Source organism: Herbaspirillum sp. GW822-FHT03A08 (assembly GCF_058801885.1).
Genome location: NZ_JBXANR010000003.1, coordinates 172,327 through 227,841 on the forward strand (window position 1 = coordinate 172,327; position 55,515 = coordinate 227,841).

At 57.5% G+C, this 55,515-nt stretch carries 58 protein-coding genes, 3 tRNA genes and 1 pseudogene (1 of these 62 only partly in view); 48 read left to right on the forward strand and 14 right to left on the reverse strand.

Annotated elements, in window-relative coordinates:
- Positions 1-119: 119 nt before the first annotated feature.
- From AC1RN6_RS09905 to AC1RN6_RS09935, 7 genes are all read left to right on the forward strand, one after another.
- Positions 120-941: a hypothetical protein gene (locus tag AC1RN6_RS09905; protein WP_493005003.1), complete on the forward strand. Its 822-nt coding sequence runs from the start codon at positions 120-122 to the stop codon at positions 939-941.
- Positions 942-1,096: 155 nt separating this feature from the next.
- Complete coding sequence (locus AC1RN6_RS09910) at positions 1,097-1,396, forward strand: hypothetical protein (protein ID WP_493005004.1); 300 nt, start codon at positions 1,097-1,099, stop codon at positions 1,394-1,396.
- A gap of 167 nt (positions 1,397-1,563) precedes the next feature.
- Positions 1,564-1,836 (forward strand): hypothetical protein, encoded by a 273-nt coding sequence (locus tag AC1RN6_RS09915; RefSeq protein WP_493005005.1) that lies wholly within the window; start codon positions 1,564-1,566, stop codon positions 1,834-1,836.
- A 288-nt stretch (positions 1,837-2,124) separates the two neighbouring features.
- Positions 2,125-2,742: a hypothetical protein gene (locus AC1RN6_RS09920; protein WP_493005007.1), complete on the forward strand. Its 618-nt coding sequence runs from the start codon at positions 2,125-2,127 to the stop codon at positions 2,740-2,742.
- Between the two features lie 453 nt (positions 2,743-3,195).
- On the forward strand, positions 3,196-3,561 hold the full coding sequence (locus tag AC1RN6_RS09925; protein ID WP_493005009.1) for a hypothetical protein: 366 nt from the start codon (positions 3,196-3,198) through the stop codon (positions 3,559-3,561).
- Between the two features lie 323 nt (positions 3,562-3,884).
- A complete protein-coding gene (locus tag AC1RN6_RS09930) occupies positions 3,885-4,166 on the forward strand; it encodes a hypothetical protein (RefSeq protein WP_493005011.1) in 282 nt (93 codons plus the stop codon).
- 48 nt (positions 4,167-4,214) lie between these two features.
- Positions 4,215-4,862, forward strand: a complete 648-nt coding sequence (locus AC1RN6_RS09935; RefSeq protein WP_493005013.1) for a DUF2026 family protein — start codon at positions 4,215-4,217, stop codon at positions 4,860-4,862.
- Positions 4,863-5,561: 699 nt separating this feature from the next.
- Here the strand turns inward: AC1RN6_RS09935 and AC1RN6_RS09940 are convergent.
- From AC1RN6_RS09940 to AC1RN6_RS09955, 4 genes are read right to left on the reverse strand one after another with little or no spacing between them, the layout of a single operon-like run.
- Entirely contained in the window at positions 5,562-6,293 is a 732-nt protein-coding gene (locus AC1RN6_RS09940) for a DUF3299 domain-containing protein (RefSeq protein ID WP_493005014.1), read from the reverse strand.
- A gap of 30 nt (positions 6,294-6,323) precedes the next feature.
- Positions 6,324-7,586 carry an ABC transporter permease gene (locus AC1RN6_RS09945; RefSeq protein WP_493005015.1) on the reverse strand — a complete coding sequence of 421 codons (1,263 nt, stop codon included), beginning with the start codon at positions 7,584-7,586 and terminating at the stop codon, positions 6,324-6,326.
- Positions 7,583-8,296 carry an ABC transporter ATP-binding protein gene (locus AC1RN6_RS09950; RefSeq protein WP_493005017.1) on the reverse strand — a complete coding sequence of 238 codons (714 nt, stop codon included), beginning with the start codon at positions 8,294-8,296 and terminating at the stop codon, positions 7,583-7,585. The genes AC1RN6_RS09945 and AC1RN6_RS09950 overlap by 4 nt, the downstream gene beginning before the upstream one ends.
- 17 nt (positions 8,297-8,313) lie before the next feature.
- Positions 8,314-8,898, reverse strand: coding sequence for a DUF2796 domain-containing protein (locus tag AC1RN6_RS09955; protein WP_493005018.1), 585 nt, complete (start codon positions 8,896-8,898; stop codon positions 8,314-8,316).
- A gap of 240 nt (positions 8,899-9,138) precedes the next feature.
- Here AC1RN6_RS09955 and AC1RN6_RS09960 point away from each other — a divergent pair, with 240 nt between their 5' ends.
- From AC1RN6_RS09960 to AC1RN6_RS09980, 5 genes are all read left to right on the forward strand, one after another.
- Entirely contained in the window at positions 9,139-9,264 is a 126-nt protein-coding gene (locus AC1RN6_RS09960) for a hypothetical protein (RefSeq protein ID WP_493005020.1), read from the forward strand.
- A gap of 2 nt (positions 9,265-9,266) precedes the next feature.
- The gene (gene aztA / locus AC1RN6_RS09965; RefSeq protein ID WP_493005022.1) at positions 9,267-10,055 is read left to right on the forward strand and encodes a zinc ABC transporter ATP-binding protein AztA; all 789 of its coding nucleotides are present in this window, start codon (positions 9,267-9,269) and stop codon (positions 10,053-10,055) included.
- Positions 10,052-10,933, forward strand: coding sequence for a metal ABC transporter permease (locus tag AC1RN6_RS09970; protein ID WP_493005024.1), 882 nt, complete (start codon positions 10,052-10,054; stop codon positions 10,931-10,933). Before aztA ends, AC1RN6_RS09970 begins: the two co-directional genes overlap by 4 nt.
- 19 nt (positions 10,934-10,952) lie before the next feature.
- Positions 10,953-11,888: a metal ABC transporter substrate-binding protein gene (locus tag AC1RN6_RS09975; protein ID WP_493005025.1), complete on the forward strand. Its 936-nt coding sequence runs from the start codon at positions 10,953-10,955 to the stop codon at positions 11,886-11,888.
- A gap of 143 nt (positions 11,889-12,031) precedes the next feature.
- Positions 12,032-12,343 carry a putative quinol monooxygenase gene (locus tag AC1RN6_RS09980; protein ID WP_007882678.1) on the forward strand — a complete coding sequence of 104 codons (312 nt, stop codon included), beginning with the start codon at positions 12,032-12,034 and terminating at the stop codon, positions 12,341-12,343.
- On the opposite strand, the gene AC1RN6_RS09985 is transcribed toward AC1RN6_RS09980, so the two are convergent.
- Positions 12,319-13,263, reverse strand: a complete 945-nt coding sequence (locus tag AC1RN6_RS09985) for a LysR substrate-binding domain-containing protein (RefSeq protein WP_493005027.1) — start codon at positions 13,261-13,263, stop codon at positions 12,319-12,321. The genes AC1RN6_RS09980 and AC1RN6_RS09985 overlap by 25 nt on opposite strands.
- Positions 13,264-13,368: 105 nt before the next feature.
- Here AC1RN6_RS09985 and AC1RN6_RS09990 point away from each other — a divergent pair, with 105 nt between their 5' ends.
- Positions 13,369-13,608 carry a hypothetical protein gene (locus AC1RN6_RS09990; RefSeq protein WP_493005028.1) on the forward strand — a complete coding sequence of 80 codons (240 nt, stop codon included), beginning with the start codon at positions 13,369-13,371 and terminating at the stop codon, positions 13,606-13,608.
- Between the two features lie 302 nt (positions 13,609-13,910).
- On the opposite strand, the gene AC1RN6_RS09995 is transcribed toward AC1RN6_RS09990, so the two are convergent.
- On the reverse strand, positions 13,911-15,020 hold the full coding sequence (locus AC1RN6_RS09995) for a porin (RefSeq protein ID WP_493005029.1): 1,110 nt from the start codon (positions 15,018-15,020) through the stop codon (positions 13,911-13,913).
- Positions 15,021-15,296: 276 nt separating this feature from the next.
- Complete coding sequence (locus AC1RN6_RS10000) at positions 15,297-15,941, reverse strand: GntR family transcriptional regulator (protein WP_493005030.1); 645 nt, start codon at positions 15,939-15,941, stop codon at positions 15,297-15,299.
- A 266-nt stretch (positions 15,942-16,207) separates the two neighbouring features.
- On the opposite strand from AC1RN6_RS10000, the gene AC1RN6_RS10005 reads away from it, so the two are divergent.
- On the forward strand, positions 16,208-16,687 hold the full coding sequence (locus tag AC1RN6_RS10005) for a VOC family protein (protein WP_493005031.1): 480 nt from the start codon (positions 16,208-16,210) through the stop codon (positions 16,685-16,687).
- A gap of 249 nt (positions 16,688-16,936) precedes the next feature.
- On the opposite strand, the gene AC1RN6_RS10010 is transcribed toward AC1RN6_RS10005, so the two are convergent.
- Positions 16,937-17,878, reverse strand: a complete 942-nt coding sequence (locus AC1RN6_RS10010; RefSeq protein WP_493005032.1) for a 2-hydroxyacid dehydrogenase — start codon at positions 17,876-17,878, stop codon at positions 16,937-16,939.
- Between the two features lie 165 nt (positions 17,879-18,043).
- Here AC1RN6_RS10010 and AC1RN6_RS10015 point away from each other — a divergent pair, with 165 nt between their 5' ends.
- From AC1RN6_RS10015 to AC1RN6_RS10070, 12 genes are all read left to right on the forward strand, one after another.
- Positions 18,044-18,988 (forward strand): fumarylacetoacetate hydrolase family protein, encoded by a 945-nt coding sequence (locus AC1RN6_RS10015; RefSeq protein ID WP_493005034.1) that lies wholly within the window; start codon positions 18,044-18,046, stop codon positions 18,986-18,988.
- A 57-nt stretch (positions 18,989-19,045) separates the two neighbouring features.
- A complete protein-coding gene (locus AC1RN6_RS10020; RefSeq protein WP_493005036.1) occupies positions 19,046-20,044 on the forward strand; it encodes an ABC transporter substrate-binding protein in 999 nt (332 codons plus the stop codon).
- A 30-nt stretch (positions 20,045-20,074) separates the two neighbouring features.
- Entirely contained in the window at positions 20,075-20,629 is a 555-nt protein-coding gene (locus AC1RN6_RS10025; protein ID WP_493005037.1) for a VOC family protein, read from the forward strand.
- Between the two features lie 101 nt (positions 20,630-20,730).
- On the forward strand, positions 20,731-21,474 hold the full coding sequence (locus AC1RN6_RS10030; RefSeq protein WP_094563271.1) for an ABC transporter permease: 744 nt from the start codon (positions 20,731-20,733) through the stop codon (positions 21,472-21,474).
- 14 nt (positions 21,475-21,488) lie between these two features.
- Complete coding sequence (locus AC1RN6_RS10035; protein ID WP_493005038.1) at positions 21,489-22,295, forward strand: ABC transporter ATP-binding protein; 807 nt, start codon at positions 21,489-21,491, stop codon at positions 22,293-22,295.
- Positions 22,295-23,209, forward strand: a complete 915-nt coding sequence (locus AC1RN6_RS10040) for an alpha/beta hydrolase (protein ID WP_493005040.1) — start codon at positions 22,295-22,297, stop codon at positions 23,207-23,209. The genes AC1RN6_RS10035 and AC1RN6_RS10040 overlap by 1 nt, the downstream gene beginning before the upstream one ends.
- Before the next feature lie 35 nt (positions 23,210-23,244).
- Positions 23,245-24,174, forward strand: a complete 930-nt coding sequence (locus AC1RN6_RS10045) for a dihydrodipicolinate synthase family protein (RefSeq protein ID WP_493005042.1) — start codon at positions 23,245-23,247, stop codon at positions 24,172-24,174.
- Position 24,175: 1 nt separating this feature from the next.
- Complete coding sequence (locus AC1RN6_RS10050) at positions 24,176-24,550, forward strand: RidA family protein (RefSeq protein ID WP_493005043.1); 375 nt, start codon at positions 24,176-24,178, stop codon at positions 24,548-24,550.
- Positions 24,551-24,555: 5 nt separating this feature from the next.
- On the forward strand, positions 24,556-25,149 hold the full coding sequence (locus AC1RN6_RS10055; protein ID WP_493005045.1) for a malonic semialdehyde reductase: 594 nt from the start codon (positions 24,556-24,558) through the stop codon (positions 25,147-25,149).
- Positions 25,150-25,160: 11 nt separating this feature from the next.
- Positions 25,161-25,964 (forward strand): sulfite exporter TauE/SafE family protein, encoded by an 804-nt coding sequence (locus AC1RN6_RS10060; RefSeq protein WP_493005047.1) that lies wholly within the window; start codon positions 25,161-25,163, stop codon positions 25,962-25,964.
- A gap of 44 nt (positions 25,965-26,008) precedes the next feature.
- Positions 26,009-26,431, forward strand: a complete 423-nt coding sequence (locus AC1RN6_RS10065; protein WP_493005048.1) for a VOC family protein — start codon at positions 26,009-26,011, stop codon at positions 26,429-26,431.
- 60 nt (positions 26,432-26,491) lie between these two features.
- Positions 26,492-28,453 (forward strand): methyl-accepting chemotaxis protein, encoded by a 1,962-nt coding sequence (locus AC1RN6_RS10070; protein ID WP_493005049.1) that lies wholly within the window; start codon positions 26,492-26,494, stop codon positions 28,451-28,453.
- 72 nt (positions 28,454-28,525) lie between these two features.
- On the opposite strand, the gene AC1RN6_RS10075 is transcribed toward AC1RN6_RS10070, so the two are convergent.
- Positions 28,526-29,320 carry a uracil-DNA glycosylase family protein gene (locus tag AC1RN6_RS10075; RefSeq protein WP_493005050.1) on the reverse strand — a complete coding sequence of 265 codons (795 nt, stop codon included), beginning with the start codon at positions 29,318-29,320 and terminating at the stop codon, positions 28,526-28,528.
- Positions 29,321-29,451: 131 nt separating this feature from the next.
- On the reverse strand, positions 29,452-31,545 hold the full coding sequence (uvrB, locus tag AC1RN6_RS10080; RefSeq protein WP_493005051.1) for an excinuclease ABC subunit UvrB: 2,094 nt from the start codon (positions 31,543-31,545) through the stop codon (positions 29,452-29,454).
- A gap of 115 nt (positions 31,546-31,660) precedes the next feature.
- Between uvrB and AC1RN6_RS10085 the strand changes: the two genes are divergently transcribed.
- From AC1RN6_RS10085 to AC1RN6_RS10110, 6 genes are all read left to right on the forward strand, one after another.
- Positions 31,661-32,881, forward strand: coding sequence for an amino acid aminotransferase (locus AC1RN6_RS10085; protein WP_493005052.1), 1,221 nt, complete (start codon positions 31,661-31,663; stop codon positions 32,879-32,881).
- A 94-nt stretch (positions 32,882-32,975) separates the two neighbouring features.
- Positions 32,976-33,051, forward strand: a tRNA-Asn gene (locus tag AC1RN6_RS10090).
- 199 nt (positions 33,052-33,250) lie between these two features.
- Positions 33,251-33,326, forward strand: a tRNA-Asn gene (locus AC1RN6_RS10095).
- Between the two features lie 116 nt (positions 33,327-33,442).
- Positions 33,443-33,895 (forward strand): Rrf2 family transcriptional regulator, encoded by a 453-nt coding sequence (locus tag AC1RN6_RS10100; protein WP_493005054.1) that lies wholly within the window; start codon positions 33,443-33,445, stop codon positions 33,893-33,895.
- 270 nt (positions 33,896-34,165) lie between these two features.
- Entirely contained in the window at positions 34,166-35,413 is a 1,248-nt protein-coding gene (locus tag AC1RN6_RS10105; RefSeq protein WP_493005056.1) for an MFS transporter, read from the forward strand.
- Positions 35,414-35,519: 106 nt separating this feature from the next.
- Positions 35,520-35,903 carry a DUF427 domain-containing protein gene (locus AC1RN6_RS10110; RefSeq protein WP_493005058.1) on the forward strand — a complete coding sequence of 128 codons (384 nt, stop codon included), beginning with the start codon at positions 35,520-35,522 and terminating at the stop codon, positions 35,901-35,903.
- Between the two features lie 29 nt (positions 35,904-35,932).
- On the opposite strand, the gene AC1RN6_RS10115 is transcribed toward AC1RN6_RS10110, so the two are convergent.
- The gene (locus tag AC1RN6_RS10115) at positions 35,933-37,468 is read right to left on the reverse strand and encodes a PAS domain-containing sensor histidine kinase (protein ID WP_493005060.1); all 1,536 of its coding nucleotides are present in this window, start codon (positions 37,466-37,468) and stop codon (positions 35,933-35,935) included.
- A gap of 284 nt (positions 37,469-37,752) precedes the next feature.
- On the opposite strand from AC1RN6_RS10115, the gene AC1RN6_RS10120 reads away from it, so the two are divergent.
- The 16 genes and pseudogenes from AC1RN6_RS10120 (at position 37,753) to motD (ending at position 53,890) form a co-directional block, all read left to right on the forward strand.
- Complete coding sequence (locus AC1RN6_RS10120; protein ID WP_493005062.1) at positions 37,753-38,139, forward strand: hypothetical protein; 387 nt, start codon at positions 37,753-37,755, stop codon at positions 38,137-38,139.
- 101 nt (positions 38,140-38,240) lie between these two features.
- A tRNA-Pro gene (locus AC1RN6_RS10125) sits at positions 38,241-38,317 on the forward strand.
- A 525-nt stretch (positions 38,318-38,842) separates the two neighbouring features.
- Complete coding sequence (locus AC1RN6_RS10130) at positions 38,843-39,628, forward strand: phage tail protein (protein ID WP_493005064.1); 786 nt, start codon at positions 38,843-38,845, stop codon at positions 39,626-39,628.
- A gap of 507 nt (positions 39,629-40,135) precedes the next feature.
- Positions 40,136-41,848, forward strand: coding sequence for a methyl-accepting chemotaxis protein (locus AC1RN6_RS10135; RefSeq protein ID WP_493005065.1), 1,713 nt, complete (start codon positions 40,136-40,138; stop codon positions 41,846-41,848).
- A gap of 95 nt (positions 41,849-41,943) precedes the next feature.
- Positions 41,944-42,810, forward strand: a complete 867-nt coding sequence (locus tag AC1RN6_RS10140) for a CheR family methyltransferase (protein WP_408165662.1) — start codon at positions 41,944-41,946, stop codon at positions 42,808-42,810.
- A gap of 3 nt (positions 42,811-42,813) precedes the next feature.
- A pseudogene (gene cheD, locus AC1RN6_RS10145) lies at positions 42,814-43,427 on the forward strand (chemoreceptor glutamine deamidase CheD).
- A gap of 93 nt (positions 43,428-43,520) precedes the next feature.
- A complete protein-coding gene (locus AC1RN6_RS10150) occupies positions 43,521-44,600 on the forward strand; it encodes a protein-glutamate methylesterase/protein-glutamine glutaminase (protein ID WP_493005067.1) in 1,080 nt (359 codons plus the stop codon).
- A 146-nt stretch (positions 44,601-44,746) separates the two neighbouring features.
- Positions 44,747-45,142 carry a chemotaxis response regulator CheY gene (gene cheY, locus AC1RN6_RS10155; protein WP_050476007.1) on the forward strand — a complete coding sequence of 132 codons (396 nt, stop codon included), beginning with the start codon at positions 44,747-44,749 and terminating at the stop codon, positions 45,140-45,142.
- Positions 45,129-45,785: a protein phosphatase CheZ gene (gene cheZ / locus AC1RN6_RS10160; protein WP_493005069.1), complete on the forward strand. Its 657-nt coding sequence runs from the start codon at positions 45,129-45,131 to the stop codon at positions 45,783-45,785. The genes cheY and cheZ overlap by 14 nt, the downstream gene beginning before the upstream one ends.
- A gap of 257 nt (positions 45,786-46,042) precedes the next feature.
- The gene (flhB, locus tag AC1RN6_RS10165) at positions 46,043-47,224 is read left to right on the forward strand and encodes a flagellar biosynthesis protein FlhB (protein WP_493005071.1); all 1,182 of its coding nucleotides are present in this window, start codon (positions 46,043-46,045) and stop codon (positions 47,222-47,224) included.
- Positions 47,221-49,320, forward strand: a complete 2,100-nt coding sequence (flhA, locus tag AC1RN6_RS10170; protein WP_493005073.1) for a flagellar biosynthesis protein FlhA — start codon at positions 47,221-47,223, stop codon at positions 49,318-49,320. Before flhB ends, flhA begins: the two co-directional genes overlap by 4 nt.
- The gene (gene flhF, locus AC1RN6_RS10175; RefSeq protein WP_493005075.1) at positions 49,317-50,765 is read left to right on the forward strand and encodes a flagellar biosynthesis GTPase FlhF; all 1,449 of its coding nucleotides are present in this window, start codon (positions 49,317-49,319) and stop codon (positions 50,763-50,765) included. The genes flhA and flhF overlap by 4 nt, the downstream gene beginning before the upstream one ends.
- Before the next feature lie 34 nt (positions 50,766-50,799).
- Positions 50,800-51,597 (forward strand): MinD/ParA family ATP-binding protein, encoded by a 798-nt coding sequence (locus tag AC1RN6_RS10180; RefSeq protein WP_493005879.1) that lies wholly within the window; start codon positions 50,800-50,802, stop codon positions 51,595-51,597.
- A 6-nt stretch (positions 51,598-51,603) separates the two neighbouring features.
- A complete protein-coding gene (locus AC1RN6_RS10185; protein ID WP_094563292.1) occupies positions 51,604-52,338 on the forward strand; it encodes an RNA polymerase sigma factor FliA in 735 nt (244 codons plus the stop codon).
- Positions 52,320-53,066, forward strand: a complete 747-nt coding sequence (locus tag AC1RN6_RS10190) for a flagellar motor protein (protein WP_493005077.1) — start codon at positions 52,320-52,322, stop codon at positions 53,064-53,066. Before AC1RN6_RS10185 ends, AC1RN6_RS10190 begins: the two co-directional genes overlap by 19 nt.
- Positions 53,067-53,089: 23 nt before the next feature.
- Positions 53,090-53,890: a flagellar motor protein MotD gene (motD, locus tag AC1RN6_RS10195; protein WP_493005078.1), complete on the forward strand. Its 801-nt coding sequence runs from the start codon at positions 53,090-53,092 to the stop codon at positions 53,888-53,890.
- A gap of 69 nt (positions 53,891-53,959) precedes the next feature.
- Here motD and AC1RN6_RS10200 read toward each other — a convergent pair whose 3' ends face one another.
- The 3 genes from AC1RN6_RS10200 to flgA all read right to left on the reverse strand — a co-directional run.
- The gene (locus tag AC1RN6_RS10200) at positions 53,960-54,439 is read right to left on the reverse strand and encodes a flagella synthesis protein FlgN (protein WP_493005079.1); all 480 of its coding nucleotides are present in this window, start codon (positions 54,437-54,439) and stop codon (positions 53,960-53,962) included.
- A gap of 4 nt (positions 54,440-54,443) precedes the next feature.
- A complete protein-coding gene (gene flgM, locus AC1RN6_RS10205; protein ID WP_493005081.1) occupies positions 54,444-54,758 on the reverse strand; it encodes a flagellar biosynthesis anti-sigma factor FlgM in 315 nt (104 codons plus the stop codon).
- Positions 54,759-54,866: 108 nt separating this feature from the next.
- Positions 54,867-55,515, reverse strand: partial view of a flagellar basal body P-ring formation chaperone FlgA gene (gene flgA / locus AC1RN6_RS10210; RefSeq protein ID WP_493005082.1) — the 3' portion only. The gene runs 74 nt beyond the window's last position; 649 of the gene's 723 nt are visible here — the last part of the coding sequence; its start codon lies beyond the right edge, outside the window; its stop codon occupies positions 54,867-54,869.

Consider the following 55,515-nt stretch of genomic DNA (forward strand, 5'->3'; position numbering starts at 1 on the left):
GGTTTGCATTCTTTACCTCAAGCCAGTAGCATTGCTGACGATCGACTCAGGACCGATGCATCCTGCATCGAGTATGATGGGCGCTAAAAATTGGATGCTGTCCGTTGTTGCTGCATGGTATGACGATTTTTACGAAACGATCTCACTCAACTCCCAGAACACGTACGCGTAACAGGACGATCGTCGGCGTCAGCCTCTCGATACTGGTTCACGTATTGCTGTTTTTTGTTTTGCGGCCCAGTCTGCAAAAAATCAACGTACAGGCGAACTCCCCCCATGAGCCGCTTGAGGTAACGTTCGTCCGCAGCACACCGCCTCCCGCAGTCGCCAAACAACCGACGCCACCGGAAAAGACCAGACCGGTCAAAAAATCCTCGCCGCAACCGAAACAGGTTGCCCGCGCCAAACCTAGCCCAAGCCCCGCGCCGCTGCGCGAAGCGTTGCCGCCATCCCCCACTGCCATTACACAGGCACCGCCGGAAATGGATATGTCCACGATGCTCAACGCTGCGCGTGAACGACGCCGTGCAGCTGAGGATTCCGCTACTCGTGAAAATGCCGAGGCGCGCGCTGCAGAGCGAGGTCCGACCGCCAATGAAATTGCGCAAGCAAACGTGGATTTTCAGGCACGCAAAGCAAGCGGACCACAAAACGGCATGTTTGAAATCGTCAGTAAAGGGCCTCGTATTGCCCAATATGTGTTTTTCGGCTGGACAAGGGATGCTCGCAATAAAACGCGACGAACAATTACCGTCGATGCCGGCTTGAATGGCGACGTCGACAAAGCCATTGTTGACAGTATGATTGCCGTCATTCGCCAGAATGTCACAGGCGACTTCACCTTCGACTCGCAGCGGCTGGGTCGCATCGTTACTTTGTCTGCGCGCGTGCAGGATACGGTAGGTTTGCAAGCCTTCCTGCTGCACGAATTTTTCGGGTAATCCGCCTGCAGACTGTGCGGCTCTGGCGTACATGCCCTTTCTGCGCCGACTTACGCCTGGATCCATCCAGGCCTTTGAGAGTTTTCTCATGGTCGGAGCGCCTGCAAAAACTCACAATGCTGAACATTCAACGTTCATCCCTGCGTGAGGCCCTCATGAACAGTTTTCTGCTGGTTTTTGGAGTCCCTTGCGGGCTTGTCTGCCTGTATCATAAATTTGTCTCTTCCCGCCGCCGCTTGCAGAGCGCAGAGCAACGTCAATATCAGTTCATCCTCGATGTTTGCGACGGCAACCGGCAACGGGCTGAGCGTCTCCTGGAGGAAAAGGCACTGATGTATCCCGCTCTCAATGTCACGCAAGTACTGCGGTTTGTGTTCCAGGATATGTTGGTGCTGACGGCAGAAGAGCGTGGCGCCGCATATGTCGCGACCAAGGCGGCTGCCGGACTGCGGTAAATAAAAAATATTACCCAATGACATCTTTTTGGCGTCGCAGGATTTACTCTGAAAACATGTGAAAACAACATGTTGAAAGTCTTGCATCCCTTGCTGGTAAAGGATTTGCGGCATCTACACTTTTCTCCCGTTTGTGCTACTATGGACTTACTTGCCGTGAGGAAATCATGAAAACTGTCGATAAAAGTCCCGAATTAACCGGCGAAGAGTTGCGCTGGATGTATAGCGTCTTCAAAGGGGACTTCCGCATCATCCCGCGTCGCGTGGTGCAAAGCGTGATCAGCAAAGGTTTGGGGGTTCCCAATCTGGGCGGTGCTTTCAACCTGACCAATGCGGGGAGAAACGTGTTCCGCCGTACGTCCCTGGAACAAGCTGCCAACGACGACATGCATATCGTCAAGTCGCGCTATCGTCACCGATCCAACTGGCGGCTGGGCTGAGTTTGCCGTCGTCTGACCATTGAAGCGACCAGAAGCAGCATCTGATTGATTCGGGTGCTGTTTTTTTTATGTCCGCCGGATTTCATCGCCGTACTACCCGAAGCACAAAAAAGACCGGCGCCAAGCGATCGTGCCACTATTGCTCGCTTTCGCGCCAAGATGGGATGTGGGATCGGTTTGTTCTCCCGGCGAATCGGCGCCCATAGCAATTGTTCCTTTGCAGTAGCTCCCCTGCAGCATTTCCGGGCCGGTGCTAGACTGATTTTTTCGTTCACCGAAGGAATCGCCATGTCGAGTCGCTCCAGGCTGTTGTCCTTGTCCTTGTCCATGTTCGCGTTACTGGCTTTGCCACTCTTGTCGCAAGCCCAGAATGCTGCGCCAAGCCGGATCCGTGGGACGGTGGCTGCCGTCAATGGCACCGACGTCGAGGTGCTGACGCGGGAAGGCAAAAACCTCAAGCTGCATTTGAGCGATACCACCCGTTACTCATCGGTCAAGTCGCTTGATATGTCTGCGATCAAGCAAGGCAGCTTTATCGGCGCCGCCGGCAAGCCGGGTGCCAACGGCAGTATCCAGGCGCTGGAAGTTGTGGTTTTTCCTGAAGAAGCGCGTGGCAGTGGAGAAGGGCACTACGACTGGGATCTGCTGCCGGGCAGCAGCATGACCAATGCGACTGTGTCCGCCGTTGTCTCGGGCAGTAACGGGCGCGATCTGGATATGGTCTATCAGGGCAAGACCATCAAGATTTCGGTACCTGAAAATGTGCCTGTCGTGACCATCGTCCCGGCTGTCCTGCAGGACGTCAAGCCGGGTCTGGCAGTGTTTGTTGTGGCCACGCATGTCGGCGATGACTGGAGCGCAGCTCGCGTCGTCGTGGAAAAGGATGGCGTCAAGCCGCCGATGTAGTCGGACGCCGGGAGGAGGTAGCGGTGGGATGCGAGTCAAGCGAGTTATCCTTATGCTGAAATGGCATAAGCGAATGACATATTGATCGTTTTCGCAGCAGATATTCTGCGATACAGTGAATCCGTCTCCTCAATAAACCTCCTGGAAGATGTTTTTGAGATTGAACCCGCCCTGCGACTGCTCGGCGGGTTTTTTTTGATTATTTTTCGACCGATGAGCGCTTATTAAATAATCAATCTGTTGCCAGCCCAGCTATAACAAGGGATTGCCGCGCTCTCCCACAGCTTGTCCACAGATCTATTCACAGGCATTGTGGGTAAGTAGAGACAGAATTTTTATTTCCGCACGGCATTCCTCGTGATTCTCATTGCCTGCGGCTGCACGGGCGCTTACCATAGCGGCCCGGACATTCTGGCAAACTGTCTATCTGCCTGAATCAATACGGAGAAATCAATGAGCGACGATCTGACCAAAGATGAATTTGACGCCCTCGGCCAAATCAGCCGCAAGGAACACCGCGGTCGTCCGAGCGCCTGCGTCGCCCGCAACACCAAACGCCTGACCGGCCTGAAGTTTCTGGAATACAGCCGCGATGGTCAACTGGGTTTGACGGAAAAGGGCAAGCAAACCTTGTTCATTTACCGCTGCATCGAAGCGCTGCGCGGACTCAGTCTTGACCCGAATGCGCATATCGATGCCGATGTCGCGATTTTCCTCGGCCGCAAGGGCCATATCGTCGAAAAAGAAGGCAGCAAGGATTTCGAAATCACCCAGCGAGGCCGCGAATCGCTCGCCGATATTGACGCGCAGTCGCACTGATTCGCTTTACCATTCTGTATCGTTAAGAGACATGCGCGCCGCCGCATGTCTTTGATTGACTCCGCTACAGGGCCTGCACGCCTTATCGCCGGCCGTCAGTGTGCCGACACAGTCACGCCGACCTCTTCAAGCATTCTCCGTCCACACAATTCCGGACGCTTTTCCCATAGCGCAGAAGTGCCGCACAGACATAGGGAATTCCCCGATAGATTGCGCGCGCTTGCATGGCTAAGATGATCTCCATGGAACGACGCTTTGCAAAGCCGGTAGCAAGCAAACACCGGCAGCAAATCTGATCGCAAACTGAACCAACGGAGGTCATCATGCATTTCATCACCGACACTGTGCCAAACGATATCGCCCTGATGTTTCTTACCTATCTCGGTTTTTGCCTCGTGCTGATGTATCTCTTCATCCGTGCTGACTGCGAATGGAACAAGCGCGAAGTCAAACTTTCCCGCGAACGTCTGCGCATGCTCTCAGTGGATCACGGCAAGATGGAGCGTCTGCGCGAACTGACCGTCTGCTCGGTGCATCACGACGTGAACTGCTCCTGCTTCCTGCACGGTAAAAACGACGCCTGCAATCGCACCGAAGCAGCCTGAACGTCATTCTGCGGCGAGCGCAGAGGTGCGGTATGAGAAAATACGCGGATGAAATCACCTAACATTCGCCCCCTCATCCCGCTTGCGGATTATCAACGTATTTTTCGCGTCATTCACTCGGTACTCGATAGTGTCGACGCCAATATTCCTGCCGCGAGCTTTTTCTTCAGCGTGACCGCGGCGCAGATATTGAAGAAGTTTTACAAGAAGAATGCCTTCCCGGTTGCCGGCGCGGCGTTCTACCTGATCAGTGAAGACAGCAGCGGCGCCTTGTCATTCGGTACGCTGGACGGCGACAAGGTCGACAGCAACAGCGACGCGTTTCATTGCTGGGTGCAGTGCGAGGGCTATGCGCTGGATCTGATGGCGCCGGTGTTCCAGGAGTTGCTGGAGTCTGCCGGGCATCCGATGGATGTGCCGCGACAAATGTTTCAGAAGGATCTGGCGCGCATGTCTGCGTCGCCGAATGCCTTAAGCGTGCCTGGTGATTTTCACCTGGAGCCGAATCTGGCGCTGACGAAGGAATTGTTGCAGCAGTTCATGAGCAAACCTGCCCTGAGCAATCTGTCGCAGGTGTGCATGGAGTGGTATCAAAAGCCGCCGAAAGAACTCGGCACCGACCTGGTCATGCAAGGTGCGGAAGGCGAAGGCACAAAGATCAAACTCAGCCGTCTGCAGATTACAGGCGCCTGGTAAGCAGTATTGCGATGCAAACGAATAGGGAAGTGGAAGTAGCCGTAGCAGCAGTTGTTGAGGAAGTGCGTAGTAGCAGTAAGAGGTACTCTTGGGGAAAGCAGAGGTAGGGGAGGGAAGCGGAAATGGTGCACCGGACGGTTGGTCCGGCACACCCTGCAATCATGCATATCGGTTGCATGTATCGCGAAAGAGTAGACAGGATAATCTGGCTTTGTGACTTGTTGATGACAGTAGCAACTATCCCATTATGGTTGCCGCCGATTCGGAAATGCGCGAAACAGTTTTAGAGTGTCACGAAGCCGTCATACGCCGTCGATAGAATCCCGCTTGTCTCCTCTAAACTTGCTTTAGATTCACCTGCGATACGAAAGTATCGCAGGTTTTTTTTCCTCAACGATTTTGTGGCGAAGATCGGCGAGAGTTGGCTTGAGTAGTCGCCAATGCCGGATAGTGGCGTTGTAACCCGGCTGTACGCACACGTAGTGGAAGCTGCCATCCTCCCTGCTGGTGATCCAGCCCGGTGGCGCGGGGTGCGTAATTATCTATATCTTTTCCACCATTGCTCAAGAATGACAACGAATTGAAATTTCGATTGTTATCAATCACTTAAGCGACTTCTCCAGTGCTTATCCACAGGCTTGCTCCCAAAATGTGGGGATAACTTGACCTGCAAATCCACAGCTCCGAACCGAAAACCAACTACTGCGCAGGCGCTTGATCCGTGTACGGCTCGACCTTGACTGACGCCAGGCTGTAGCCGGCCGTGCCCATCATCGTGTCCGAATGCTCTACCTTCAGCACGCCGTTGATCCACACCGCATCCATGGTGCGTATGTTCTTGACCGGCTTGTTGCTGTGGACATGGATGATCTGGTTGGCCGGCGGCGGCGGCACGTGGATGCAGGCGCCGAAGTAGGGCACCAGCAAGAACTCTTTCAATGCTTCGCCTTCGCGTTCCAGCGACACGACAAAGCCGGGGATGCGGATCGACACGCCATCCATGCTCGGATCGACAGGCGCGTTCTTCCAATACTTCTTGGCTTTCCATAGTGCTTCCATGGCGCGCGGGTCGCCGTCTTCCATCTTGTCCAGCTTCAATCCCTTGAACGGCGCCATCGCGTCCCAGTCTTTCGGCATCAGGGATTCCCAGGCGATCTCGCGGAAGGCGCCGTCGTTCTTGCCGGACGGCTTGTAAGGCTTGTTCGACAGGTCGGGACTTTGTTGCAGATGGTCGCCGACCTTGTATTGCGCGTTATCGGAGTACGGCGCCGCTACCGCTGCAACCGCAGTGCTGGCGTCGGCTGGGCCGGCATTGATCGCTTCTGCCGTTGGCGCTGCAGCCGAGGTCTTGAGCGTTGCGGCGAGGTGGGCGCCATAACCGACCAGCAATCCGGCGGCTACGATGCTGCCTATCCAGGTGATACTTTTCATGATTTCATTTCACGCGTTCAATGCGTGACCTTAAATTCTCGGAGTCAGGCCATCGGCCAGGCTAAGTCGGTAAGCGCGCAGGCCCGGCAACAGGCTGGCGACAAAGCCGGCAACGATGGTCCACAGCAACAGCTGCAATTCACTGGCAGCAGGCAAGGCCGGATGCAATGTTACGCCAAATTGCGCACTGAGGAAGGGGCCCAGCGCAAACAGCGCCAGCGTCAGCAAAACCACGCCCAGTATGACGCCGGCCAGCATCACAGCCAGTCCTTCCAGCGCCAGCAGCAGGAAAATATCTCCCGGGCGCGCACCGACGGAACGCAGCACCGCCAGCTCGCGTCGCCGCTCTCCCAGGCTGGCGAGAATCGCCGACACCAGTCCCGCCAGGCCGACGATCACCACCATGCCGGAGACCACCAGCAGCGCGTTTTCGCCGACGCCGACAACTTGCCACAATTCATCCAGCGCCACCCCCGGCAGCACTGCCATCAGAGGCTCGCTGTTGTCGTCGGCGATGTCACGCTGCACACCGAATACTGCTGCGCGATTTTTCAGGCCGACCAGCACCGCGGTAACGGTCTTGGGCGTCAGGTCGAATTTTTTCACCAATGCAGGCGCAATCGACAGGCCGGGCATCGGCGCGCCGCCTTCCCAATCCAGATGGATGGCTTCCATCGCATCGAGGCCGATGTGCACGGTGCGATCCACCGGCGTCCCTGTGCGCCCCAGGATGCCGACTACCGTGAATGGCTTGTCGGCATGATCGGTCAGGTGCAGGCTGCCCATGCCGTGACTGAGCACGATGCGGTCGCCCAGTTTGTAATGCAGGCGCTGCGCGACTTCGGCGCCGATCACGGTTTCGAACACGCTGGCGAAGGGGCGGCCTTCGCTCAGGCTCAATGCCTGTCCGTCGCCGTAATGAAAATGTTCAAAATAATTGCCGTTAGTGGCCAGCACCGGAAAGCCGCGATGCGAATCGCCCAGCGACAGCGGGATCGTCCATTTCACCGCAGGATTCTTCGCCAGCTTTTGCGCGCTGTCCCAACCCATGTTGTTGGTTGCGCCGCCGATGCGGAAGATTGCGTACAGCATCAACTGAACCGGGCTGGTGCGCGCACCCACCACAAGATCAGTGCCGGACACCGATTGCGAGAAACCATCGCGCACTTCATGACGCACACGCTCAATGCCGAGCAGCATGGCGCTCGACAAGGCGATCGCCAGCAACATCAGGCCCAGCGTGAAGCGGCGATTCCATGCACTGCGCGCGGCAAGTCGGAAGAGGAAGCTCATGCCGATTCCTCCACGCGGGCGCAACGATTGATGTCGTTGAGCGCAATGCGGCGATGGAAGCGCTCGGCCAGGCGTTGATCGTGGCTGACAAACACCAGACTGGCGCCGGCTTGTTCGCACTCATGCTGGATCAGATCGAGAAAGGCTTGCTGGCGGTCGCTGTCCAGCGCCGAAGTCGGCTCGTCGGCGACCACGATTTCAGGCCGGCCGATCAGTGCGCGCGCCGCTGCGACGCGTTGCTGCTGGCCGATGGACAATTGCGTCACCGCGCGCGTCCACAAATCCGGCGCCAGATCGAGACTGCGCAGCAGCGAATGCGCCGCTGCGTGCAAATCCTGTCCCTGGGCCAGCGCGCGCTCACGGCGATACGCCGAAAACTGGCAGGGCAGCAGCACGTTATCCAGAATCGACAGATAAGGAATCAGATTGAATTGCTGAAAGATGAAGCCGATATGATCGACGCGAAACCGATCGCGACGCGACGCCGGCAAACCGTCCAGCGACTGCCCGAGAATCGCGACGCTGCCGCTTTGCGGACTGGCGATACCGCCGATCAGCGCCAGCAGCGTGCTCTTGCCGCTGCCGCTGGGGCCGCTGACGAAAACCTGTTCATGCGCTTGCACGTCGAACCGGTCCAGCGCCAGCGTCGGCGCCTTCTGGCCGGGCCAGGTGAAAGAAATATCGCGCAAGGCGATGGCGGCGTCGCTCATATTGGTTGCTTGATCAATTATTGAATGGTGATGCTTGCCGCTGTCGGCGTCAGCTTGGCTGCACCCTGACGCTTGGGTGTGACCAGTTGTACGTCAATGCTGTTGAATCCCTTGAAGGCATCAAACAGTTTTACATCGATGCGTTGCAGACGTTCCGGGTACGCGCAGTGGAACGTGAAATCCGCATCCATGTCGGCATGGCCGTCGTGATCCTCATGGCCGGCCGGCTTGTTCGCCGCAACCTCACCCAGTAGCGCGGGTTCGATCGCAGCCGACACCAATTGGACTCCACTGAGCTTGCATTCTGCTGACGGCGTGGTGACGAACACCGTTGCCGCATTGCGCAGGGTCCTGGCCATGTCTCGCGCGGCTTGCTTGTCCTTGGCGCTCTTGGCGGCATGTTCAAAGCCGATCAGGTTGACCAGCGGCGAGTCCAGATGCAGCGACAGGGCTTTGCCGTCGAGCGCGACATCGAGCTTGCCGACGCCATGGACGTGGGCTTCATGCGCGGTAGCCAATGTGGCGACGGAAAGCAGGAGGGCAGAGCTGAGCACCATAGCTAACTTGCCGGGCTTACTGAACTTGGGAATACGAGAATTCATGGACACGATCTTTCTTCAGGTGAGCTGCCGGGATTTCCCAAAAGGAAAGGCTCGGGCAGCATTTTGACTGCATTGTCGGATTTCTTCGAGGCTTGTCACATCTTGCAACAATGTTGCATTATAATTGCGGTTTCGCAACTCGGTTGCAAACAGATTTGTAACGGTGACTTTGGTTCCGTGCTGCCATAAGCCGCCGGTCCTCTGCTGTGCAAATCGACTAACAGAAATATCGCCACAACTATGCTTTCCCGTTTCTTTCAACAAACCAGCGTCCTCGCGCTGCCATGGTGGCAACGCGTGCTGCTGGTCGCGCCGGTGTGCCTGATTCTGTGGCTCGGCGTCATGTGGGCATTGGGAGGGGATTGAACATGTCTGTCGCCATCTCTCTGGAAAATCTGACCGTCACCTATCGCCGGCATCCGGCCCTGCATCACATCAGCGGCCATTTCGCGCAAGGTTCACTGACCGCCATCGTCGGCCCCAACGGCGCCGGCAAGAGCACGCTGCTCAAAAGCATCATGGGCCTGGTCCGCTGCAACAGCGGCCGTGTGGTCAAGCATGCCGCCGCCAGCCGGATTGCGTATCTGCCGCAACAGGCCGAGATCGATCGCAGCTTCCCGATTTCCGTACTGGATTGCGTGTTGCTGGGCTACTGGTCGAAAGTCGGTCTGTTCCGGCGCATGAGCCGCGACATGGTGCGCCGCGCGGAAGATGCGCTGGCGGCCGTCGGTCTTGACGGTTTTGCGCAGCGTTCGATTGCCAGCCTGTCGGTAGGGCAGTTCCAGCGCGTGTTGTTTGCGCGCATCCTGCTGCAGGACGCCGAACTGATTCTGCTGGACGAACCCTTCAGCGCCATCGACACCAAGACTACCAACGATCTCCTGCACATCATCAAATCCTGGCATGCCGAGCAGCGCACGGTGATCGCCGTGCTGCACGACTACGACCAGGTGCGCCGCGCCTTCCCGCAATCCTTGCTGTTGGCCCGCAATGTCGTCGCCTGGGGCGAGACGGAAGCCGTGCTGTGCCACGAAAACCTGCATCGCGCGCACTCCATGGCGGAAGCCGTGGATGAGCATGCGCCGCTTTGTGCTGTAGATGCCGTGGATGCTGGCGACGTTGTGGGCGTCACGCACGGTGAAGGAGCGCCGCGATGATGTTGCTGCACGATTTCTATCAGTTCGCGATCGCGCCGTTTCAGGAATTCGCCTTCATGCGCCGCGCGCTGGTGGCGACCCTGGCGCTGGCGCTCAGCAGTGCGCCGCTGGGCGTGATGCTGACCTTGCGCCGCATGAGCCTGTTCGGTGAAGCCTTGAGCCATGCCGTGTTGCCGGGCGTGGCTGCAGGCTTCATCTTCTTCGGTTTGTCGTTGCCGGCGTTGAGCATCGGCGGTTTCCTCGCCGGCGTGATTGTGGTTGCGCTGGCCGGCTGGATCAGCCGCTATACCGAACTCAAGGAAGACGCCAGTCTCGCCGCCGTCTATGTTGTCGCGTTGGCGCTTGGCGTGATCATGATTTCCGGTCACGGCACCCAGCTCGACTTGCTGCACATTCTGTTCGGCAACGTGCTGGGCGTCGATACCGAAGGCTTGCTGCTGGTCGCAGGCGTATCAAGCGTGAGTCTCCTGCTGATGGCGGGTCTCTATCGGGGTTTGCTGCTGGAGAGTTTCGATCCGTCCTACCTTGCCGCCAGCGGTGGCCGCAATACGATTTATCAGCAATTGTTCCTGATGCTGGTGGTGTTGAATCTGGTGGCGTCATTCCAGACCCTGGGTACGCTGATGGCGGTCGGCCTGATGATGCTGCCCGCAGTGTCGGCGCGGTTGTGGCATGACACCTTGCCTGCGCAGCTGGTCAACAGCACCGTGCAGGCTGCAGCCGCCGGTTATGCCGGGCTGATGCTGTCGTATTACGCCTCGGTGCCGTCCGGCCCGGTGATTATCGTGTGCGCCGGTGGTTTCTATTTCTTGTCTTTGATTTTTGCCCCGCGCGGCTGGTTGCCGCGCATGTTGCGCCGGCCGCATCTGCGCGCATAATTTCTTATCAGGAGTCGTCGTGAAACTGTTTCGCCACATCGTGTTGGGCGCAGCCGTGCTGCTTGCCCACCTGTCTTCCGCATCTGCAGCCGATAGCAAATTGCCGGTCGTCGCCAGCTTCAGCATCCTCGGCGACATCGTCGCCAATGTCGGCGGCGATCGCATCGCCGTGACCACGCTGGTCGGCCCCGATCAGGATGCGCACGTGTTTCAGCCTGCTCCCGATCACATCAAGTCGGTCGCTCGCGCTAAACTGGTGGTCATCAACGGCCTCGGTTTTGAAGGCTGGATGGAGCGCGTCGTACAATCGGCCAATTATCGCGGCGACATCGTTGTCGCATCGAACGGCATCGCCGTGCGCGATCGCGTCAATGATGAACACGATGATCACGACGGCCACGATGGTCATGATCACCATCACGGCAAGAACGATCCGCACGCCTGGCAGAACCCGGCCAACATCGTCGTCTACACGCGCAACATCGTCTCTGCCCTGAGCAAGCTGGATCCGGCCGGCGCTGCGGTGTACCAGAAGAACGGCGACACCTACATCGCCAAGCTCAACGAACTGGATCGCTGGGCCGTGCAACAGTTCGCGCAGTTCCCCGACGCCAAGCGCAAGGTAATCACTTCGCATGACGCATTTGAATATTTCGGCGCGCACTATCAGGTCAAGTTCCTGGCGCCGCAAGGCGTGTCGACCGACAGCGAGCCGAGTGCGAAGGAAGTCGCCAACCTTATCCGTCAGATCCGCAAGGAAAAAATCCGCGCCGTCTTCATCGAAAACATGAGCAGCCCCAAGCTGCTGCAGCAGATCAGCAAGGAAGCCGGCGTCTCGCTGGGCGGCAAGCTGTATGCCGATGCCCTGTCGCAAGCGGACGGTCCGGCGCCGACTTACCTGAAGCTGATGCGCTACAACATCGAGCAGTTGCTGGCGCAGATGAAATTGAACTGAGATTGACCTGAGGCTGAACCAAGTTGAATTGATTTCATGAATGGCGGGACGGCGCAGGGTAGGAAGCAAGCCCGCGTCGCCATGAAATCAGGACTTCGCGTATGCTGTCGTTTTCTTTATCACCCCACAGAGGAGACGACAACATGGTCCACGTAGTTGCAATCATCACCGCCAAGCCAGGCAAGCGCGAAGAACTGTTGAAACTGGTGCGCGCCAATCTGGCCGCCGTACGCGCCGAACAGGGCTGCATCGATTACGGTCCGGTCATTGACGTGCCGGGTTTTGGCGGTGCGCAAGCCGAGCTTGGTCCGGACACCTTCGCTTTCATCGAAAAATGGGAAAGCGCCGAAGCGCTCAAAGTTCACTTCACGCAACCGCACATGCTCGACTACCGCGAGAAGTCAAAAGACCTCATCGCGGCGCGCGCAGTTCACGTGCTGGAGTCGGCCGAATAAATCTTCTTCGGATCGTAGGCTGATGCCTGTCCCATCTGCATCAGCCACGAGATAAAGGTCTTCAGGGCGTTGCCGGTGTTGGCGTTGCCGCCATCGGCAATTCGATGCAGCATGTGGAAGCCTTGGCCGTGCAACACCACTTCCGGAAACAGCTGGCGCAGTCTGCCGTGTGACAAGTCGTCGTCCACCAGCGCCAGCGATCCCATTGCAATCCCCAGATCCGTCGACGCCGCCTGCAAGCTCAGGAAAAAGTGTTCGTAGCTGGTCCCCTGCAACTTCTTCTTCACCGGTACGCCGGCCTTGATCAGCCATTGCTGCCACGCATCCGCACGCACGCTCAGATGGATCAATGACGCCTGCAGCAAATCCGCCGGCTTGTTGATCGGATGCAATTCAAGATAATGCGGCGAAGCCAGCGGCGCGGACACATCGTCCAGAAAGCGCACGCACTCAAAGCCGCTGCGCTCCAGCGGGCTGCGCCACAGCACCACGTCGAAGGGATCCTTGACGTCTTCAAAGTGTTCCGACACGGTGGTCGTGACACGCACCTCAATACGCGGGTTGTCGATCTGAAACTGCGACAGGCGCGGAATCAGCCAGCGCATCGCCACCGACGGCGCAGTGATCACGCGCACGATGCGGTTCTTGCCGGTCAGCGTCAGTTGCTCCGCCGCCATGGCGATGCGGTCAAGCGCGGCGCGCACTTCCGTATAAAACACTTGTGCCGCTTCCGTTGCTTCCACGCCACGCGGAAGACGAATAAACAACGGTTGGCCGAAATGTTCTTCCAACAATTTTATTTGCTGACTCACCGCGCTATGCGTGATATGCAATTCATGCGCGGCGATGGTCAGACTCCGCGTCCGCGCTGCTGCTTCGAACACTTTGAGGGCCTTCAGCGGCGGTAGGGAAATGCTCATGGTGTTAGTTTTTCTTATGGTGGTGTCGGAAAATATTGCTTTTTAAAGTAGGAGGCAGCCCCTATTCTCACTATCACTGCAACGTTATTTATGTGAAAGAAAGAAATGTCTACTTATCAATCTGCCGGTTTTTCTAATAATTTACAGAGTTTGCTGGAAGCTTTCCAGTTCTTTGTCGAACGCGCTTTTTCGTCGTCCAAGCCAGCCATGAACGGCCCTTTATTCGACCTCAACGACGCACCGTACCTGGAAGGCGCAATCAACCACGCCGACATGGAACGCCGTCTGCGCGAACTCGATCGCAGTCACCTGCAAGCCTTGTCGCAACTGCAATCGCAAATCTGATAATTATCGGATGCAAGACAGTCGTAAAGACTGAATGATATTGGCGTGATGCCAGAGATGTAAAAAATGCTGCGCGCATCCTGATCCGAGGATCGGGTTTGAAGCGACAGGAGAACGAGCCGGAAGCAATCTCGCCGTACCGGCTCACAGCAAACAGATGTCGCCCCCCGGAGATTCCTCTGCGGGAAGACGATGTCGAAGCGACGCTCATGAAGAATCATGATGATGCGTCGCTTTCATCCAGCAAAAAGGCGCCCGCGAAGGGCGCCGTCATTCCTACCGATTACTACTGATCAGTTGAGTCAGAACTTGTGCGTGATGCCTACGCCCAGCCCGGCCGGACTTTGTCCCGCGGAGAGGCCGGGAATCGCATTGGCCGACAGGTTATAGCTCGCCGTCTGCTCATTGTTGAGCTTGGTGAAAGCGCCCCACAGTTCGGTGCGCTTCGACAAGTTATAACCATAGCCGAGGGAGAACTGCTGCGCGCCGGACGCCGTGCCCGGTTTGCCGATGCCGCCGATACCGGCCGTCGCATTGCCCTTGGAACGCGCCGCCCGCACATACGACGCGCGCAATTGTCCGCTGCCGATATTGTGGGTCAGCGCCAGTTGCCACGCATCGCGGCGCAGATTGGTGCTGGCAGTCGGTTCGTAACGCAGGCGTTCCCACGCAAAGCGCACGCGCGTGTTGCCGAAGGAATAGGCGGCGCCGATCTTGTGGCCGGTATCCAGCGTGCCGGCGGCAAAGTAATCCTTGTGCTGCTCATAGCCGTAGGCCAGGTAAAGCGGACCGTTTTCGTAGGTCAGCAAGCCGGAGATCAGACCGGGATTGGTCGTGGCCGTCTGTTCTTCGCGCGCTGCGTAAGCGATGCGGCCGATCAGTCCGTTGAAATTCGGCGTCGAATATTGCACCAGATTCTTTTGGCGACGGTCGAAGGACGCCGGCGATTGCGCATTGGCCGCCGTGGTGAAGCCATTTCCCATGATGGAGTTGGACGCGAAGATCCCTGCCGTGAACGGGTCGATCGCATACACCGACACAAAACGATAAGGCGATTCGTACTGCCCGGCGAAAATCTCGCCCAGGCTTCCGCGCAAACCGACATTGTCGTTGCGATCGGCAAACGAGCCGCCGCCGGTGTCGACGCCCACATTCGATTCAATCTGGAAAAATGCCTGCAAGCCGCCGCCCAGATCCTCCACCCCCTTGAAGCCGAGCACCGAGAGGTTGTTCGATATGCGTCCCATGCGACCGATACCGCCATTGGCGCCGCCGGCCCAGACGCTTTCCGCATCCACTTTCAGAAAACCGTAGATCGTCACGCTGTCGGTCTGCGCTGCCGCTGATGCCGCCATTGAAGTCAGCCCCGCCGTAATCAAGCCCTTCATCGTCTGATTGATTGCCTGTCTCATCCCTGAATCTCCTCCATAGAGTTGTTGTCGATGTTTTTATTATTTGGAGAAAATAATAATTCATATGAATTTATATGTATACGTATAAATTTAATTTGAATTTATTTGATTTTATGGGAATCAATTGAGAGGGTGGGATAGATAACGCCACTGTCATTCCCGCGAACGGATGAGTGCCAACGGCCTTGAAACGTTCTGATCAGGGAAGGACTGGCAAAAGAAAAGGCGCCGGTCAGAAGACGGGCGCCTTTAGGAGGAAGGAAGAGATGCGAAGGCCTACGCCTGATGTTCCTTGATCATCTCCAGCACGTGGATGCTCAGGCGGGTGGTGTGATTGCGCATCGCCAGATAAGCCTTTTCCGGATCGGACGCAAGGATCGCCGCGATGATGGCATCGTGTTCTTCATGCGACACGGTCAGGCGCTTGTCCACGCCGGCCTGCGCTGCGCGGAACATCGCCAGGCGGTCGCGCAGGTTTTCAATCGTGTCGGCCAGGCTCTTGTTATGCGCGCCGGCGCAGATCAGATTGTGGAATTTTTTGTTCAGCGTCAGATAGCCGGCATCGTCGCCGTTGGCCACGCATTCCTGGCTTTGCAGATGGACCAGCTCCAGCTGTTTCTTTTGCACCGCGCTCATTCGCTCGGCACAGATGCGGCAGCACAGGGCTTCCAGCTCGCACATGGCTTCCAGCATGTCGGCCAGTTCGTCGACGCCGATGCTGGTGACGATGCCGCCCTTGCGCGGCTTCAACTCGATCATGCCGCGCGCGGCCAGCTCGCGCAGCGCCTGGCGGATCGGGGTGCGCGACACCTTGAAGCGCTCGGACAGGGCGATTTCTTCCAGCGCGGAGCCGGGTGGCAGCACGCCGCTGATGATTTCATCGGTCAGGGTGCGATAGATGCGAAGAGAGATGGTTTCCATTCTTGCGTTCTCGGTTTTCTTGGATGGCCGGTTTTATGAAGGCTGCAGGTGATTCAATTTGTGATGCAGATGGCTATATTTTACATCGCTTGCACTATAGCAAAAATCTATACCTGTAGCTGGATAAGATCAAAAGTATCTAATTATATTTTTATGGATACATTTAAAAATTAAAGTATACATATAAAAAATCCCTGAGTAGAATCAGCCGTTGTGTATATCAAGTATTTTGCTTTCATCTACTCATATAAAGAGGAGGCTGCACCATGGCTAACAAACTGCGTCACATCGCTATCTCCGTTCCCGACCCCTGGAAAACGGCGGAGTTCTACCAGCAGGCTTTCGGCTTCAAGAAGGTCGGCGAGACCGATTCTTCCCTGGCGCGCGGCGTCTACCTGAGTGACGGCACCATGTCGCTGGCGCTGCTGAACTACAAGACCGACGAAGCTGCCGGCGACCGTGGCCGCGAGTTCATCGGCCTGCACCACATCGGCGTCTGGGTTGACAACATCGTCGATGCGCGCAAGGACGTCGAACAAGCCGGCGGCGAGTACTACATGGGCGAAGTGCCGGTGAAAGGCAACATCTTCTACGAAGTCAAATACAAGGATCCCGACGGCGTCATCTGCGACCTGACCGATCACGGCTGGGGCGGCGCTTCCAAGGACGGCCCGGCGGCCAGCGCCAAAGGCGAAGGTCCGGCCTTGCGGCATCCCGATCTGAAGGCGGATCGCAGCGGGATCTGATTTTCGTTGCTATTCCAGTTGCGCCCGGCCGGACGGATAGTCTGGCCGGGCGTTTGCTTTTTTGATCCTGGTGTTGAGCTACGGCGTTTTATCAATGCAACGGTGAAGTACTGAACGACGCTGGGTCCTGATTTTCGTCAGGACGACGGAGATGGCGATTGGCGTCTTCTCTAAATAATGAGTTTTCAACTGGCCCTGTTCCTTTACTCCGTCGTCCCAGCGCACGCTGGGACCCAGTGTCGTACGCTGCTAAGTCACGAGATTGCTCAGTGTCGTCCCATTTTCAAGCGCAAGAACATTGCTCTCAAACATTCGCAGCTGCGCCAGCAAGGCCTCCGGCGAACGGCCCGAGATATGCGGCGTCAGCAGCAGGCTGTCGAATGTACGAAATGCCTCCGGTATCGTCGGCTCCCCATCGACCACATCCAGTGCTGCGCCCGCAATGCTTTTGCTGGCGAGCGCCTCAATCAATGCCGCCGTATCAACCACACTGCCGCGCGCGATATTGATCAGAAATCCCCGCGGCCCCAAAGCTTGCAGCAAATCGCGATTGGCCAAATGTCGCGTCGCCGGTCCGCCGGGGCAGGCCAGGATCAGATAGTCGCTACGAGCCGCCAGCTCCAGCGGTGTGGCGCAGTACAAGTAAGGCACATGCTCGCGTGCACGGCGCGCGTGATACGCAACTTCCATGTCGAAGGCCGCTGCACGGCGCGCGATCTGTTCGCCTATATTTCCCAGTCCGACGATGCCCAGCCGCTTGCCGTTGACGGTGGGGCGCGCTGCGCGATTGCTTTCCCAGCCGCCGGCTTTGACCGCGGCATCGAGCAGGTGCAGGCCGCGCGATATCGCCAGCATCAGCGCCATGGCGTGATCGGCGACGGTGGCGTTGTTGGCGCCGGGTGCGTGCGTAACGGCGATACCCAATTCTTTGGCGGCAATCAGGTCGATGTTTTCATAGCCGGCGCCGAACGCACTGATCAGTTTCAACTCCGGCATTGCCCGCATCTGCGCACGACTCAATCCGGTTGAGCCGTTGGTCAGCACGACGCACGCCGATTGCACATCGTCGCTTTGCCAGTCTATGCCCCGAGGGGCATAGCGCACTGCCGGTAGCGCCGGGTTATCGCGCAACTGCGCCACCAGCTCGTCAGCCAGCGGAATCAGGATCAGCAATTCAGGGAAAGGGGGCATCGGCATTCTCATCAAGGTTGGTAAAAATTGAAAAGCCATATGAATACATAGTGATTCTTATGTATAAAAATTTTTACATATTTGTATTGCAATGTATACGTATAAGTTTTAATGTATTCATATTGGTTGTTTTGAAGTGCTTAAATTTTTTGAGGGGAAGCGATCTTGGCTTGGTATGCGATTGCAACGTATGTGCAGAACGAGGGCGGGCAGGCGCGCCCCGCATTGGTGCTGGATGAGGTCTTGTTCGATCTGGCGGAAGTCGTCAAGGCCAGCCGCAACGGCGGTCTCGCTGTGAACGAGGTTTCCAGCGTCTCGGCGCTGATCGGCGCCTGGGATGTGCAGAACACACAGTTGAAGAATCTGGCGGAGTTGCTGCCGAGTCTGGTCGCTGCCGGCGCAGTGAAACCGCTCGCCACGTCGGCCTACAAGCTGGCAGCGCCGTTCGTGCCGGGCCGTATCTTCGCCACCGCGTCCAACTACTACGATCACGCCGCCGAGATGGGCACCGAACTGGCGCCGCGCGCCGAGAGTTCGCCGTATTGCTTCATGAAGGCGGAAACCAGCGTCACTGCCACCGGGACCGATGTCGTCATGCCCGGCAATACCGAAAAACTCGATTGGGAAGTCGAGCTCGGCGTCATCATCGGCCGCCGCTGCAAGAACGTGTCGGTTGCCGAAGCCTATGACGTCATCGCCGGCTACACCGTATTCAACGACATCAGCGCGCGTGACCTCAATCGCCGCACCGACTATCCGTTCAAGCACGACTGGTTCCGCGGCAAGAGTTTCGACACCTTCGGACCCATGGGCCCGTGGATCGTGCCGCGCGACTGCATCGCCGATCCGCAGAAGCTGCGCATGCAGTTGCAGGTCAACGGCGAAATGATGCAGGACGACACCGCCGAGGGCATGATCTTCAACATCGCTGAGCAAATCGCTTACCTGTCCGGCATTCTCACGCTGCAGCCAGGCGACCTGATCGCTACCGGCACGCCGGATGGCGTAGGCATGGGCCGCGGCGTCTATCTCAAGCCGGGCGACGAAATGATCGCCTCCATCGAGCGCATCGGCAGCATCCGCAACAAGGTTGTCGCCGCCGCACTTTGACAATGAAATACAAGAAGCTCGCTTAAGCGGTACATGCAGCATTCAACGGAGAATGTGATGGTCATCAGCAAGTGCATCAAGAAGTTTCTGGTTTCTGTAGTGATCGGTTCCTGCTGCGCCGCGCCCGCGGTTGCTGCGGACAAGGTGAAATTCAACCTGGCCTGGTTGCCGCAGGGCAGCACCGGCGGCATCCTGGTGGCGATCGCCAAAGGCTTCTACGCCGAAGCCGGTCTCGATGTCAGCGCGGTGCGTGGATACGGCGGTCAGCGCACCGTCAACGAAATCGATCAGGGCCTGTTCGAATTCGGTTATGGCGATCCGATCAGCGTCATGTTGAATCGCGCGCAAGGCGGCAAGACCGTGATGGTCGGCACCATCAACACCCGCTGGCCGGCGGCGCTGTGCTACATCGACAAGCCGGAGCGCAAGCTGCAAAAGCCGGCCGACCTCAAAGGGCTTTCCCTCGGCGGCGGTGCGGCATCGCCTTTGCAAAACATCGTGCCAAGCTGGCTGCAGGCCAACAAGCTGCCGGCTGATCACATCAAGCTGTTGCGCCTCGATCCATCGGTGATCAATTCATCCTTCCTCGAAGGCCGCATTGATCTGGCCGAATGCTGGGATGGCGCCAACAAGCCCATCCTCGAAGCTCTGCTGCAAAAGGACGGCAAGAAGCTGGGCTGGATGCGCTATCGCGATTTCAACCTCAATCTTTATGGCAACGGCATCGTGACTACCGAAAAACTGGTGGCGAGCAATCCCGATCTGGTCAAACGTTTCGTGCAGGCGACGTATCGCGGATTCGAGTATCAGCGCACCCACGCCAGGGAAGCCGCCGACGCCATCGCCTCGCAGCAAAAGCTGATGGACAAAGGCATCCTGCTGCAGCAAATTACGGAAACCAATCAGATCATCGACGACCCGGAAGCCGACAATAAAAAACTGGGCTGGATGCGCGCCGACCGCATGCAGGCAACCGTCGATTTTGTGAGGAAGGCATTCAATCTGCAAGCGCCTATCAAACCGAGCGACATCTACACCAACAAGTTCGTAGAGTAGGCGTCAGTGAGCAAATCAAGGAGGAAATGAATGGAAGCAATGCGGGAAACAATACGACCAAAGCGTCTCGGCCATCTCGTGCTGGCCGTGCGCGACATCCAGGCTTCGGTCAAGTTCTACACCGAGATTCTGGGCTTGCAAGTGTCCGACTGGATCAGCGATCAGATGGTGTTTTTGCGCGCCGGCACCGATCACCACGATCTGGCGCTCTCGCAGATTCCCAAGGATTCACCGGACATCGATGACCTGCCGCGCTACAGCCGTCCCGGCATGGAACATTTTTCCTATCTGGTGGAAGACCGCGCCGAAATGGATCGCGCCGCAGAATTCCTGCAACAGAAGGGCGTCGAAATCGTGCGCGGCATCGGCAAGCACGGACCTGGCGAAAACCTGTTCCTGGTCTTCAAGGATCCGGACGGCAACAACGTCGAAATCTACTGCGAGATGACGCAGATCACGCCCGAGTCGAACTACGAACCCAAGGTCTGGGAGCGCAATATCGATTCCTTCGATCAGTATCGCTTCAAGCATTTTGTGGTGCCGCCGCCGCAGGCCGTGATCGACGCCAAGACCAACAAAAAGTAAACCGATAAGAAGCGTGTGGACGCGTCCGCCTGCTGCAGTGACGCAGCAGGAAGGGAGCGTTCGCGCCCATGATTTCAAAAAATGAAAGCAGGAGGAGACAAATGAAACGCTGGATAGAGGCCATCGTTTTCTGGGGCGCGTTTGCGCTCTTGTGGGAATACGGCGTCGCCGCGCTCGGCGTGCGGCGCTATCTGCTGCCGCCGCTGAGCGCTGTGGTACTGGCAGGCTGGGATGCGCGCGACATGGTCGTCAGCGACACCTGGGTGACACTGACCGAAGTGCTGGTCGGCTTCGTCGCAGCGGTGGCCGGCGGCGTACTGCTGGGCATGCTGATTCATTTCAGCGACTTCACGCGGCGCACTTTGTATCCCTTTATCGCCGCGCTGCAAAGCATGCCGAAGATCGCGCTGGCGCCGTTGATGATCGTCTGGTTCGGCTATGGCTTTGCGTCCAAGATTGCAGCGACTTTTCTGTTTGCTTTTTTTCCGGTGGTGATCGCGACGCTGGGCGGCCTGTCGGGCATCGCCGCCAATCTGGATGAACACTTCCGCGCACTCGGCGCCTCGCGCTGGGACACCTTCTGGCGTCTGCATGTGCCGGCGGCGCTGCCCAGTTTCATCGACGGCATCAAGATCTCCATGCCGCTGGCGGTGATCGGCGCCATCGTCGGCGAGTTCATCGGTTCGGAAGAAGGCCTCGGCCATCTGATCACGCTGGCGACTGCCAACGCCAAGACCGATCTGATGTTTGCGGCGATCCTGGTCATCACGGTGCTGGCGACTTTCCTGTACTGGATTGTGGAAGTGGTGTCGCGCCTGGTGTGGTGGCGCGGGAAGGCGGTGTAACGATGGGACAGACAATGACGCTCAGAAACCTGAAAGCCGTACCTGCGGAAGAAACCATGAACGAGTCCGGCGCCATCTGCGTACGCAATGTAGTGAAACGCTATCCCGGCAAGCACGCCGTCAATGCGCTGGAGGATGTATCGCTGACGATCCGCGAACGTGAATTCGTCTCCATCCTCGGTCCCAGCGGCTGCGGCAAGAGTACTTTGCTGCGCATCGTCGCCGGCCTGGTGCCGCACAACGAAGGCGAGGTGCTGGTCAACAACAAACCGGTCAAGGGACCGTCGCCGGAGATCGGTGTGGTCTTCCAGACCAGCAACATGCTGCCATGGCTGACCGTGGAAAAGAACATGATGCTGGGAGCGCAACTGCGCAAGCTGCCGGCGGAGCAGACCGCAGAGAAAGTGCGCGGCCTGATCAAGATGCTCGGCCTGTCCGGCTTTGAACACAATCATCCCCATCAGCTGTCGGGCGGCATGCGCCAGCGCGCGTCGATCGGCCAGATCCTAGCGCTCGATCCCGGCATCCTGCTGATGGATGAACCCTTCGGCGCGCTCGATGCGCTGACGCGCGATTTGCTCAACGTTGAGTTGCTGCGCATCTGGCAGGAACGCATGCAGACCGTCATGCTGATCACGCACAGCATCCAGGAGGCGGTTTTCCTGTCGGATCGCGTGCTGGTGATGTCCGGGCGCCCGGGCCGCATCCTGCATGACATCAAGATCGACTTGCCGCGTCCGCGCCTGCCGGAAAACATCAAGGGCAATCCGCGCTACGGCCAGTACATCGCCGAGATCAGCAAGATCATGGGAGTCTACTGATGCAGGACAAGGTTTTCCCCGGATTGTCAGACCAAAGCGCCGCTGCCTTGCTGGCGCTGGGGCCGGTCTGGCGCAACGACATCAATCTTCATCGCCAGACAGTGGTCGATATTTATACGCCGCTGCTCAATGCCGTCGGCAAGGACGGCATCATCGTCACGCGCGATATCGCCTATGGCGAGCATGTGCGTCAGAAACTCGACGTCTATCTGCCGCGCGGTGCTTCCACGCAGCGGCGTCCGGTGGTGATGTTTGTACACGGCGGCGCTTTCCTGCGCGGCAATATGAACTCCAACGAGCAGATCTACGGCAACGTGCTGTACTACTTCGCTCGCCAGGGCATGGTCGGCATCAACGTCGAATATCGCCTTGCGCCGGAAGCGCCGTACCCGGCCGGTTCTGACGATGTCGCTGCTGCAGTGGCGTGGGCGAAGGCGCACGCGCATGAATACGGCGGCGATTCTGATCAGATCATCCTGATCGGTCACTCAGCCGGCGGCGCGCATGCCGCCAGTTACATCGCCGATCCGCGCGCGCGTCCGGCGGCAGGGCATGGTGTGGCCAAGCTGGTGCTGATCAGTGCTCGCCTGCGCGCCGACGTGCATGCCGACAATCCCAACGCGGGTGGCGTCAGGGCTTACTGGGGTGAAGACGCAGATCGGTATGAGCAAGTCTCACCGGTAACGTATGCGGCCAACATCGACGTGCCGCTGATGATCGCCGTCGCCGAGCATGAGAATCCTTATCTCGATGTGTATGCGGCCGAGCTGTTCTGGCGCGTCAGCCAGGCGCGCGGAAGAGCGCCGCGTTTCGTGCAGGTGCGCCATCACAACCACACTTCCATCGTCGCCCATATGGATACGGACGACGACATGCTGGGTCGGCAGATTCTCGATTTCATCGCGACCACCTGATCGGCCAGAGATCGTTTCATTCTGAGAGAACCTTTATGAGCACATTGAGCAAGTCATCTGCCGTACTGTCCGGCGTATTCGCACCGGTGGTTACACCGTTCAAATCCGACCTGAGCGTCGATACCGATCTGTTCATCCGCCACAGCCGCTGGCTGCTCAGCCAGGGCACAGGACTGGCGATCTTCGGCACCAATAGCGAAGCCAATTCGCTGACCGTTGCCGAGCGCAAGCAATTGCTCGATCGCCTGATCAGCGAAGGACTGGATCCTGCACGCATGTTGCCGGGTACTGGTTGCTGCGCCCTCGACGACACCGTCGCACTGACGCGCCATGCCGTCGATGCCGGTTGCGCCGGCGTGCTGATGCTGCCGCCGTTTTATTACAAAGGCGTTTCCGACGATGGCCTGTACAAGTACTACGCCGAGGTCATTGCGCGCGTCGATTCGCCCAGGCTCAGGCTTTACCTGTATCACATCCCGGCCTTCACCGGCGTGCCGATCACGCTGACCTTGATCGAACGTTTGATCAAGAATTTTCCCGAGACTGTGGTCGGCATCAAGGACAGTTCCGGCGATTGGGACAACGTCGCCGCGATGCTGAAAGCGTTTCCCGGTTTTGCGATTTTTCCGGCATCCGAATCCTTCCTGTCGCGCGCGCGTCCGCTGGGCGCCGCCGGTTGCATCTCGGCTACAGCCAATATCAATCCGGCAGGCATCAGCAAGCTGGGTGCCGATTGGAACAAGGATGGCGGTAAGCAATTGCAGCAGCAGGCCGACGCCGTGCGCCAGATCTTCCAGCGCTATCCGATGATCGCCGCGCTCAAATTCGCCACCGCGCATTACAGCGACAACCCTGTGTGGGAAAACGTTCGTCCGCCACTCAGCGGCCTGAGCGCGGAAAACAAATCGCAGCTGCTGGCCGAGCTGAAGCAGATCGGTTTCGGCATGCCGGGACTGGCAGGCTGACATGGCGGGCACTGCGACACAAACCAAACCGCTCGGCAAATATCCTTACGTGAGGCGCGGCGGCGACTACCTCTTCGTCTCGGGGATGAGCGCACGCCTGGCCGACGGCAGCGTACCGGGCGACGTGCGCGAACAGACGCATGTCGTCATCGGAAAAATCCGCGACGCCTTGCAGACCGTCGACGCGGATCTCACCGACTGCGTGGCCATTACCAGCTATCTGGTGAACATGCGCGATTTCGACGGCTATAACGCCGTCTACGGCGAATATTTCAGCGAGCAGGGACCGACCCGCACCACCGTGGCCGTACATCAACTGCCGCATCCCGACATGCTGGTGGAACTGACCGCGACCGCCTACAAACCGATCAGGTGAATACGATGAACGACATGATTTCCGACCAGGCGCTGGACCGCTTGTTTCGCCAGGCGCGCACGCAGAACGGCTGGCTGCCGGAAAAAGTCAGCGACGACGATCTGCATCAGATTTACGCGCTGATGAAGCTTGCGCCGACCAGCGCCAATTGTTCGCCTGCGCGCGTCCTGTTTTTACGTACCGAGCAAGCGAAGGAGCAACTGCGACCGGCACTCAATCCAGGTAACGTGGAGAAAGTCATGACCGCGCCGGTGGTGGCGGTCATCGCCTACGACACGCAGTTCTACGACTTGCTGCCGCAACTGTTTCCGCACAATCCCGGCATGCGCGATCTGTTCGCGTCCAAGCCGGCGCTGGCCGAAGCCACCGCGTTTCGCAACAGCAGCCTGCAGGGCGCCTACCTGATGCTGGCGGCGCGCAGCGTAGGTCTCGACGTCGGCCCGATGTCGGGTTTCGATGCGGACAAGCTCAATGCCATCTTCTTTGCAGATGGCCGTTATCGTGTCAACTTCCTTTGCAATCTCGGCTACGGCGATACAAGCAAGTTGTTTCCACGCAGTCCGCGTCTCGATTTCGATCAGGCCTGTCAACTACTCTGAGTTTTCTTCTCATGCAATTTCTTCCCGAACTGATTTCTTACCTCGCGCTGGGCGCGGCCACCGGCGTGCTGGCCGGCTTGCTGGGCGTTGGCGGCGGCACTGTGATCGTGCCGGCGCTGGTGTTCATCTTCGCCGCGCACGGTTTTCCTTCCGACTACGTACAGCATATGGCGCTGGCGACCTCGATGGCGTCGATCCTGTTCACGTCGGTGTCCAGCCTGCGCGCCCATCACGCGCGCGGGGCCGTTGACTGGGCCATCGTCAGGCGCATCACGCCGGGCATCATGCTGGGAACCTTGCTCGGGGCCTGGCTGGCATCGCAGATGTCGAGCCAGTTGCTTAAGATGATCTTCATCGCGTTCGCCTATTTTGTAGCGGCGCAGATGCTGCTCAACCTGAAACCGAAAGCCAGCCGGCAGTTGCCGCAGACACCGGGATTGTTCGGTGCAGGCGGCGCCATCGGTGTGTTCTCCAGTTTCGTCGGCATTGGCGGCGGCACTTTATCCGTGCCGTTCATGACCTGGTGCAATGTGCAACTGCATACGGTGATCGGCACCTCGGCCGCGCTGGGTTTTCCGATTGCGCTGGCGGGGACGATTGGCTTTGTCGTCAATGGCTTGCGCGTGGAGAATCTGCCATCGCCCAGTGTCGGCTTCGTCTACCTGCCGGCGCTGATCGGCATTGCGGTGGCGAGCGTGTTCACCGCACCGCTCGGTGCGCGTATGGCGCATGCCTTGCCGGTCGCCAGGCTAAAAAAATTGTTTGCATTGATGCTGATCGCAGTCGGCACAAAGATGCTGATCGGGATGCTATAAGTCGCGGGGCATTTTTCAGCGATTTCTTTTTTACGGAACAGAACATGAACGCATTGCATCCATTTCACCTGGCTTTTTTTGTACGCGATCTCGACGAAGCGCGTGCTTTCTATGGCGGCGTGCTGGGTTTCTCGGAAGGCCGCAGTACCGGGCGCTGGGTCGACTTCGATTGCATGGGACACCAGCTGTCGCTGCATCTGAAAAAGGAACTGGTGGTGCCGCAGGGCGCCGGCAACGTCGACGGCAACAACGTGCCCATCCCGCACTTCGGCATCATCCTCGATCAGGCATCGTGGGAAGCACTGGCCGGGCGTATTGCGGCGGCCGGCGTGCAATTCATCGTCGAACCGCAGACCCGTTTCAAGGGCGAACCGGGAGAACAGTCGACCATGTTCTTTCAGGATCCGTCGGGCAACTCGCTGGAGTTCAAGGGCTTTGCATCGATGAATCAGATTTTCGCAAAATGATCCATTGAGCAATTTACTAAGCAATTCATTAAGCACGCTGCATCACTCAGGGGAAATACCATGCTGTCCTCGCTTCGCACCCGGCTGATTGTCATTTGCGTCCTGATCGTGGCGTTCGCCATGATCGCCTTAAGCGCCGCCAATATTGTCAGCGTGCGACGCGATACGCTGGATGCACTCAATATCCAGATGGAGCAGCTCACCGGCAGCCACGCTGCCAATATTGCCGATTGGGTGCGCAGCAAGCGGACGATCACCGGGTCAATGAAGCAGGCGCTCAGGCAGAGCGATGTTGTTCCCATCATCGCTGCCGCCAAGGAAGCCGGTGCGTTCGATGATGCGTACATTGCCTACCCGGATAAACGCATGCTGGCGCTGCACGACATGCCGCCCGGTTACGACCCGACCGGACGGCCCTGGTATGTGCAGGCGATGAATGCCGGCGCGCCGGTGCTGACGGTACCGTATGTCGATGCCACCACCGGCAAGCTGGTAGTGACGTTTGCCGAAGCGGTCGGCGGCAAGGGCGATCTCAAGGCGGTGGTCGGCTCTGACGTGCAGCTCGACAATGTCGTGCGCAATGTGGCCGGCATCAAGCCGACGCCGGCCAGCTTTGCCTTCATCGTCGGCAAGGACGGCGTGATCATCACGCATCCGAACAAAGAACTGGCACTGAAGCCGGTCTCGGCGCTCGATCAGTCGCTGACGCCGCAAACGCTGTCAGCGATGGAACAGCAGGGCGGCGAGGTGAAGATCAACGGCGTCAGAGAGCTGGTCTACGTTCGTGCAATCGAAGGCACCGACTGGTCGCTGGTGGTGGCGCTTGATTACGCCGAGGCCACGCATTCGATCCGCTCCCTCGTCGTCACGTCGGTGATAGCGGCAATTCTGGCGATCGCCGCCGCCGCAGGCCTGCTGACCTGGACCATCACCAGCTTGCTGAAGAGGTTGGGACTGGTGCGCGATGCGCTGGAAGACATTGCCTCCGGCGAGGGAGATCTGACCTGCCGCCTCAATGCAGACGGCCGCGACGAACTGTCGCAGATTGCCGGCGCGTTCAATCGCTTTACCGGCAAGATTGCGGCGACGCTGCTGGAAATCCGGCACGCCAGCGAATCCGTCAAAACCTCATCGAGCGAAATCGCCCGCGGCAATCTGGACCTGTCCGGCCGCACAGAGCAGCAGGCAGGCTCACTGGAAGAGACGGCGTCGGCGATGGAAGAACTCACCTCCACCGTCAAGCAGAATGCCGACAACGCGCGTCAGGCCAACCAGCTTGCCGTGTCCGCATCCGAGGTGGCGGTTCAGGGCGGAGCGGTAGTGGCGCAGGTGGTCGATACCATGGGATCAATCAACGCCTCGGCGCGCAAGATCGTCGATATCATCAGCGTGATCGACGGCATCGCTTTTCAGACCAATATTCTTGCGCTCAATGCGGCAGTAGAAGCGGCGCGTGCCGGTGAACAGGGGCGTGGTTTTGCAGTGGTGGCGTCGGAGGTGCGCAGTCTTGCTCAACGCAGCGCTACCGCAGCCAAGGAAATCAAGACGCTGATCGATGCATCCGTGCATGCGGTCGACACCGGCAGTCAATTGGTGGAGCAGGCCGGCAATACCATGACCGAAGTGGTGTCCAGCGTGCGTCGCGTGACCGGCATTGTCGGTGAGATCACAGCTGCCAGCCAGGAGCAAAGCACAGGCATCGCCGAGATCGGCCGCGCCATCACGCAGATGGACGAGGCGACGCAGCAGAATGCCGCGCTGGTGGAGCAGGCTGCCGCTGCCGCGCAATCCTTGCAGGATCAGGCTGCGCACTTGGCAGACATCGTGGCCGAATTCAAGCTCGATGACCGGGTGGTCGCGCCAGTCGCTCTTGCAGCCAGGCGCGCTGTCGATATCACGCCGCCCGTGCCGGTCATCAGGAAAGAGGTCGCGAAGCTTGCTGCCGCCAAGCCCAAGACTCCCGGCGAGAGCAAGCCGGTTAAAAGCGGCAGTGATGAGAACGGATCCTGGGAAGAGTTTTAAACACGGCGGGTAAAAATAAAAAGGCGTCGGTAAGGTACCGACGCTTTTTTATACGCGCAACGGAAGTGTTTTCTATGCCTGTTTCTTCAGCAGGTGCATGTCGCCGAACAGCTTCTGCATGCCGCTGTGAGCGATGAAGGTGAGGTTGTAGGGATGCTCGGCGACGGCGCGAGGGAAGCGCTCCACGACCGGCAAGCCGTGCAACTGTTCCGCTATCTTTCCCCACAGGACCAGTGTCGGCAGCGTCTTCTTGCCGGCTTCGGCATGTTCCGCCAATCCTTTCAAGACGGTCTCAAAGAATGGTTTCCAGGCCTTGGCGTCCTTGACCGGCGCCACGTGCGTGCGGAACACCAGGCTGGCGTTAAGCAGCAGGAAGCCTTGTGCAGTCAGGTTGTCCTGGAGGTCGGACAGCGTCTGGATTGTGCCGGCAGTGTCGGCCTGCGCCTGGGCGGCGATATCGAGCAGGGCGTCGCCGCTGGTGTTGTCAACGGAGACCTTGCCGTCCGCGACCAGCAGCATCTTCATGAAGTTGCGCAGCGAGGTGGCGCGATTGACTTGTTTGGACAAGCCCTTGTCCGACCACAGCGATCCGACTGCGCCATCCATGAAGCACACCCCGGTGGCGCTGGCTGCGCGCGGATACGGACCTTCACCGACCAGTACGTAACGCACCTTGTCGATCGGCTGCAGGAAGGCGGCAAAGAGGCGGCCATCCGTCGGCAGATAGGTGACGTCTTCCACCAATGCCGGCAAATAGGCCGGGTCTTTGTCGGCGATTGCTTGCAGGCCGGTTTTCAGGATGGCTTGCCAGGAAGGATCGGCAGAGGCGCAGAGATCGAGCAGGGCGGAAGGAACGGTAGCCGGCATGAGAAGTATCTTGTGAATGGAGTCGGTAAATAAAAAGCTGCCCGCATGATACGCCAATGCGAAATCAATGCGGGCAGCTCCGGATGCTTCGTTCTGTTTGAATGAAACTGCGTGAAACTGAGTGAAACGCGTCAGGCCACCGCCACGTTATCGTCACCCGCAGCGCCGAACAATTGCTGCTTGAGCTGATGCAACTGATCGCGCACCTTCGCAGCCTTTTCGAACTCCAGGTTCTTGGCGTGATCCAGCATGAGTTTTTCCAGGCGCTTGATTTCCTTGCTGACCTGCTTTTCGCTCATGGCCTCGTAGTTGGCCTGTTCTTGCGCGACCATCAGTTCGACACGCGCTTCCTGCGGGCTGTAGACGCCGTCGATGAGTTCGCGGATTTCTTTCTTGATGCCCATCGGCGTGATGCCGTTGGCTTCGTTGAAGGCGACCTGCTTGGCCCGGCGCCGTTCAGTTTCGCCGATGGCGCGGTGCATCGAGTCGGTGACCTTGTCGCCGTACAGGATCGCCATGCCGTTGAGGTTACGCGCGGCGCGGCCGATGGTCTGGATCAGGCTGCGCTCGGAACGCAGGAAGCCTTCCTTGTCGGCATCGAGGATCGCCACCAGCGACACTTCCGGGATGTCCAGACCTTCGCGCAGCAAGTTGATGCCGACCAGCACGTCGAAGGTGCCAAGACGCAGATCGCGGATGATTTCCACGCGTTCGACGGTGTCGATATCGCTGTGCAGGTAGCGCACCTTGATGCCGTTGTCGCTCAGGAATTCCGTGAGCTGCTCCGCCATACGTTTGGTCAGCGTGGTCACCAGCACGCGCTCGTTCTTTTTGACGCGGATGGTGATTTCCTGCATCAGGTCATCGACCTGCGTGGTGGCGGGGCGCACCTGAATGAGGGGATCCACCAGACCGGTCGGGCGCACCACTTGCTCGACCACCTGATCGGCGTGGCTGTTTTCGAAATCCGCCGGCGTGGCCGAGACGAATACGGTCTGGCGCATCTTGCCCTGGAACTCGTCGAACTTCAGCGGACGATTGTCGAGCGCTGACGGCAAGCGGAAACCGTAGTCGACCAGGTTGGTCTTGCGCGCGCGGTCGCCGTTGTACATGCCGTTCAGCTGACCGATCAGTACGTGCGACTCGTCGAGGAACATGATCGCGTCTTGCGGCAGGTAGTCGACCAGCGTCGGCGGCGGATCGCCGGCCTTGGCGCCGGAAAGATGGCGCGAGTAGTTTTCGATGCCTTTGGTGAAGCCGATCTCGGTCATCATCTCGATGTCGAAGCGGGTGCGCTGTTCCAGACGCTGTTCTTCGATCAGCTTGTTTTCCTTGCGGAAAAATTCCAGGCGCTCGCGCAGTTCGTCCTTGATGGTTTCGATGGCGCGCAACACGGTGGCGCGCGGCGTGACGTAGTGCGAACCGGGATAGACGGTGAAGCGCGGAATCTTCTGGCGCACGCGGCCGGTCAGCGGGTCGAATAGTTGCAGGCTGTCGATTTCGTCGTCGAACATTTCGATGCGCACCGCCAGTTCGGCATGTTCCGCCGGGAACACGTCAATGGTGTCGCCGCGCACGCGGAAGGTGCCGCGGCCGAAGTCGACTTCGTTGCGCGAGTATTGCATCTGGATCAGGCGGGCGATGACGTCGCGCTGGCTGACCTTGTCCTTGGCGCGCAAGGTCAGGATCATCTGATGGTATTCATTCGGATTACCGATACCGTAGATGGCGGAAACAGTTGCCACAATCACAACGTCGCGGCGCTCCATGAGCGACTTGGTGCAGGACAGGCGCATCTGTTCGATGTGCTCGTTGATCGAAGAATCTTTTTCGATGAACAAGTCGCGCTGAGGTACGTAGGCTTCCGGCTGGTAATAGTCGTAGTAGCTGACGAAATATTCGACCGCATTCTGCGGAAAGAACTCACGAAATTCGCTATATAACTGCGCCGCCAGCGTTTTGTTCGGTGCGAAGACGATCGCAGGCCGGCCGAGGCGGGCGATGGTATTGGCCATCGTGTAGGTCTTGCCCGAACCGGTAACGCCGAGCAAGGTCTGGAAGAACAGACCGTCATTGACGCCTTCGACCAGCTTGTCGATCGCTGCGGGCTGATCGCCGGCAGGCGGGAAGGGCTGGTACAGGCGGTACGGCGAATCCGGGAAAGTCAGGAACTTACCCTCGTCGAGAGTAGGGGCAACGGTACTTAGGGGGGATAAATCAGCCATTGTCATTCGACCTTTGGTAAAATTATGCGTTGCAAAACGGTGCTCGGCTCGCGGCTTTGCCCTGCATCCATCCCGACTGCAATCACTTTTGCAGCTAACTTTTTATGTTATCACGATGAACGCACCTCTCTCAGCCTCCTCCCTTTTCACCGCCATCGAAATGGCGCCACGCGACCCTATTCTCGGCATTACGGAAGGTTTCAATGCCGACAAGAATCCAGGCAAGACCAACCTCGGCGTCGGCGTCTATTACGACGATAACGGCAAGGTGCCGCTGCTGGAGTGCGTGAAAAAAGCGGAAGCTGAACTGGCAGCCAAACTGGCGCCGCGTACTTATCTGCCGATCGATGGTCTGGCAACGTACGACAAGGCAGTCCAGGAATTGGTATTTGGTGCCGACAGCGCGGTTGTTCAAGAGAAGCGTGCAATCACCGTGCAAGCCCTGGGCGGCACCGGTGCACTGAAGCTGGGCGCCGACTTCCTGAAGCATTTTTCGCCGGCAGGCACCCAAGTCTGGATCAGCGATCCAAGCTGGGAAAACCACCGTGCACTGTTTGAAATGGCGGGCTTTACCGTCAACAACTATCCTTACTATGATGCGGCCACTCGCGGCGTGAACTTCGCCGGCATGCTGGATGCGCTCAAGACCATGGCTGCTGGCTCGGTCGTGCTGCTGCATGCATGCTGCCACAATCCGACCGGCGCTGATCTGACGGCCGATCAATGGACGCAAGTGATCGAAGTCGTGACATCGCGCGGCCTGATTCCTTTCCTCGACATGGCTTACCAGGGTTTTGGCGACGGCATCGAAGAAGACGGCAAGGTGGTGCGCCGCTTCGCCGAAGCCGGCGGTCCGCTGTTCGTGTCGAACTCGTTCTCGAAGTCGTTCTCGCTGTATGGCGAACGCGTTGGCGCACTGAGCATCGTCGCCGCCACCAGCGAAGAAGCCGGCCGCGTGCTGTCGCAATTGAAGCGTGTCGTCCGCACCAACTATTCCAACCCGCCGATCCACGGTGGTCAGGTTGTCGCGACTGCGCTGGCATCGCCGGAACTGCGCGCACTGTGGGAAAGCGAACTGGCCGAGATGCGTGTGCGCATCCGCGAAATGCGCCAGCTGCTGGTTGCCAAGCTGAAAGAAAAAGCGCCATCGCATGATTTCGATTTCGTCATCAAGCAACGCGGCATGTTCTCGTACTCGGGCCTGACCAAGGCGCAAGTCGAACGTCTGCGTAACGAGTTCTCGATCTACGCTGTCGACACCGGCCGTATCTGCGTCGCTGCGCTGAACACCAAGAACATCGACGCCGTCGTCGACGCCATCGCTAAAGTTCTCTAAAAAGGGGAGCGCATTCCGGCCATGAAAGTGGCCGGGATGCAAAAAGGTTTTGACAGTAAGTAAAATTCCGGTCATAATCTTTTTCTCAGCTGTTCCCTTGATAGCTCAGTCGGTAGAGCGACGGACTGTTAATCCGCAGGTCCCTGGTTCGAGTCCAGGTCGGGGAGCCAAAAAATTCGAAAAGCCTCGCATCCGTGCGGGGCTTTTTCAATTTCGATAGAAGTGAAATCCTCTTCTTCGAAGTGTATTTTTCTGATGCCACACATTGAGTGAAAGTGTGGCGGCATGATGTGAGCCAAAGTTGTCAATTTCTTCTGCAAAGTTCTGGCGGGGAAATAAAAATTAGTTCATAATCGCGCCCTCAGCTGTTCCCTGATAGCTCAGTCGGTAGAGCGACGGACTGTTAATCCGCAGGTCCCTGGTTCGAGTCCAGGTCGGGGAGCCAAAAAAATTTGAAAGCCTCGCATTCGTGCGGGGCTTTTGCTTTTTGCGGTCGGAATCATGTCTGGCATGAAAGTCGCATAAGCATATTTGGTGAAGTTAGTTGACTTCAGTATCTGTATGGAATATAACTACAGTATGAAGTCGAGTCGATTTGCCGTGGCGGCACACATATTGGTCAGCGTCGAGCACGCGACCAGGGAGGGGAAAGAGTTTCTCCCCTCGTCTGCCATTGCGACCAGCGTCAATACCAATCCTGTGTTCGTGCGCGAATTGCTGTGCAGGCTGTCGAAAGCGCATCTGGTGGTGACGAAGGAAGGCCGTGGCGGCGGTGCCCAGTTGGCGCGGCCGGCTTCGCAGATCAGTCTTGCGGAGATTTACCAGGCGGTCGAAGAAGAGCCGGTGCTGAAGCACAATACGCGACCCAAGGATTTATGCTGCCCCGTCAGCTGCGGCATGGACATGGCGTTGGAGCCGGTGATCACCGAGGTCGAAAGCGCGATGCTGAAAATATTGAAGGGCAGAAAACTGTCCGAGCTTGTGAATAAAATTTCTGACGAAGTCGAATCTTAGACTTCGCATATAACGAGACAAGCTGCACCTGAAAAGAAGGATCCTCTGAGGTCCTAATTTTTACTTCATAACTGTCACTAAAAATAAGACAGTTTAAATAATCAAGTGATGCCGATGGTATTTCATCAGCATCACAGGCGACGAAACAAGGAAGCAAGCGAATGCAGTCAGTGCAGCCGGCGCAAGCCGTTTGCCGGAGCAGCATTCGATCAAGATTAATCGGCTCGGCGCTGGGGCGGCGCAAGAGCAAACAGAGTTCAGGAGTTTTATATGGAAAAGAATATCGCGGTAGGCGGCGTGCAAGATGGCGTTGCGCACGATCCGCTCAGCGCGGCCGAAAACGCGGCGTCGCCGTTGCGGTCATGGCTGTCGGTAGTATCGGTGGCGATCGGCGCTTTTGCGTTCGTGACGACTGAGTTCTTGCCGGTCGGCTTGCTGCCGCAAATCGCGCATGACCTCGGCGTTTCGCCAGGCACCGCCGGTCTGATGGTGACAACGCCGGGCGTGGTCGCGGCCATCTCGGCGCCCGGTCTGATGCTGGGAGCAGGGCGCATCAATCGCCGTTTCATTCTGCTGATGTTGTCGGTGCTGTTGCTGGCATCGAATCTGGTGTCGGCGTTTGCACCTTCGTTCGGCGTGATGCTGCTGGGCCGTGCGCTGCTTGGCGCGGCATTGGGCGGTTTCTGGACGCTGGCGCTGGCGACTGCCGGACGTCTGGTGAAGCAGGAGCATGCAGCGAAAGCCACCGCAATGATCCTGAGCGGCGTGACCTTTGCGACCGTGATCGGCGTGCCGCTGGGCACCTTCATCAGCGGTCTGTCGTCCTGGCGTGCTTCGTTCATCGCGACCGGTATCCTGGCTGCGTTGGCGCTGGCGGCGCAGACCTTGCTGCTGCCATCCTTGCCTTCCAAGGCAGCGATTCGCTTCCGTGATCTCACCACGCTGGTGAGTCGCGCCAATCCGCGCAAGAGTCTGCTGATGGTGGCGCTGGTGTTCGGCGCGCACTTTTCCTCGTACACCTATGTCGCGCCTTTCCTCGGTCAGAATGGCTTCAGCCTGTCGGCAATCACCACCGTGCTGCTGGCATTCGGCTTTGTGGGCTTCGTCTCCAATCTGGCGATCTCGGCAGTGGTGACGCGTCACCTGCAGGCATCGTTGTTCGGCATGGTGACCATTCTGATGATCGCCTTGCTGTGCCTGCCGCTGGTGCATGCTTCCAGCTTTGGCGTGACCGCCATGGTGATTGCCTGGGGCATCGCCTTCGGTGCGATTCCACTGTGCCTGAGCATCTGGCTGCAGCTGTCGTCGCCGGATCTGCCGGAAGCCGGTTCGGCGCTGTTCGTCAGCATTGTGCAGGTAGCGATTGCCGTTGGCTCGTTCGTCGGTGGTGTCGTGGTGGATGCAGTCGGCATTCCTTCCACGATGTGGCTGGGAAGCGCGCTGGGATTGCTGGGACTGGTGGCGATTGCCAGCTTCGGGATGAACAACAAGAATCTTGCCGATACCCTTCATAAGTAATTAAGCAAATGAAAAGGCTTGCAGATCAAACGCTGCAATCCTTTTTTATTTCCACTAACTTAGCGTCTCTATTGGCGATAGCGCGGATAGAGCAGGAGCAAATATCATGAATGCCAGAACCGTCAAAATCCCCGGGCCCGATCATCCGATCAATATTGAGTCAGGCAAGGCGCGCGTTGTTGTTACGTTGGGCGGTCGTACTGTAGCCGATTCCATTTCGGTACTGACGTTGCGTGAAGCGGCGTATCCTCCGGTGTATTACATTCCGCGCAAAGACGTAGACATGTCGCTGCTGGAGCGCACCGAACACAACACCTATTGTCCATACAAAGGCGAATGCGCGTACTACAGCATTCCATCGGGAGGCGAGCGTTCGGTCAATGCGGTGTGGAGCTATGAGGAGCCGTATCCGGCCGTCGCAGCGATCAAGGATCACGTCGCGTTTTATCCTGACCGGGTCGATGCGATCAAGGTTACGGAAGCCGGCTGAAACACAGGTGATGCAGGCCGCAGCCGGCTTCAATCCTTACGTCGCAAAGTCTTTGCCAGATCTGACAGCTGATAAGGCTTGTTGAGAAAAGAAAATCCGTACACGTTGCCCTGCGTTGCGTTCAGGCCGGGCAGGGGATAGCCGGATGCGAGAATGATTTTGGTGTCCGGATACTGTTCACGCGTCAGCCGGGCCAGCTCCACGCCGCTGATGCTGTTGGGCATGACTACGTCACTGAACAGAATGTCGACCGATGTGCGCTCCAGCACCTCCAACGCTTCGGCGCCGCTGGTGGCGGTGAGCGCCTCATAGCCAAGCGTGCGAAACAGCTCGGCGGTCACTTCCAGCAAGTCCAATTGATCATCGACGATCAGCACTGTTTCAACGTCGAGACGCTCGTCGCTGCGATTGCGTGCAGTATGGCTTTCCAGCATCGGCAGATAAATGGAGAAGGTCGAACCCAATCCGGCTTCACTGCTGATGACGATGTCGCCTTCCGATTGTGTGATGAAACCGTAGACCTGGCTCAGACCAAGGCCTGTGCCTTCGCCCGGCGGCTTGGTGGTGAAGAAGGGTTCGAATGCATGCGCGATGACGTCGGGTGTCATGCCGATGCCGCTATCTATGACGCGAATCTCTGCATAGAGTCCGGCAGCCAGGGTGTTGACGGCTTTATCCTTCAGGCGAATCCGATTAGTGCTGATCGCCAGTTGTCCACCTTCCGGCATGGCCTGGCAGGCGTTGACGACGAGATTGAGCAAAGCCGTTTCGAATCGTGCAGCGTCGATCTTGACGGGAATCGCGCCGGGATCCAGCTGCAGCTTGAACTGGATGGACGAGTTGCCCGCGCGTCGCAGCACTGATTCGAAATCGTTGATCAATGCATTGAGGTCATATTCTTCCGACTGCAATGGCTGTTGCCGGGCGAACGAGAGCAGCTGCTGCGTCAGGCTGGCGCCGCGCGAGATGGCGCGCCGCATGCTGTCGAGCGTGCGCGATCCCTGCAATTCCGGATGCTGCGCAACCAGCACATCCATACCGCTGGAGGCAACGGCGAGCAAGTTGTTGAAATCGTGTGCGACGCCGCCGGTGAGTTTTCCCAGCGCTTCCATTTTTTGAGATTGAAACAGGGCTGCATTGGCTTGCGCCAGCGCAGCGGCAGCCTGCTGCTTCTCGGTGACGTCGCGCGTGATTTTGGCGAAACCGAGCAGTTCGCCATTTTTCTTCGTGATCGGATCGATGACGACGCTGGCCCAGAAGCGTGTTCCATCCTTGCGGACCCGCCAGCCTTCGTCTTCGAACTTGCCTTCCGTGATGGCGATACGCAGCGCGCGCGCAGGTAATCCGGCATTCTGGTCTTCGGAGGTATAAAAGCGTGAAAAGTGTGTACCAAGAATTTCCTGCTCGGTATAACCCTTGAAGCGTTCGGCACCGCTGTTCCACGTGGTGATGTTGCCGTGGATATCCAGCATGTAGATTGCATAATCGCGGATTGAGGATACCGCGAGCTGAAGCCGCTCGGCGTCCGTCAGTTCCGCGTCGCTGGGAAATTCATCACCTGTCATCTGGCTCGTTCCTTCAAATGGTCCATCAGGCGAAATCAGCGCCGATTATTGAAAAACCTGGCTATCCTGGTGCTCGAGGTGTTCGAGGTGCACCGGCAAGATGCTAAGTATTGTGACCCGGACAAGCTTTTGACGCAATTACTGTTACGACATTGATTTGCTGCGCCGGGGGAGAGCTTGTTAAAAGAATATGACACCGTTTCAGTGAGATGCGTTGTCGCCAGGCTAAAGATCTGGCATTGCCGTCCGTTAATTGAAAGATACGAGTGTGCAATGGATGTGACATGAAAATTGATACGAGTAGCAATACGCAGAGTGATGTCTACGAAGCGAGTTCCGTCGGCGGCAAGGAACTCCCCGCAAATCAGAATAACCAGAGCCGCGCAAGCCCGTCGACCGACACGGTGACGTTGTCGGATGAGGCGATGCAATTGGCGAGCGGATTTTCCGACCTGGCGGCAGCGGTCGCCGCATTGCCTGTCGCGGCGGCGCCGCAACCGCAATCTGCTGCTCATCGCAAGCAGAAAAACAGCGGCCTGTCGCCGATGCTGGATGTGGACGCCTTCCGCCTGATCCGCGACAAATTGCGCTCACAGAACCTCGGGCTGCAAGAGCCTGACGACGTTACAAAAAAAGTGAAAGACGCCAGGCAGGAAGAGACCAAAATCTGACGACGCATGGCTTGCCGGCGTCTGGCATCGCTGTTTTATCCAATGTATCGAATGTTGGCAGAGACAAAACAAATTTCACTCTGCTATAATTGCCGGCTCGTCGGGGCGTAGCGCAGCCTGGTAGCGTACTTGCATGGGGTGCAAGGGGTCGAGTGTTCGAATCACTCCGTCCCGACCAATAGAATCAAAGGCTTACAGAGAAAATGTGAGAATAGGCAGCACCGGATATTAGATCTTGTCTAATCTAATATCCGGTGCTGTTTTGCTTTGTGGGGCCTGATTCTTCAATTTGAAATTTCCAATTCCAAAAGAAGGTGAAACCGTAAGCATTTTTCACCAAAGTCCAGCGCTATTTGCAATTAAGCTGCATCTCCTCACTTCCACTACTACTGAACTGGCCAAGCGCCTTGCGGTTGAGGTGTGTAGGCATATTCAGCAATGCGAAGTTCTATTCCGGAAAATCAACGCGGCATCGGTTGTTCCATGGGGCGACGTGAGACTTGAGAGGCTGAGGTACGGCGTCGTTTCGCCATGAAAGCAGTGAGAGTCCGGAAGGCCCCGTGGCATAACTGGCTGGAGATCTTGGCTTGTGCTGTCACGGAAGATGCCTCTTCAACCTACGCAGAATCTACGATGATGGGTCATGAAAACGTAACCATCTCAGACTATATTTAATGGCTTTGATTAATCCCGATCGAAGTCATTGAAACCTATCTATGTTGGAATAACAAAAAATATGACAACTGCATATACGGCATCAAATAACGTTCCACTTTCTGTGCTTCCGAATATCAATGGGATAGTCCAGAAGTTCGTGGCGTCGACAACGAATTCATCAGATGCGACCTACGCTCCGGATGGTTTGGCAGCGGCTCCGATTTTTGGGCTTGGCGGACTAGCGCTGCAGGGAGACGAAATCGTCGCTGGCGGCATTGCGACCATTGTTTCCTACATCGGCCCCCTATTAAATTCAGGGACATTGTGCTGGGTCTTGCTGGAGTGTGAAGGAGGTGCTCAGCAAGTAGCAAATGCTACTCATAGCCAGCACGCAATAACCAGGGCTCAAGTGCAAGCGCTCATCGCACAAGCCGTTCCTGCCGGTACTATCATCGATTTTTCTGGCACTAGCGCGCCGACTGGATACCTTGCTTGTCCGACTACTCAAACGAATATTTCGCGTACGACGTATTCTGCGCTATTTGCTGCAATTGGTACTACGTGGGGCGCCGGCGATGGCAGTACGACCTTCGGACTGCCATGGTTTCCCGTAGATTATGCTTCTGCTCAGGCCAATGGAAACGTTGGTAGTCAGACGGTAGGGCAGGTTATTTCGCATTCTCATTCTGGAGCCTATTTCCGGGGAGACGGAGGATCATATGCTGGACCTCCGTTTGGTTCAGAGGTTAAACCGGACGGGGTGATTACAAGTACTGGCGGCGCAGCCAATTTGGCCGCATCTGTGCGCGTTTTAAAATGCGTGAAAGTTTAAAAATTGCATTCGATGCCCTTGCCAGAGATTTCAGTTAGTGCGCGGTTCTTACGCACGTGATTAATCTTCTCTGGACGGATGAGGTATTTTCCACCTTCAGGCTATCTTTTTAGGCCGCATGTTAGGTGGTGATAGGTTTGCCCACTATCGATATATCGATAGTGGGCTTTTTTCTCTCAGCGTCTCTCTGTAAAGCAAAGTTGCCTACCAGCAGGTATGGCGCAACAGGTATATAAAGATGATGTTTGGCAGGCCGTGAACGCATCGTCCCGTGGATTCTTCATCGATCGCTCCGGCATAAGCTACACGTAAGTTATGCCTTGTAAGCTGCCCTGAAAATAGGGGGAGACTGCGCGCCGGATTGCATAAATAGAAATCAAGGGCGAACCGGATCGGCGTATCAGATCTCCTTTCAGATAAGTTGTTCGGACGACATCTGTACTTGCCATATCAACAGCAAATCAATAGCAAAACGGCGAGACGGAAATACAGTAAGGAGACTGCCGTATGTTCCAGAGGAAAAGCAGGGCGCTGTCGTGGGCGTTTAATGTGTTGATGGCGGTAGTGATTCCTGTCGCTGTCGGCATCGGTGTGTTTGCCGGATTGAGCGCATCGGGATTGCCGCTTTCAGCATTGTGGCAAGCAGTGGCAGCGACAGCGGTAGCCGTGATCTTGTCCAGCCTCGCGAAGAGAAATGGCGGCGCTGATCAGGGCGTGAGCTTCGTCGATAAGATTGGCAGCGAGATCGATCACATCATGATCGGCGCAGCAGAGACGTCTTACTTTGTCGACTCCATCAAAAACAAAATCGGCCAGGACGTGCAGGCAGCCAACGGCATCGTCGCAGGTTCCGAGCAAAACGCCAGCACCACCGAGCAGATCGCCGCCAATGCCGAGCGCGCTTCCAAGGTGGCTGCCGACGTACGTTCGGAAAGCGTGGCCGGCCGCGCAGAAGTCGACCTTGGATTGGCGCAGATCAGCAAGGCGCGTCACGATGCGCAAAACGCTTCGGTGATGATGTCGGCGCTGCAGGAAAAATCCAAACGCATTCATGGCATCACCGAGGTCATCAGCGAGATCGCTGCACGCACTAATCTGCTGGCGTTGAATGCCGCGATTGAAGCAGCGCGCGCGGGCGAACATGGCCGCGGCTTTGCGGTGGTGGCCGGAGAAGTGCGTCAGCTGGCGCAGCGCACCAAGGAAGCTACCGACGATATCGGCGCGATGGTGCGCTCCATCACGGAGGAGGCGGAGCGGGCTGCCGGCGGCATGCAGGCGCTGAGCGTCAAGGTGCAGGAGGCATCGCAGAACGTCGAGCGCGTACACGGCTTCCTCGGCAGCATTGAGCGATCGGCAGGCATTTCGGAAGAGGAGATCCAGCAGATCGCGCGCGCATCTCGCGAGCACGTGGAAACCACGCACCGGATCGCCGAGGCGATCTTGAAAATTCGTGATGGCATGCTGGCGACCGATATTGAATTGCCGCGCGTCGCGGCGTCGGCGATGGCCTTGTCGGAGCGCGCCGAGCTGGTGTATGACGCCATTGCGGAAAGCAATGCAAAGACACAGCACGACGATATTCAGAAAGCTGCTGCGGCTGCCGCCAAGCGCATCGGCAAGTTGTTCGAGGAGGCGATTGCGGCAGGGCGGATCACGGAGGCGGCACTGTTTGACCGTACTTACAAGCCGGTTCCCAATACCAATCCACCCAAGCACACAACGCAGTTTGATGCCTTTACCGATCGTGTGCTGCCGGATGTGCAGGAAGCACTGCTGGAGGCCATGCCGCAACTGGCTTATGCGGGGGCGGTCGATAACAACGGATACTTTCCGACGCACAACAAGAAGTTTTCCAAGCCCTTGACGGGCGACTACGATACCGACCTGGTGAACAACCGCACCAAGCGCATTTTCAGCGACCGCACCGGAAAGCGTTGCGGGGCGAATACAAAACCTTTCCTCTTGCAGACGTATAAACGCGATACCGGCGAGGTGATGCACGACCTCTCGGTGCCGATTTATGTTAACGGCAAGCATTGGGGAGGTTTCCGCGTCGGCTATCGGTCGAGTCAGGCTGAGGCGGGTGTGCCGGTGGCGGCAGGGGGCGTTGCTGCGGCAGCGCAAACCGTCAGAACACCGTCAGGAAAGCTGGCTATGCAGCTAACCGCCGGGAGCAAGATCGAGAACAGCAAGGGATTGGTGCGCCAGATCTCGGCTTGAACAGCTTGACCGTGCAGGGCAGGTTGATAGACTATTCGACAACGGGGGTATCTGTCTCAGAATCGGGCAGGCCGGAATAGAAAAGGAAAATCAACTTGAAACCTGCGCCACAGAATAAGCTTGATTCTGTCAAAGAGTTCGATTTTACCAATCGTGATTTTGACCGGGTCCGCGACCTGATCTACAAGCGCGCGGGGATCGCTCTTGCGGAAAGCAAGCAGGAAATGGTGTACAGCCGCCTGGCGCGGCGTTTGCGCGCGACCGGCATCGGTTCATTCGTGCAGTATCTGGATTTGCTGGAACGCGGCGGCGATGCGGATGAGTGGGAAGCCTTCACCAACGCGCTGACGACCAATCTGACGTCCTTCTTCCGCGAATCGCACCACTTTCCCATCCTCGCCGATTTCGTCAAAACATTGAAAGAGCCGGTCACGGTCTGGTGTTCCGCCGCCTCCACCGGCGAGGAGCCGTACACGATCGCCATGACATTGTGCGAAGCCTACGGCAGCCTGACGCCGCCGGCGCAGATCATTGCCACCGATATCGACACCAATGTGCTGGCAACCGGCGCAAATGGCGTGTACCCGATGGAGCGCATCGACAAGCTGTCACCTGAGCGCGTGAAGAAATTCTTCCTGCGCGGCAAGGGTAATCAGGAAGGCTACGTGCGCGTACGGCCGGAGTTGCGCAAGATGGTTACGTTCAAACAGCTGAACCTGCTGGGCGACAGTTGGCCGGTGCAGGGGCAGTTTGACGTGATTTTTTGCCGCAACGTGATGATTTACTTCGACAAACCGACGCAAAGCAAAATCCTCTCGCGCTTCGTGCCGCTGATGAAGCCGCATGCTTTGCTGTTTGCCGGTCATTCGGAAAATTTCTTGTACGTGTCGGATGCGTTGAAGCTGAAGGGCAAGACTGTCTACGAACTCAACGCGGCGTCACAGCGCAAAGTGGGGAAATAAATCATGAATCCCCAAGGCCAGGATCAATTCGCATCCAACGTTTATTACGACCGTACCTTCGACTGCGACGCAGCGAAGATACTGCCTGGCGAATACTATTTCACACACAAAGACATGATGATCGTCACAGTGCTGGGGTCGTGCGTGTCTGCGTGTCTGCGTGCATCCGCGACCGCGTGACCGGCATCGGTGGGATGAATCATTTCATGCTGCCCGACAGCGGCGACGGCGACAGCCCGATTTCGGCATCGATGCGCTACGGCACCTACGCCATGGAAATTCTGATCAACGATGTGCTCAAGGCGGGTGCGCGGCGTGAAAACCTGGAGGCGAAAGTGTTTGGCGGCGGCAATGTATTGCGCGGCTTCATCGCCATCAACGTCGGCGAGCGCAACGCGCAGTTCGTCCGGGATTATCTGAAGGCGGAAAATATCCGTGTCGTGGCCGAAGATTTGAATGACATCTGGCCGCGCAAAGTGTATTTTTTCCCGCGGACCGGCAAGGTGCTGGTCAAAAAGCTCAAGCAGCTGCACAACAACACGCTGGTCAACCGCGAACAGGACTACGCCAGCAGGCTGGTCACGAAACCGGTTGGCGGCGCAGTCGACTTGTTTTAAAGTCGAGCTTGCTCCCTGCAGGGCGAGTTGTACAATGGTTCATAGGCTTTTGCGCGCATGCGCAGGAGCGAGTTTCTGGAAAGTACTGATCGTATGAAAATAAAAGTATTGATCGTTGACGATTCGGCATTGATCCGTAGCGTCATGAAAGAGATCATCGGCAGCCAACCAGATATGGAAGTCGTGGGCGTGGCCCCTGACCCTATCATCGCGCGTGATTTAATCAAGCAAACCAACCCTGATGTATTGACGCTGGATGTCGAAATGCCGCGCATGGACGGCCTCGACTTCCTTGAAAAGCTGATGCGCCTGCGGCCGATGCCGGTCGTGATGGTGTCGTCGCTGACCGAGCGTGGCTCGGAAATTACCTTGCGTGCGCTGGAGTTGGGCGCAGTCGACTTCGTAACCAAGCCGAAGATTTCGATTCAGAGCGGCATGCAGGAATACACCGACATGATTGCCGACAAGATTCGCGCGGCGTCGAAGGCAAGTATTCGTCCACGCGCGATCCCGCATCCGGATGCGCACAAGAACGCAGGCGGCGAGCCGTTGCCGCAGATGCGCAATCCGCTGCTGTCGAGCGAAAAGCTGATCATCATCGGCGCTTCGACCGGCGGCACCGAAGCGATCAAGGAGTTTCTGATCAAGATGCCATCGGATTGCCCGGGCATCCTGATCACGCAGCACATGCCGGAAGGTTTTACGCGCTCGTTCGCGCAACGCCTGGACAACCTGTGCAAGATTTCGGTCAAGGAAGCAGCCGGCAACGAGCGTATCCTGCCCGGACACGCCTACATTGCACCGGGACATTCTCATCTGAAGCTGGTGCGCAGCGGCGCCAACTACATGACGCAGCTTGACCAGGGGCCGCCGGTGAATCGTCACCGCCCGTCGGTTGACGTGTTGTTCCATTCGGCGGCGGCGTGTGCAGGCAAGAACGCGCTCGGCGTGATTTTGACCGGCATGGGCAAGGACGGCGCGCTCGGCATGCTGGAAATGCGCAATGCCGGCGCTTACAATTTCGCGCAGGATGAAGCTTCCTGCGTGGTGTTCGGCATGCCGCGCGAAGCAATTGCAGTCGGCGGCGCGAATGAAGTGCTGTCGCTGCAGGCCATGCCGGGCCGGGTGATGAGTTATCTCGCCGAGCACGGCAGTCGTGCATTGCGGGTGTAGTTCGAGTACCATGCAGCCCATTACAGAATAAGATGCTCGGTAGTAGCGCAGTGGCACGTGCGTAGTTTTGTAGGGCGGGGCCTCAAGTTTCTCTGTATTAGTGTCGTTATCGTCAACAATTGTATTGATCCAATGGAGTAATAGTCATGGCAGGCCCAAATACCAAGTTTCTCGTTGTAGACGATTTCTCCACGATGCGCCGCATCGTCCGGAACCTGCTCAAAGAGCTGGGTTACACCAACGTGGATGAAGCCGAAGATGGCGTGCAGGCTCTGCACAAGCTGCGCAGCGATCAGTTCGACTTCGTGGTTTCCGATTGGAACATGCCTAACATGGACGGTCTGACCATGTTGCAGGAAATCCGTAAAGATCCGGCGCTGGCGAAGCTCCCGGTCTTGATGGTGACCGCTGAAGCCAAGAAGGAAAACATTGTTGCCGCTGCGCAAGCGGGCGCCAATGGCTACGTGGTCAAGCCGTTCACGGCCGCGACGCTGGACGAAAAGCTCGGCAAGATCTTTGAAAAGATGGATGCCGGAGGCTAACGTGGATACGGCGTCCCAAGGAGCAGTTCCTCCGGGAGCGGATCAGCAAGACCAGTTCCTGGCCCGTATCGGCCACATGACGCGCAGCTTGCACGACAATCTGCGCGGCCTGGGTTTTGATCGTCTGCTGGAAAAGGCCGCGAGCGATATGCCCGACGCGCGTGATCGCCTCGAATATGTGGCGATGATGACGGAGAAGGCCGCGCAGCGCGTGCTGAACGCGACCGAGACGGCCGGCCCGATGCAGGATGCCATCGGCGATGGCGCCGGCAGTCTGGCTGCGGAATGGCAAGCTGTCACCGAAGCCGGTTTCTCCGAAGAGGCGTATCGCGCCATGGCGGAGAAGACCCAGCAATACCTGAGTTCGACCCGCGAAAACGTCAGTCTGACCAAGCAGCAACTGCTGGACATCATGATGGCGCAGGATTTTCAGGATTTGACAGGGCAGGTGATCAAGCGTGTCACCGCGCTGGCGCATGACATCGAAAGTCAACTGGTGCAATTGCTGGTGGACTATTCGCCGCCGGAAGCAAAACGTGAAGACGACGGCTTGCTGAATGGCCCGCAGATCAATCCGACCGGCACCAACGTCATTGCCAATCAAAGCCAGGTCGACGATTTGCTGGAAAGTCTTGGTTTTTAAGTTGTCGAGTAGTTAATTTTTTGCAACAAACCTCGCCGGGCAGGGCATAAATTCTCAGTCCGGTGCAGGTTTCTCCCTCTGCGATTTCTGTCATCTCCCCCTGAAGGCAGACTTGGCGTGCTTTTCCTACCTCGAAATACGGGGCGTTTCGCCCCTTATTCCCGCGATGATACAAGGCCCCCGTCGCCAATAATTCTCCCTGATAGTTTCAAAATTCCGTCCTTACAAGCGGAAAGCAGCAATACAGGGGAGCGGCAGTGGCCGAAGATAGCGATCAGGAACGGACCGAACAGCCCACGAGCAAACGCGTTGAAAAAGCTCGTGAGCAAGGCGACGTGCCGCGTTCACGCGAGATGGCTACGTGCGTCACCTTGCTGATCGGTGGCGCGACGGTCTGGATGTTTACCGGCCCCCTGGTCACCAGCCTGAACCGCATCATGGTATCGACCATGACTTTCGAGCGTGATATGGCCTACGATCCGGTGCTGCTGTTCAATCACCTGAGCGGGCATTTCATGGAAATCGCCGTCGCCTTGATCCCCATCGCCTTCATGATGACGCTGGCCGCAGTGGCATCCCCGCTGATTCTTGGCGGCTGGCTGTTCAACGGCAGCTCGCTGGTTCCCAAGTTCAGCCGCATGAACCCGATCTCGGGCATCACGAACATGTTTTCCATCAATTCCGCGGTCGAGCTTGGCAAGAGCATTCTGAAGACCCTCCTGGTAGGCACGGTTGCGTGGCTGGCCATGAAGAGCCATATCGATGCGGTGCTCAATCTCAGCGTCGAACCGCTGGAGACCAGCAGCAGCCACATGCCCCATCTGTTGTGGTCCAGCTTCATCATGATGGTGTGCGCGCTGATCGTGATCGCCGCCATCGATGTGCCTTATCAGCTGTGGAGCTACAACCGCAAGCTGAAAATGACCCGTCAGGAAGTCAAGGACGAGCACAAGGAGTCCGACGGTAACCCGCAAATCAAGGGCAAGATTCGCCAACTGCAGCGTGCCGCCGCTCGCCGCCGCATGATGTCCAACGTGCCGACCGCAGACGTTGTGGTGACCAACCCGACGCACTTTGCCGTTGCGCTCAAGTACAGCGAAGGTGCCATGTCTGCGCCGACTGTCGTCGCCAAGGGTACCGAAGCGGTTGCCGCAAAGATCCGCGAACTGGCGCGCGAGCACAAAGTACCTATTCTCGAGGCCCCACCGCTGGCGCGTGCCTTGCATTACCACACTGAAATCGGCGACGAAATTCCAGAAGCGCTCTATACCGCCGTGGCGGAAGTGCTGGCCTACATCTTCCAGCTGCGCACTTATAGCGCCGGTGGCGGTGTCCGTCCGGAAGAGCCGCATGATCTGGATGTGCCGAAAGAAATGGACGATCCTTTGTACAAACGCAAGGCTGCAATCGCTGCCATCCGAGCTAGGGCAGCACGATGAATCTGAACAATATCAGCAGCATGAAACTGCCGGCCTGGGTGCCGGTCAAGCATACCAAGGCGCTGGCTGCGCCTATCCTGATCGTCATGATGCTGGCGATGATGGTGCTGCCGCTGCCGGCGTTTGCACTGGATATCCTGTTCAGCTTCAACATCTCGCTGTCTGTCATCGTTCTGCTGACCGCCTTGTACACCGTCAAGCCGCTGGACTTCGTCGCCTTCCCGGCGGTGCTGCTGGTCAGCACGATGCTGCGTCTGTCGCTCAACGTCGCCTCCACCCGCGTCGTGCTGACCGAAGGCCACACCGGACCGGACGCCGCAGGTAAAGTGATTGAGGCCTTCGGCCACTTCCTGATCGGCGGTAATTACACCGTCGGTATCGTGGTGTTTATCATCCTGACCATCATCAACTTTACCGTCGTCACCAAGGGTGCCGGCCGTATCGCCGAAGTGGGCGCGCGCTTCACTCTGGATGCGATGCCTGGTAAGCAGATGGCGATCGATGCCGACCTGAACGCAGGGATGATCGGCGAGCCTGAAGCGCGTGCGCGCCGCAAGGAAGTCGCTCAGGAAGCCGAATTCTACGGGGCGATGGACGGTGCCAGCAAGTACGTGCGCGGCGATGCCGTTGCCGGCATTATCGTCACCGTCGTCAACATCGTCGGCGGTCTGGTGGTCGGTATGATCCAGCATGATCTGGCGTTCGACATGGCGCTCAAGAACTACACCCTGCTGGCCATCGGTGACGGCCTGGTGGCGCAGATTCCTTCTCTGATCATCTCGACTGCAGCTGGTGTCGTGGTGTCCCGCGTGGCCAACGATCAGGACGTCGGCGGCCAGCTGATCAATCAATTGTTCGCCAAACCGGAAGTCTTGTACCTGACCGCCATCATTATTGGCGGCATGGGCCTGATCCCTGGCATGCCGCACATCGCTTTCATCTTGCTGGCGATCATTCTGGCGGGTTCTGCCTATATGGTCGGCAAGCGTATCCAGGAAGCCGCTGTCCAGACCGAAATGCCGACACCGGCTGCTGTTGCGCCTGAAATCGAAGAAGCGACCTGGCAAGATATTCTGCCGGTCGATACGCTCGGTCTGGAAGTGGGCTATCGCCTGATTCCGCTGGTGGACAAAGGGCAGGGCGGCGAACTCTTGCGCCGTATCAAGGGCATCCGTAAAAAATTCGCGCAGGAAGTCGGCTTCCTGTCGCCACCGGTTCACATCCGTGACAATCTGGAATTGAAGCCGTCTGCCTACCGCATCGCTTTGAAGGGGGTGGAAATCGGCAAAGGCGAAGCCAACTTCGGCCAGTTCCTGGCAATCAATCCCGGCATGGTGACCGGGCCGTTGCCAGGTCTGATGACCAGCGATCCGGCCTTCGGTCTTCCTGCGGTCTGGATCGAAAGCAGCATGCGCGAAATGGCGCAGACCATGGGTTACACCGTGGTGGATACGGGCACCGTTATCGCTACTCACCTGAATCACCTGATTACCCTGCACGCCGCGGAACTGCTCGGCCGTCAGGAAGTGCAGCAACTGCTCGACCATATCGCCAAAGATGCGCCAAAGCTGGTCGAAGATCTGGTGCCAAAACTTTTGCCGCTGGGCACGGTGCAGAAAGTGTTGCAAAACCTGCTCATCGAAGGCGTGCATATTCGGGATATGCGGACTATTATCGAAACCCTGGCCGAAAATGCAGCACGGGTGCAGGAGCCGAACGAACTTACCGCCATCGTGCGTATTGCCTTGGGCCGCGCGATTGTGCAGCAGATTTTCCCGACCGAAGCAGAGCTGTCCGTCATGGCGCTCGACGGCAAGCTCGAACGCCTGCTGATGCAGGCAATGCAAGCCAGCGGTCCGGATGGAGGCGGTATCGAGCCGGGTCTGGCCGATGCGCTGATTACACAGACAGAGAATGCAGCACGTCATCAAGAGCAATTGGGTTTGACCCCGGTATTGTTGGTCCCGGCACCGTTACGAGCATTGCTGTCGCGCTTCCTGCGACGTGCAATGCCGCAGCTCCGGGTGCTGTCGCACGCTGAAGTTCCTGATTCGAAAACGATTAAAGTTACTAGCCTAGTTGGAGGGCAAGCATGAACGTTAAAAAATTTATTGCAGGTTCGTCGCGCGATGCATGGCGCCAGGTTCGCGAAGCGCTTGGTCCGGATGCGGTCATCCTCTCCAATCGTAATATCGAAGATGGTGTCGAGATTCTGGCGATGGCAAACGAAGACATGTCTTCGCTGGTGGTGCCGGCCATGGCCAAGGACGCGATGCCGCGCCCGGCTGTGCGACGACCTCCCGCGCAGCCGGTTCAGCCGCAGGCTGCTGTGCCGCGCCGCGTCGAGCATCAGGGGCTGGGTGTCGAATCGAACGCGATCGAACACAGCGCCGCACAGGCGGAAGCACGCGTATGGCGCACCCGCAATGCCGCGCGCGCCAGCGCCAGGGAACAGCAAGAGAGCGCTCAGCAGCAGCGTCCTGCTTCGTCTGCCGCGCCCGCTTCGCCATCCGCACAGCGTCCGAAGCAATCGCCAATCATGGCTGAATTCGACGGCAAGGATTACGACGAGATTCTGTCCGACGTGATGACCGAAATCCGTTCCATGCGCGGCGTGCTGGAAACCCAGCTGGCGGAAATTTCCTGGGGCGGCACGCAAAAGCGTGAGCCGGCCAAGGCCGCCATCATGCGTGAAATGCTGGCAGCCGGTTTCAGCGCCAGTCTGTCGCGTCTGATTACGGAAAATCTGCCGCAGAATCCGAAGTCGCAAGACGCGATGTTCTGGGTGAAATCGGTGCTGGCCAAGAATCTGATGACCATGGCCAACGAAAACGAATTGCTGGAAGAGGGTGGCGTCTACGCACTGGTCGGTCCGACCGGTGTTGGCAAAACGACCACGACTGCCAAGCTGGCGGCGCGTTGTGTGATGCGCCACGGTCCGGGCAAGCTGGCCTTGATTACTACCGACGGTTACCGTATCGGCGGCTACGAACAATTGCGCATTTACGGCAAGATTCTCGGCGTCATGGTGCACTCGGTGAAAGATGAAGCTGATTTACGTATCGCTTTGGACGAACTGAGCGGCAAACATACTGTCCTAATCGATACGGCAGGCATGGGCCAGCGCGATCAGATGGTTGCCGAACAGGCAGCCATGCTGTCCGGCGCCGGCACTGAGATCAAACGCCTGCTTTGCCTCAATGCAACAGCCACCGGCGGCACGCTCAATGAAGTGGTGAGCGCGTATTCCGGCGACGGCCTGGCCGGCTGCATCATCACCAAACTGGATGAAGCAGCGACTATCGGCAACGTGCTTGATGTTGTCATCCGTCAAAAACTGAATCTGTACTACGTTGCAAACGGTCAGCGCGTTCCTGAAGACTTGCACGTCGCCAACAAGTTGTACCTGGCTGACCGGGCCTTTAAACTGAAACGTGAAACCGCGCCGTTCGAGTTTCAGGATGCAGAGTTGCCCGTTGTTGTCGGACCGACAGCAACGGCCATGAACGATAAAAGCCTGCGGGAGGTGATCCTTGGCTAGCTATGATGTTGATCAAGCGGAAGGACTGCGCCGGATGCTGGAGCGTCCGACGCCGCGCGTGTTCAGTTTCTTCTCGGTATTACCCGACGACGAAAAAGGCGCGATGCTGATCAATCTGGCTGCTTCTCTGGCCGCGAATGACTGCAACGCCTTGCTGGTCGACGCTTGCATGACGCCCTCGAGCATCTTGTCCCGGTTTGGCGGACTGACCGTAGCGAGCCTGCTCGACGTCGCGCGTCAGGAGCGTCATCTCGACGAAGCGGTGCGTCTGGTGCCTGAAGGTTTTGCATTGGCGCGCTTGTCGCGTAAAAACGTGTCTGCAGCCACGCATCCGCAAGCTTCCCGCCTGGCCGCAATTTTCGATGCGCTCACAGCCGAATCAGACATCACGCTCGTCAATGGCGAGTTGAACGATGATGACGTATTGCCGGTGCCGGCAATGGAAATGGGTGAGATCGTCGTCCACATGTCGACCAGCGCAACTTCCATCAAGTCGGCTTACGTCCTGATCAAGAGTCTGAGCGACCGCCTGGGGCGTCGCCCCTTCAATCTGCTGGTCACCGGCGGATCGGATGCGGAAGCGCAAATGGTGTTCGCCAACATGGCGCAGGCAGCCAATCGTTATCTGGCGGCACAATTGAATTTCATGGGTTCGATCCCGGCCGACGAGCATATCCGCCGCGCTTCGGGGCAGGGCCGCACCGTGCTGGAGGCATTTCCTCTGACCGGCGCAACAGTTGCATTTAAGCGTTTGGCCAATCAGTTCTCGCTTTCCAATCTCACCAAGGGCACGTACGGTATGGCAACCGATGGTGCAAGTCTCGGAGTATGACGTGTTATGTATAACGTCAATGGCAAGACGGACAAGAATCATTTGCTGCAGCTGCATGCGCCGCTGGTAAAAAAGCTGGCGCATCAGATGAAGGCAAAACTTCCACCGAGCGTGGAAGTGGACGACTTGATTCAAGCCGGCATGATCGGCCTGCTTGATGCTGTCAATCGCTATGAAGAAACGCATGGCGCGCAGTTCGAAACTTATGCGGTGCAGCGTATCCGCGGCGCCATGCTCGACGAGTTGCGCAGCAGCGACTGGCTGCCGCGCAGCATCCGTCAAAGCACGCGCAAGATCGAAGATGCGATCCATGTTCTGATGCAGCAATTGGGCCGGCCGCCGCAAGAGACGGAAGTCGCCAAGCAGCTCAAGATGAGTCTGAACGAATATCAGGAGATGCTGACCGAATGCGGCGGCCATCAACTGATCTATTACGAAGATTTCCATGACGCTGAAGGCGGTCATGAGCATTTTCTCGATCGCTATCAGACCAGCCAGAACGACGACCCGCTGCAGAATCTGATCAACGGCGGTTTCCGCGAAGCAGTGATCGATTCGATCAAGGCTTTGCCGGAGCGTGAAAAGATCCTGATGGGCTTGTACTACGAGCAGGAAATGAACCTGAAAGAAATCGGCGCCGTCATGGGCGTGTCCGAGTCACGAGTATGCCAGTTGCATAGTCAGGCGATTGCTCGCATGCGCTCGACCTTGAGGGAGCAAGCGTGGACTGGAGTAGCATAGGCGGTTTGGCGTTAGCCTTGGGAGGAATCTTTCTGGGGCAGGTGTTGGAAGGCGGTCATCTCAGTTCCATCTTGCAGCCGACGGCATTTCTGATCGTCTTTGCCGGCACCGTCGGCGCCGTTCTTCTGCAAACCAGACTCGACAATTTCATGCTCGGCGTGAAGTTGATCGCTTCGGTCTTTTCTCCCCCTGTTCACGATCATCGTAAACTGATCGAAAACATCTCGCTCTGGAGCACCATTTCGCGTCGCGAGGGCTTGCTGCATCTGGAGGAGCACATGAACGACACAAACGATCCTTTCATCAAGAAAGGGCTGCGTCTTCTGATCGATGGCATCACGCCTGCCAAACTGCTCGAAATTCTCGAGATCGACATTTCTACTTATGAAACCCGGCAGCGCCAGGCGTTGAAGATCTGGGAAGCCGCCGGCGGCTATTCGCCGACCATCGGTATTCTCGGCGCCGTGCTAGGTTTGATTCATGTCATGGAAAATCTGGCCGATCCGGCGCGTCTGGGCGGCGGGATTGCCGTCGCGTTCGTTGCTACGATTTACGGCGTAGGGCTGGCCAATTTATTCTTCTTGCCGGTTGCCAATAAACTGAAAGAACTGTTGGCCGCAGAAGTGCTCAGACGAGAGATGGTGGCCGACAGTTTGTTCGGCATCGCCAGTGGCGACAATCCGCGGGTTATTCAGGAGCGGGCCGAGTCGTACTTCGAAAACGCATAAGAACGTGAGAACGGGCGGTAGCCATGGCGCGCAAGAAACATGAGGAAGAACACGAGAATCATGAGCGCTGGCTGGTTTCCTATGCCGACTTCATTACGCTGCTGTTTGCTTTTTTCGTGGTCATGTATGCCATCTCCCAGGTCAATGAAGGCAAATACAAGATCCTCGCCGACTCGCTGATCAACGCCTTTGGCAAAGAGCCGATCTCTACCGCGCCGGTGATTGTGCAAGCCGGCGGCCAAGGCGCACAACAAGCCGCCACACCGAAAATTCCTCCCCTGCAAAAGCCGCGAAACAGTGAAGCCTTGCGACGTGAAAAGGAACGCATGACGGACATGGCGCGCGACATCATGCAAGTGTTGGCGCCGCTGGTGCAGGAGGGGAAGGTGCGGGTCACGCAGACCAGTGTCGGCGTGAATGTCGAGATTAACGCCAATGTATTGTTTGCGCCTGGCGACGCCAAGGTCAGCAAGGAGTCGGAAGAGACTTTGATCGCCATCGCCAGAGTGCTCAAGAATGACGATCATGCGATCCAGATCGAAGGTCACACCGACAACACGCAAATCAGTACTGCCGTGTTTCCATCCAACTGGGAGCTCTCTGCCGTGCGCGCGAGCACCGTTGCACGTCTGTTCAGCAATCAGGGGATCGCCGAGATGCGGCTGACCGCCGTGGGGCATGGATCAAATCAGCCGGTCGCATCGAACGACACGCCGGAAGGGCGTTTGCGTAACCGGCGCGTGGATGTGATGATTTTGTCGCGTCTGGCGGAGCAGGTCACCGAAGTGCCGATTGCCGACGGTGTGCCGAAGGCCAGGCCTTAGCAAGCGCTAAGCTTGGCGCATAATAAAAAAAAGACCGCATCAGCGGTCTTTTTATTATCAATGTCTGGCTCAGCCTATGCCAAGCGGACGTCCGGTGGTGCTGACGCTGGCCGATCCATCCGGGCCGTAGAGTGAGCCGCCGCCACTTCTTCCTTGCAGAATCTTCAACGCGTTTTGGTTGATTGCCATCTGACGGCCGACCAGTGTGCCATTGACGCGATTCAATTCGCGCGCAGTTTGCGCCAGTTCAAACAATTCATTCCACTGAGCCTTGTCGGCTTCGGCGCCATGTTGATCGAGCCAGCTTTGCATGCCGTTTTCGCTTGCAGGAAAACCGACTGCCGACAGCAGGCGATAGCGTTGATCTGCCAATCTTGCCATTTCGGCAATGATCTGCGCTTTTTGATTGATGACGTTTGGGATTTCATCCGCGTCGCCGTTGCCGCTGAGCAGGGTTTGCTCTTGCTGCAGTGTTGCAACAAGGCGTGACGTTACCTGCTTTTCTTCAGCAAGATAGTGAGAGGGCAATTGCGAAGTCGTGCTTGTCATTACATTAAGCTTTGCTGCGTGTACCAATCAGATTTTTCACGGTATCCAACAGACCGCTGGCAACTTTCTCCGGATCAACCTGGAAGGTGCCGTTGGCAATTGCTGCTTTGATTTCTGCAACTTTCTTTGCATCGAAACTGCCGCTTGGACCTGCTGCAGCCTTCGTACCAAGCGACTGGTATTGGGCGGACAGCTGTACATTGGCGGAATCGGCGCTCACTGTATCCGTCTTGGCGCCGGTCGTGCCTGAAGTGCGCGGCTGGGGCTGCGCGACTTCTGGTAAACCTTTGCCAGCTTTAAGTGCGTCATTAACGTTCACGGCATCATCCTTGAGTGGTTAGGGCTCTCTGGCCCGCCTGTTGCATAGATTATCGGCGATTTTTCCGCAAACTTTAATACTTTTTGTCCGGCAAGAGTTTGTTGTCCGTCAGTAATTAATCTCAACAATTCCACCTGCTCTGGCGACCCCGCTGACCACCTGTCCGGTCGGCGTCCGGGCTTGTGCTATCTGGCCTTCGCTGGCGTTGTTCAGGGCGCGGCCTTCAGTTGCAATCTGGAAACCCGGGCCGGTGGATACGATCCGAACCGACTGTCCTTGTTGTACGACACGATTGGCGCGCAAAATATCCTGGCGCAATGGCGCACCTGCTGCCAGTGACATGCTGGCGGTGCGGCCGATAGCCTGTGACGCGTCGGTAATGATGCCGCTGGGTAAATTCGACAGGTCGCCTTTGATCTTCGTGATGTCGTTCGGACCGATGGTTTGGCCTTGCGCCAGAGGGGTGGCGGTGACAATATATTCGGCGACGACTTGCACGGTAGCGCGGACGTAAATCGTCCAGGGCGAAGGGGCGGTGCACTTGATGCCGATGGTGGTTTTGCCCCACAAGCGCCCGCCATTGGGCAGGAAGGCCTGCGGTGCTGCGCAGGCTGCCAGATTCAGGCGGCTGTCGACCGGTTCAACGGTGGTGTTGACGGTCCCGGAGAGGCCGGCAGTCTGCATCTTGATGAACTGTTCCGCGACTTGCTGCAAAGCGCCCAGATTCTGCTTTGGCGGGGAGTTGGATGGATCCGGA

What these genes read in the sequence shown, in the direction of transcription:
- AC1RN6_RS10035 (WP_493005038.1), top strand. Translation starts at nt 21,489, where the DNA reads ATGACGCTCAGAAACCTGAAAGCCGTACCTGCGGAAGAAACCATGAAC.
- AC1RN6_RS10025 (WP_493005037.1), top strand. Translation starts at nt 20,075, where the DNA reads ATGGAAGCAATGCGGGAAACAATACGACCAAAGCGTCTCGGCCATCTC.
- aztA (WP_493005022.1), top strand. Translation starts at nt 9,267, where the DNA reads ATGTCTGTCGCCATCTCTCTGGAAAATCTGACCGTCACCTATCGCCGG.
- AC1RN6_RS10070 (WP_493005049.1), top strand. Translation starts at nt 26,492, where the DNA reads ATGCTGTCCTCGCTTCGCACCCGGCTGATTGTCATTTGCGTCCTGATC.
- uvrB (WP_493005051.1), bottom strand. Translation starts at nt 31,545, where the DNA reads ATGGCTGATTTATCCCCCCTAAGTACCGTTGCCCCTACTCTCGACGAG.
- AC1RN6_RS09955 (WP_493005018.1), bottom strand. Translation starts at nt 8,898, where the DNA reads ATGAATTCTCGTATTCCCAAGTTCAGTAAGCCCGGCAAGTTAGCTATG.
- AC1RN6_RS10000 (WP_493005030.1), bottom strand. Translation starts at nt 15,941, where the DNA reads ATGGAAACCATCTCTCTTCGCATCTATCGCACCCTGACCGATGAAATC.
- AC1RN6_RS10110 (WP_493005058.1), top strand. Translation starts at nt 35,520, where the DNA reads ATGAATGCCAGAACCGTCAAAATCCCCGGGCCCGATCATCCGATCAAT.
- AC1RN6_RS10040 (WP_493005040.1), top strand. Translation starts at nt 22,295, where the DNA reads ATGCAGGACAAGGTTTTCCCCGGATTGTCAGACCAAAGCGCCGCTGCC.
- AC1RN6_RS10065 (WP_493005048.1), top strand. Translation starts at nt 26,009, where the DNA reads ATGAACGCATTGCATCCATTTCACCTGGCTTTTTTTGTACGCGATCTC.
- AC1RN6_RS09930 (WP_493005011.1), top strand. Translation starts at nt 3,885, where the DNA reads ATGCATTTCATCACCGACACTGTGCCAAACGATATCGCCCTGATGTTT.
- AC1RN6_RS10185 (WP_094563292.1), top strand. Translation starts at nt 51,604, where the DNA reads ATGTATAACGTCAATGGCAAGACGGACAAGAATCATTTGCTGCAGCTG.
- AC1RN6_RS10045 (WP_493005042.1), top strand. Translation starts at nt 23,245, where the DNA reads ATGAGCACATTGAGCAAGTCATCTGCCGTACTGTCCGGCGTATTCGCA.
- AC1RN6_RS10100 (WP_493005054.1), top strand. Translation starts at nt 33,443, where the DNA reads ATGGAATATAACTACAGTATGAAGTCGAGTCGATTTGCCGTGGCGGCA.
- AC1RN6_RS09960 (WP_493005020.1), top strand. Translation starts at nt 9,139, where the DNA reads ATGCTTTCCCGTTTCTTTCAACAAACCAGCGTCCTCGCGCTGCCATGG.
- AC1RN6_RS09995 (WP_493005029.1), bottom strand. Translation starts at nt 15,020, where the DNA reads ATGAGACAGGCAATCAATCAGACGATGAAGGGCTTGATTACGGCGGGG.
- flhA (WP_493005073.1), top strand. Translation starts at nt 47,221, where the DNA reads ATGAATCTGAACAATATCAGCAGCATGAAACTGCCGGCCTGGGTGCCG.
- AC1RN6_RS09990 (WP_493005028.1), top strand. Translation starts at nt 13,369, where the DNA reads ATGTCTACTTATCAATCTGCCGGTTTTTCTAATAATTTACAGAGTTTG.
- AC1RN6_RS09915 (WP_493005005.1), top strand. Translation starts at nt 1,564, where the DNA reads ATGAAAACTGTCGATAAAAGTCCCGAATTAACCGGCGAAGAGTTGCGC.
- AC1RN6_RS10120 (WP_493005062.1), top strand. Translation starts at nt 37,753, where the DNA reads ATGAAAATTGATACGAGTAGCAATACGCAGAGTGATGTCTACGAAGCG.
- AC1RN6_RS09945 (WP_493005015.1), bottom strand. Translation starts at nt 7,586, where the DNA reads ATGAGCTTCCTCTTCCGACTTGCCGCGCGCAGTGCATGGAATCGCCGC.
- AC1RN6_RS09925 (WP_493005009.1), top strand. Translation starts at nt 3,196, where the DNA reads ATGAGCGACGATCTGACCAAAGATGAATTTGACGCCCTCGGCCAAATC.
- AC1RN6_RS09985 (WP_493005027.1), bottom strand. Translation starts at nt 13,263, where the DNA reads ATGAGCATTTCCCTACCGCCGCTGAAGGCCCTCAAAGTGTTCGAAGCA.
- AC1RN6_RS09950 (WP_493005017.1), bottom strand. Translation starts at nt 8,296, where the DNA reads ATGAGCGACGCCGCCATCGCCTTGCGCGATATTTCTTTCACCTGGCCC.
- cheY (WP_050476007.1), top strand. Translation starts at nt 44,747, where the DNA reads ATGGCAGGCCCAAATACCAAGTTTCTCGTTGTAGACGATTTCTCCACG.
- AC1RN6_RS09905 (WP_493005003.1), top strand. Translation starts at nt 120, where the DNA reads ATGACGATTTTTACGAAACGATCTCACTCAACTCCCAGAACACGTACG.
- AC1RN6_RS09920 (WP_493005007.1), top strand. Translation starts at nt 2,125, where the DNA reads ATGTCGAGTCGCTCCAGGCTGTTGTCCTTGTCCTTGTCCATGTTCGCG.
- AC1RN6_RS10150 (WP_493005067.1), top strand. Translation starts at nt 43,521, where the DNA reads ATGAAAATAAAAGTATTGATCGTTGACGATTCGGCATTGATCCGTAGC.
- AC1RN6_RS10115 (WP_493005060.1), bottom strand. Translation starts at nt 37,468, where the DNA reads ATGACAGGTGATGAATTTCCCAGCGACGCGGAACTGACGGACGCCGAG.
- AC1RN6_RS09910 (WP_493005004.1), top strand. Translation starts at nt 1,097, where the DNA reads ATGAACAGTTTTCTGCTGGTTTTTGGAGTCCCTTGCGGGCTTGTCTGC.
- AC1RN6_RS09935 (WP_493005013.1), top strand. Translation starts at nt 4,215, where the DNA reads ATGAAATCACCTAACATTCGCCCCCTCATCCCGCTTGCGGATTATCAA.
- AC1RN6_RS10135 (WP_493005065.1), top strand. Translation starts at nt 40,136, where the DNA reads ATGTTCCAGAGGAAAAGCAGGGCGCTGTCGTGGGCGTTTAATGTGTTG.
- AC1RN6_RS10005 (WP_493005031.1), top strand. Translation starts at nt 16,208, where the DNA reads ATGGCTAACAAACTGCGTCACATCGCTATCTCCGTTCCCGACCCCTGG.
- AC1RN6_RS10055 (WP_493005045.1), top strand. Translation starts at nt 24,556, where the DNA reads ATGAACGACATGATTTCCGACCAGGCGCTGGACCGCTTGTTTCGCCAG.
- AC1RN6_RS10030 (WP_094563271.1), top strand. Translation starts at nt 20,731, where the DNA reads ATGAAACGCTGGATAGAGGCCATCGTTTTCTGGGGCGCGTTTGCGCTC.
- AC1RN6_RS10050 (WP_493005043.1), top strand. Translation starts at nt 24,176, where the DNA reads ATGGCGGGCACTGCGACACAAACCAAACCGCTCGGCAAATATCCTTAC.
- AC1RN6_RS10020 (WP_493005036.1), top strand. Translation starts at nt 19,046, where the DNA reads ATGGTCATCAGCAAGTGCATCAAGAAGTTTCTGGTTTCTGTAGTGATC.
- AC1RN6_RS10085 (WP_493005052.1), top strand. Translation starts at nt 31,661, where the DNA reads ATGAACGCACCTCTCTCAGCCTCCTCCCTTTTCACCGCCATCGAAATG.
- AC1RN6_RS09980 (WP_007882678.1), top strand. Translation starts at nt 12,032, where the DNA reads ATGGTCCACGTAGTTGCAATCATCACCGCCAAGCCAGGCAAGCGCGAA.
- cheZ (WP_493005069.1), top strand. Translation starts at nt 45,129, where the DNA reads ATGCCGGAGGCTAACGTGGATACGGCGTCCCAAGGAGCAGTTCCTCCG.
- AC1RN6_RS09970 (WP_493005024.1), top strand. Translation starts at nt 10,052, where the DNA reads ATGATGTTGCTGCACGATTTCTATCAGTTCGCGATCGCGCCGTTTCAG.
- AC1RN6_RS10180 (WP_493005879.1), top strand. Translation starts at nt 50,800, where the DNA reads ATGCTGGAGCGTCCGACGCCGCGCGTGTTCAGTTTCTTCTCGGTATTA.
- motD (WP_493005078.1), top strand. Translation starts at nt 53,090, where the DNA reads ATGGCGCGCAAGAAACATGAGGAAGAACACGAGAATCATGAGCGCTGG.
- AC1RN6_RS10075 (WP_493005050.1), bottom strand. Translation starts at nt 29,320, where the DNA reads ATGCCGGCTACCGTTCCTTCCGCCCTGCTCGATCTCTGCGCCTCTGCC.
- AC1RN6_RS10105 (WP_493005056.1), top strand. Translation starts at nt 34,166, where the DNA reads ATGGAAAAGAATATCGCGGTAGGCGGCGTGCAAGATGGCGTTGCGCAC.
- AC1RN6_RS10060 (WP_493005047.1), top strand. Translation starts at nt 25,161, where the DNA reads ATGCAATTTCTTCCCGAACTGATTTCTTACCTCGCGCTGGGCGCGGCC.
- AC1RN6_RS09940 (WP_493005014.1), bottom strand. Translation starts at nt 6,293, where the DNA reads ATGAAAAGTATCACCTGGATAGGCAGCATCGTAGCCGCCGGATTGCTG.
- flhF (WP_493005075.1), top strand. Translation starts at nt 49,317, where the DNA reads ATGAACGTTAAAAAATTTATTGCAGGTTCGTCGCGCGATGCATGGCGC.
- AC1RN6_RS10200 (WP_493005079.1), bottom strand. Translation starts at nt 54,439, where the DNA reads ATGACAAGCACGACTTCGCAATTGCCCTCTCACTATCTTGCTGAAGAA.
- AC1RN6_RS10010 (WP_493005032.1), bottom strand. Translation starts at nt 17,878, where the DNA reads ATGCCCCCTTTCCCTGAATTGCTGATCCTGATTCCGCTGGCTGACGAG.